The 57,671-nt window shown below is 43.3% G+C and carries 43 protein-coding genes and 1 tRNA gene (1 of these 44 only partly in view); 27 read left to right on the top strand and 17 right to left on the bottom strand.

All coding sequences use genetic code 11. From position 1 onward, the window contains the following. The first annotated feature begins 20 nt into the window (after positions 1 to 20). The gene (locus tag NXR94_RS08190; protein ID WP_258104132.1) at positions 21 to 3,059 is read left to right on the top strand and encodes a tail fiber domain-containing protein; all 3,039 of its coding nucleotides are present in this window, start codon (positions 21 to 23) and stop codon (positions 3,057 to 3,059) included. A gap of 12 nt (positions 3,060 to 3,071) precedes the next feature. Continuing rightward, positions 3,072 to 4,958 carry a T9SS type A sorting domain-containing protein gene (locus NXR94_RS08185; RefSeq protein ID WP_258104131.1) on the top strand — a complete coding sequence of 629 codons (1,887 nt, stop codon included), beginning with the start codon at positions 3,072 to 3,074 and terminating at the stop codon, positions 4,956 to 4,958. 70 nt (positions 4,959 to 5,028) lie between these two features. Here NXR94_RS08185 and NXR94_RS08180 read toward each other — a convergent pair whose 3' ends face one another. Both NXR94_RS08180 and NXR94_RS08175 read right to left on the bottom strand, forming a co-directional pair. Beyond that, complete coding sequence (locus NXR94_RS08180) at positions 5,029 to 6,216, bottom strand: phosphoglycerate kinase (RefSeq protein WP_258104130.1); 1,188 nt, start codon at positions 6,214 to 6,216, stop codon at positions 5,029 to 5,031. A 57-nt stretch (positions 6,217 to 6,273) separates the two neighbouring features. Beyond that, complete coding sequence (locus tag NXR94_RS08175) at positions 6,274 to 7,236, bottom strand: L-threonylcarbamoyladenylate synthase (protein ID WP_258104129.1); 963 nt, start codon at positions 7,234 to 7,236, stop codon at positions 6,274 to 6,276. A gap of 82 nt (positions 7,237 to 7,318) precedes the next feature. Between NXR94_RS08175 and NXR94_RS08170 the strand changes: the two genes are divergently transcribed. After that, positions 7,319 to 7,477, top strand: coding sequence for a hypothetical protein (locus tag NXR94_RS08170; RefSeq protein WP_258104128.1), 159 nt, complete (start codon positions 7,319 to 7,321; stop codon positions 7,475 to 7,477). Between the two features lies 1 nt (position 7,478). Here the strand turns inward: NXR94_RS08170 and NXR94_RS08165 are convergent, their stop codons facing one another. From NXR94_RS08165 to NXR94_RS08150, 4 genes are read right to left on the bottom strand one after another with little or no spacing between them, the layout of a single operon-like run. Next, positions 7,479 to 10,295 (bottom strand): FlgD immunoglobulin-like domain containing protein, encoded by a 2,817-nt coding sequence (locus NXR94_RS08165; RefSeq protein ID WP_258104127.1) that lies wholly within the window; start codon positions 10,293 to 10,295, stop codon positions 7,479 to 7,481. A gap of 2 nt (positions 10,296 to 10,297) precedes the next feature. Further along, positions 10,298 to 10,672, bottom strand: coding sequence for a carboxypeptidase-like regulatory domain-containing protein (locus NXR94_RS08160; protein ID WP_258104126.1), 375 nt, complete (start codon positions 10,670 to 10,672; stop codon positions 10,298 to 10,300). 5 nt (positions 10,673 to 10,677) lie between these two features. Further along, positions 10,678 to 11,265, bottom strand: a complete 588-nt coding sequence (locus NXR94_RS08155) for a hypothetical protein (protein WP_258104125.1) — start codon at positions 11,263 to 11,265, stop codon at positions 10,678 to 10,680. Positions 11,266 to 11,280: 15 nt separating this feature from the next. Then, positions 11,281 to 15,483, bottom strand: a complete 4,203-nt coding sequence (locus NXR94_RS08150; protein WP_258104124.1) for a PKD domain-containing protein — start codon at positions 15,481 to 15,483, stop codon at positions 11,281 to 11,283. Between the two features lie 135 nt (positions 15,484 to 15,618). On the opposite strand from NXR94_RS08150, the gene NXR94_RS08145 reads away from it, so the two are divergent. Both NXR94_RS08145 and NXR94_RS08140 read left to right on the top strand, forming a co-directional pair. Then, positions 15,619 to 16,689: a type IX secretion system membrane protein PorP/SprF gene (locus NXR94_RS08145; protein WP_258104123.1), complete on the top strand. Its 1,071-nt coding sequence runs from the start codon at positions 15,619 to 15,621 to the stop codon at positions 16,687 to 16,689. Between the two features lie 19 nt (positions 16,690 to 16,708). Continuing rightward, entirely contained in the window at positions 16,709 to 17,941 is a 1,233-nt protein-coding gene (locus NXR94_RS08140; RefSeq protein ID WP_258104122.1) for a M48 family metallopeptidase, read from the top strand. Here NXR94_RS08140 and NXR94_RS08135 read toward each other — a convergent pair. From NXR94_RS08135 to NXR94_RS08125, 3 genes are read right to left on the bottom strand one after another with little or no spacing between them, the layout of a single operon-like run. After that, positions 17,938 to 18,996, bottom strand: coding sequence for an NAD(P)H-dependent glycerol-3-phosphate dehydrogenase (locus tag NXR94_RS08135; protein ID WP_258104121.1), 1,059 nt, complete (start codon positions 18,994 to 18,996; stop codon positions 17,938 to 17,940). The genes NXR94_RS08140 and NXR94_RS08135 overlap by 4 nt on opposite strands. Continuing rightward, the gene (locus tag NXR94_RS08130; RefSeq protein WP_258104120.1) at positions 18,974 to 20,653 is read right to left on the bottom strand and encodes a 1-acyl-sn-glycerol-3-phosphate acyltransferase; all 1,680 of its coding nucleotides are present in this window, start codon (positions 20,651 to 20,653) and stop codon (positions 18,974 to 18,976) included. The genes NXR94_RS08135 and NXR94_RS08130 overlap by 23 nt, the downstream gene beginning before the upstream one ends. A 54-nt stretch (positions 20,654 to 20,707) precedes the next feature. Then, positions 20,708 to 21,592, bottom strand: coding sequence for a PhzF family phenazine biosynthesis protein (locus tag NXR94_RS08125; RefSeq protein WP_258104119.1), 885 nt, complete (start codon positions 21,590 to 21,592; stop codon positions 20,708 to 20,710). A 133-nt stretch (positions 21,593 to 21,725) separates the two neighbouring features. On the opposite strand from NXR94_RS08125, the gene NXR94_RS08120 reads away from it, so the two are divergent. From NXR94_RS08120 to NXR94_RS08110, 3 genes are all read left to right on the top strand, one after another. Next, complete coding sequence (locus NXR94_RS08120; protein WP_258104118.1) at positions 21,726 to 22,700, top strand: polyprenyl synthetase family protein; 975 nt, start codon at positions 21,726 to 21,728, stop codon at positions 22,698 to 22,700. A gap of 141 nt (positions 22,701 to 22,841) precedes the next feature. Then, entirely contained in the window at positions 22,842 to 23,270 is a 429-nt protein-coding gene (locus NXR94_RS08115) for a peptidylprolyl isomerase (RefSeq protein ID WP_258104117.1), read from the top strand. Between the two features lie 117 nt (positions 23,271 to 23,387). Then, positions 23,388 to 23,696, top strand: a complete 309-nt coding sequence (locus NXR94_RS08110; protein ID WP_258104116.1) for a rhodanese-like domain-containing protein — start codon at positions 23,388 to 23,390, stop codon at positions 23,694 to 23,696. Positions 23,697 to 23,760: 64 nt separating this feature from the next. Here the strand turns inward: NXR94_RS08110 and NXR94_RS08105 are convergent, their stop codons facing one another. After that, positions 23,761 to 24,846, bottom strand: a complete 1,086-nt coding sequence (locus tag NXR94_RS08105) for an AI-2E family transporter (protein ID WP_258104115.1) — start codon at positions 24,844 to 24,846, stop codon at positions 23,761 to 23,763. A 156-nt stretch (positions 24,847 to 25,002) separates the two neighbouring features. Between NXR94_RS08105 and NXR94_RS08100 the strand changes: the two genes are divergently transcribed. From NXR94_RS08100 to NXR94_RS08085, 4 genes are all read left to right on the top strand, one after another. Then, on the top strand, positions 25,003 to 26,727 hold the full coding sequence (locus tag NXR94_RS08100) for a sensor histidine kinase (protein ID WP_258104114.1): 1,725 nt from the start codon (positions 25,003 to 25,005) through the stop codon (positions 26,725 to 26,727). Further along, complete coding sequence (locus NXR94_RS08095; RefSeq protein WP_258104113.1) at positions 26,724 to 27,353, top strand: response regulator transcription factor; 630 nt, start codon at positions 26,724 to 26,726, stop codon at positions 27,351 to 27,353. The genes NXR94_RS08100 and NXR94_RS08095 overlap by 4 nt, the downstream gene beginning before the upstream one ends. A 104-nt stretch (positions 27,354 to 27,457) precedes the next feature. Next, complete coding sequence (locus NXR94_RS08090) at positions 27,458 to 28,720, top strand: sodium:proton antiporter (protein ID WP_258104112.1); 1,263 nt, start codon at positions 27,458 to 27,460, stop codon at positions 28,718 to 28,720. Between the two features lie 115 nt (positions 28,721 to 28,835). Next, the gene (locus NXR94_RS08085) at positions 28,836 to 29,180 is read left to right on the top strand and encodes a hypothetical protein (RefSeq protein WP_258104111.1); all 345 of its coding nucleotides are present in this window, start codon (positions 28,836 to 28,838) and stop codon (positions 29,178 to 29,180) included. A 161-nt stretch (positions 29,181 to 29,341) separates the two neighbouring features. Here NXR94_RS08085 and NXR94_RS08080 read toward each other — a convergent pair whose 3' ends face one another. Continuing rightward, positions 29,342 to 30,397, bottom strand: a complete 1,056-nt coding sequence (locus tag NXR94_RS08080; protein ID WP_258104110.1) for a hypothetical protein — start codon at positions 30,395 to 30,397, stop codon at positions 29,342 to 29,344. Between the two features lie 175 nt (positions 30,398 to 30,572). On the opposite strand from NXR94_RS08080, the gene NXR94_RS08075 reads away from it, so the two are divergent. Beyond that, the gene (locus NXR94_RS08075) at positions 30,573 to 30,986 is read left to right on the top strand and encodes an OsmC family protein (protein ID WP_258104109.1); all 414 of its coding nucleotides are present in this window, start codon (positions 30,573 to 30,575) and stop codon (positions 30,984 to 30,986) included. A gap of 80 nt (positions 30,987 to 31,066) precedes the next feature. Here the strand turns inward: NXR94_RS08075 and NXR94_RS08070 are convergent, their stop codons facing one another. Continuing rightward, complete coding sequence (locus NXR94_RS08070) at positions 31,067 to 31,258, bottom strand: cold-shock protein (RefSeq protein ID WP_258104108.1); 192 nt, start codon at positions 31,256 to 31,258, stop codon at positions 31,067 to 31,069. Between the two features lie 136 nt (positions 31,259 to 31,394). On the opposite strand from NXR94_RS08070, the gene NXR94_RS08065 reads away from it, so the two are divergent. Continuing rightward, positions 31,395 to 31,961 carry a collagen-like protein gene (locus tag NXR94_RS08065; RefSeq protein WP_258104107.1) on the top strand — a complete coding sequence of 189 codons (567 nt, stop codon included), beginning with the start codon at positions 31,395 to 31,397 and terminating at the stop codon, positions 31,959 to 31,961. Here the strand turns inward: NXR94_RS08065 and NXR94_RS08060 are convergent, their stop codons facing one another. Further along, positions 31,962 to 32,801 (bottom strand): ATPase, encoded by an 840-nt coding sequence (locus tag NXR94_RS08060; RefSeq protein ID WP_258104106.1) that lies wholly within the window; start codon positions 32,799 to 32,801, stop codon positions 31,962 to 31,964. Between the two features lie 135 nt (positions 32,802 to 32,936). Next, a complete protein-coding gene (locus tag NXR94_RS08055) occupies positions 32,937 to 33,350 on the bottom strand; it encodes a carboxypeptidase-like regulatory domain-containing protein (protein WP_258104105.1) in 414 nt (137 codons plus the stop codon). Between the two features lie 145 nt (positions 33,351 to 33,495). Between NXR94_RS08055 and NXR94_RS08050 the strand changes: the two genes are divergently transcribed. The 10 genes from NXR94_RS08050 (at position 33,496) to NXR94_RS08005 (ending at position 50,330) form a co-directional block, all read left to right on the top strand. Beyond that, a tRNA-Arg gene (locus NXR94_RS08050) sits at positions 33,496 to 33,569 on the top strand. A 336-nt stretch (positions 33,570 to 33,905) separates the two neighbouring features. Further along, positions 33,906 to 34,487 carry a hypothetical protein gene (locus tag NXR94_RS08045; protein ID WP_258104104.1) on the top strand — a complete coding sequence of 194 codons (582 nt, stop codon included), beginning with the start codon at positions 33,906 to 33,908 and terminating at the stop codon, positions 34,485 to 34,487. Between the two features lie 123 nt (positions 34,488 to 34,610). Further along, positions 34,611 to 37,385: a substrate-binding domain-containing protein gene (locus NXR94_RS08040; protein ID WP_258104103.1), complete on the top strand. Its 2,775-nt coding sequence runs from the start codon at positions 34,611 to 34,613 to the stop codon at positions 37,383 to 37,385. 182 nt (positions 37,386 to 37,567) lie between these two features. Next, positions 37,568 to 38,917 (top strand): sugar porter family MFS transporter, encoded by a 1,350-nt coding sequence (locus NXR94_RS08035; protein WP_258104102.1) that lies wholly within the window; start codon positions 37,568 to 37,570, stop codon positions 38,915 to 38,917. A 48-nt stretch (positions 38,918 to 38,965) separates the two neighbouring features. Further along, positions 38,966 to 42,145 carry a TonB-dependent receptor gene (locus NXR94_RS08030; protein WP_258104101.1) on the top strand — a complete coding sequence of 1,060 codons (3,180 nt, stop codon included), beginning with the start codon at positions 38,966 to 38,968 and terminating at the stop codon, positions 42,143 to 42,145. A 25-nt stretch (positions 42,146 to 42,170) separates the two neighbouring features. Then, complete coding sequence (locus NXR94_RS08025; RefSeq protein WP_258104100.1) at positions 42,171 to 43,904, top strand: RagB/SusD family nutrient uptake outer membrane protein; 1,734 nt, start codon at positions 42,171 to 42,173, stop codon at positions 43,902 to 43,904. A gap of 97 nt (positions 43,905 to 44,001) precedes the next feature. Further along, on the top strand, positions 44,002 to 45,522 hold the full coding sequence (locus NXR94_RS08020) for a glycoside hydrolase family 32 protein (RefSeq protein ID WP_258104099.1): 1,521 nt from the start codon (positions 44,002 to 44,004) through the stop codon (positions 45,520 to 45,522). 23 nt (positions 45,523 to 45,545) lie between these two features. Beyond that, on the top strand, positions 45,546 to 47,759 hold the full coding sequence (locus tag NXR94_RS08015) for an alpha-galactosidase (protein ID WP_258104098.1): 2,214 nt from the start codon (positions 45,546 to 45,548) through the stop codon (positions 47,757 to 47,759). 32 nt (positions 47,760 to 47,791) lie between these two features. After that, positions 47,792 to 48,667 carry a carbohydrate kinase gene (locus NXR94_RS08010; RefSeq protein WP_258104097.1) on the top strand — a complete coding sequence of 292 codons (876 nt, stop codon included), beginning with the start codon at positions 47,792 to 47,794 and terminating at the stop codon, positions 48,665 to 48,667. Positions 48,668 to 48,869: 202 nt separating this feature from the next. After that, positions 48,870 to 50,330: a sulfatase gene (locus NXR94_RS08005; protein WP_258104096.1), complete on the top strand. Its 1,461-nt coding sequence runs from the start codon at positions 48,870 to 48,872 to the stop codon at positions 50,328 to 50,330. Between the two features lie 75 nt (positions 50,331 to 50,405). On the opposite strand, the gene NXR94_RS08000 is transcribed toward NXR94_RS08005, so the two are convergent. Genes NXR94_RS08000 through NXR94_RS07990 form a run of 3 tightly spaced genes read right to left on the bottom strand, consistent with a single transcriptional unit; the run spans position 50,406 to position 54,435 of the window. After that, the gene (locus NXR94_RS08000) at positions 50,406 to 51,701 is read right to left on the bottom strand and encodes a YHYH protein (RefSeq protein ID WP_258104095.1); all 1,296 of its coding nucleotides are present in this window, start codon (positions 51,699 to 51,701) and stop codon (positions 50,406 to 50,408) included. A gap of 19 nt (positions 51,702 to 51,720) precedes the next feature. Continuing rightward, positions 51,721 to 52,206: a DUF6702 family protein gene (locus tag NXR94_RS07995; protein WP_258104094.1), complete on the bottom strand. Its 486-nt coding sequence runs from the start codon at positions 52,204 to 52,206 to the stop codon at positions 51,721 to 51,723. Positions 52,207 to 52,215: 9 nt separating this feature from the next. Further along, complete coding sequence (locus NXR94_RS07990; protein WP_258104093.1) at positions 52,216 to 54,435, bottom strand: TonB-dependent receptor; 2,220 nt, start codon at positions 54,433 to 54,435, stop codon at positions 52,216 to 52,218. 255 nt (positions 54,436 to 54,690) lie between these two features. On the opposite strand from NXR94_RS07990, the gene NXR94_RS07985 reads away from it, so the two are divergent. The 3 genes in view from NXR94_RS07985 to NXR94_RS07975 are tightly spaced (at most 46 nt apart) and all read left to right on the top strand, a layout consistent with a single transcriptional unit that may run on beyond the window. Next, positions 54,691 to 55,236 carry an RNA polymerase sigma factor gene (locus tag NXR94_RS07985; protein WP_258104092.1) on the top strand — a complete coding sequence of 182 codons (546 nt, stop codon included), beginning with the start codon at positions 54,691 to 54,693 and terminating at the stop codon, positions 55,234 to 55,236. A 46-nt stretch (positions 55,237 to 55,282) separates the two neighbouring features. After that, positions 55,283 to 56,200, top strand: coding sequence for a FecR family protein (locus NXR94_RS07980; protein WP_258104091.1), 918 nt, complete (start codon positions 55,283 to 55,285; stop codon positions 56,198 to 56,200). Then, a protein-coding gene (locus NXR94_RS07975) for a TonB-dependent siderophore receptor (RefSeq protein ID WP_258104090.1) crosses the window boundary here: on the top strand, positions 56,197 to 57,671 show its 5' portion. 1,177 nt of this gene lie beyond the right edge of the window; only the first 1,475 of its 2,652 coding nucleotides appear in the window; its start codon is at positions 56,197 to 56,199; its stop codon lies off the right edge, out of view. The genes NXR94_RS07980 and NXR94_RS07975 overlap by 4 nt, the downstream gene beginning before the upstream one ends.

The raw sequence follows: 57,671 nt of genomic DNA, 5'->3' as shown, positions 1-57,671 counted from the left end.
TCAAGTACTAAATTCTAAATATGAAGAGACTCCTATTACTACTGCCTATTCTGATGGTCATATCCCTGACCGTCCATGCTCAAATTAATGATGGTCTATTGCCGTTTCAAGGCAAGTTGACGTCTGACGGGATTCCCGTTACCGGCTCAAGAGAGTTTGTTTTTTCCATTTCCTCTATAGGTTGGACAGAAACACACCCTGCCGTAGCTATACTAGATGGTTATTATTCTGTTGTCTTGGGAAGTACACCTGATAACGGTCTTCCAAGAGGACTATTTGATGACGTAAATGTGTTAGAGCTGTCGATAACTGTGGGTGGCGTTGCGTTGTCACCGGTAAATATCTATGCGCCACTGAGAAGCAATAACTTGCCTAGAAAAACTTCAATAGATGCTGCCAATGTAGGAACTGCCGATACTGTTTTTCATATTGAGGTGAATGCAGATGTCAATCGTGCTTTGCAGGTAGATCTAAATGGTACCGGAACGAAATATGCGATCCGTGGTAATGTGACTTCTACCGGTGTTGATGCTGAGTATAAAGCCGGTGTGTTTGGAAGTGCGACGGGAGATGGTGCCGCCTCACTCAGTGGGGTTTATGGTCAGGCTTTTGGAACGGGTATTTATAACTCTGGTGTAGAAGGTACTGCCGGAGGCGCTGGGAATGGAGCCACTGGTTTCGGAACAGGATCTTACAATACTGGGGTTCTTGGAACCGCCCTCAACAATGCATGGGGAAATACAGGTGTGTTTGGTCGTACTCAGGGAACTGTCGGAGTGGATAATATTGGGGTAGTAGGTGAATCAGGAATTAATGATGCCACTACTACCGTAAGTAATACAGGTTTGCTTGGACGAGCAAATGGCCCTGGAATTAACTATGGTATCATGGCTTTTGCCGAAGGTGGGGTCACCAACTGGGCGGGTCAGTTCAATGGAGATGTGAATATAGATGGTTCTCTTTTTATCAATGGACAGCCATTTGCTGAAGGAGGGGGAACATCCACACTGGATACCATTGTGACCAAAAGTTTAACCGTGAAAGATAATGGAGATAAGGTGAGCCTACGACTATTTCAGCATCCTACTAATTTAAATTACAATGCTTTATTCGCCTATGATAGCCTGGGGAATGGTGTGGGTTGGTTTGGGACCAATGGAGCTGGAAATGGATTCATGCAAATTTATGGTATTGATAAGACCGATACCTCTTATTTGGGAGGAACCCTGGTGATGAACGCAAGCTGGCAAAATAATCTTCCTGTATTGTTCATGGAAGGATCGAATGAAGCTCCTTATACGAGTTTACTTATGATGGGAGGCGAGTATAGTCCTGATACCCAAAGGGAATCAGGGTATTTCGAACTCAATACAAAACAGCGTGTAATTGATGGCAAAGGCCCGGCGGCCAGAATAAACATTGTTGATAATGGACTTGATGTGGCTTCTGAAGGTGGTGAATTCATCCTCAATGGCGCGAATACGCCTAATTTCCAGGTGAGTAGCAAGTCTTTAGAAAATGCTGATCACGTCTCTTTAAATATGTTTGGGTCAAAAGATGATGGTGGAGGATGGTTTCAGTCCAATATCAATCTGGATGTCACCACAGATGGAGTTTGGGACTACGGAAATATGGTTTTCACGAATTCTCAGAACGGAGGGGTTGGTACGACCCCGCTTGAATTTACTGGTAACTTCGAAGGAAGTACTCATGGAGGTATTACGGTAAGAAATACAGATAACTTACCAAGAGTTCAAATAGATGGTTTTGGTAGGATTAGACTCCCAGGAGCAGATGGCGCCTACTGGAACTGGTTTAACAATACCATTAATGGAGATAATTCGAGTAATGGATCAGCCCAGGTAGCGAAAATCGCACCAGATGGCACTTACGAGATGGGTACAGGTATGTCAGGTGGATATTTCTACATGGACTCCAAACCTTCTTTCAATATGTTGGTGGAGATGGGCGCCTTCCCTGATCCAAATGGCAATAATCAATCCTTTTTGAGATTAAACTCTGATGATCGTGCTTCTGCTGGAAAGCCAAGTGCCATCAGCTTGTCAGTAGTGAATGATGTGGCTGGTCCTGACCCAACAGGCGCAGGTGGTGAATTCATTCTAAGTGGTAACAATTCACCAAACTTCCAGGTTGGAGTAAAGACATGGGAAAATACAGACTATCCTTATTTGAATCTTTTTGGCTCAAAGTCAGATGGTGTAGGCTGGACATTGTCTAACATTTCAATGGATGTATTTAATGCCGGAAATTACGACGCTGGTACACTTTTTATGTACAATACACTGGATGCCGTGTCATATGAAACTGTCAATCTGCAAAGTTCCGGGCAGAACGGATCGGGACAGTTAGTTCTTCGCGATAGTGCTGCCAGTCAGGACCTTATTTTGCTCCATGATGATGGAGGGACAGGAGGAGCGCTCGATGTATGGGCATATGGCAATACAAATATTACATCAGTTAAATCAAGTGGTGTGCAAATCGGAGTTGATGTTTTCAATAATGGTATTCAACTGGTTTATGATCCGATTGGGGATCCCCTTTTGGAAATGTTTTCTGCGGGTGCTCCAACCATCACAATGAATGGTACGACAGGTATTATCAATGCAGTCACTGTCAATCAAACTTCTGATAAACGATATAAAAAGAATATTGTGACACTAGAAAATGCGCTGGATAAAACCATGCAATTGCGCGGAGTATCTTATAACTGGAAAGATGAGAACAAAACTCAGGCCAACCAGATAGGGGTCATTGCTCAGGAGGTTGAGGAGGTGTATCCGGAGTTTGTTCATACCAACGCGGAGGGTATGAAATCAGTCAACTACTCACAAATGGTAGCCGTGCTAATTGAGGCCATTAAAGAACTGGATGCAAAGGTGGTCAGTCTGGAGGCAGAGAATGAAAAGCTGAAAGCTGAGTTGAATAAGGCACAACAAAATGAAATTGATGAGCTCAGAAATGAGATTGAGTCGATCAAATCCTTGCTGATAATACCGACTGGTTCGGGTAACTCTCTGGGAGCAGTAAGTAATCAATAAATGAGGTCAGCGATGATTAGATTATTTCTGATATCAATATTGAGTTCAGTGCTGATATCCGGCTTTGCACAAACTGCGGGAGATACAGCACGGTATGTGATTAATAGCGGAGGAGGTACTTCTTCAGGAGGTACATACACCACTTATTATAGCATAGGTGATCCCGCAGCAAGCGACGAGTTGGCTGTGGGAGCAACGATTGGTGCTGATACGGTGGTGCAGACAGTTTATCCGGGATTTATTCCGGGTAATTTGATCCTGTTGTCCTTTGGATTGAAAAAGGATTCGGCGGTGTTAGTGGTGCTTTATGAGTCCGCTAAAGGGAGTGGTTGGGTCAATAATGATGGATGGCTCTCAGATCCGAATTTAGCCAATTGGCATGGTGTGGAAATCACTAATTTAAGAGTGAGTGCATTGAATCTGCCAGGCAATAACCTTCAGAATAACTTTCCGGAGGTGGTAAAAAACCTGGAGAAACTGCACACACTGGATGTAAGTGATAACAACTTAAAGAAGTTTCCGAACCTGTCAACCCTGCCCGGTCTTACCACATTGGCAGTGGAGAAGAATGACTTGTCTTTCAATGATATCGCTCCAAATGTGGGGACGGTGGAGACATTCACCTATTCACCGCAGGATCCCTATGGGACGGTAAGGGCAGACACGATACAGGCAGGTAATTCCAAAACCTACTTGAGTACCATTCCGGGAGCGACGACTTACCAATGGCAGTTTGATGAGTTTTCGACGGATACAGTGCTTTATTCGGATCTTGCCGGACAGACCAGCTCTTCCATAACTGTTTCAAACCTGGATTATGCGAAGATGGGAACTTATAAGGTGGTTGCCACCAGTCCTGAAAAGGTCCCGGGGTTGACGATTGAGTCTTCAAGGAAATACCTCTTTGCTTCTACGGAAGTATCGGGAGCTGTAAACGTGGGAGGAATGCCATTAACTACGGGTTCTGAAATTGGGTTATTTAGAATTACAGAAGATGGCGCCTACGATTCTGCTGCTTTTGGAAACACAGAGGTGAACGGAACTTATCAGTTAGGGAAAGTGGTACTGGGCAATTTCGTGTTAAAGGTTGACCCAACGGAAGATTACGAAGGAGAAAATCAATTGATACAGACCTATTATATCAGTCAGGATGATTGGCAATTGGCAGATGTCCTGGAGGTGTTGAACCAAAAGGGTGACATCAATATTGACTTGCTGTTCGTAGGACCTCCGGCTCAGCAGGGTTCCGCCCAAATCTATGGTTACATAGAATCAGAGTTGGATGATCCTTTCGTAATAGAGGATGAGGGTAGGACGACAGCGCGTCGTAAGGTTCGGAAGGCGGCTTGTTCCATGCGTCGATTCAAGTCACAGGGACGTCCTGACCAGCAGGCTGAAACCGAGATTGCCTACTACATTGAAACGGATGATGAAGGGTACTTCAGTTTTGATGGGGTAGAGGACGGTACCTACCTGATAAATATACAGTTCCCAGGAGTGCCGATGAATAATCAGTCAGGTGTCGAATTTACGATAGGAGGTGATAAGGAGAATCAGGTTTTTGAAGTAAATGCCTTGATCACCGAGTTGGGAATTGAAGTAGAGCAAACCGAGATCCTGTTCAACTGGAAGCCGTATATCAAGGATGTGGTACTATACCCTAATCCATCGAGTGAATATTTGGATATCAACTACACGGTATATCGGGATATTGACGATTTGAAAATCCAGCTATTGGCTCTGGATGGCAGGAAGCTTTTGGAAATCGACGAGGATCACCTCAAAGGAAGGAAACATACACGAATTGATATGTCCACCTTCAGCACGGGCTCTTACCTTCTAAGCTTTACGGACGAAGATGGGACCTTCAAGGAGACGAGAAAAGTAGCAAGACAGTAGTAATGGATCATTTATGAAGTGAAAAAGCCCTCTTTTGGAGGGCTTTTCTATTATTTTGAAAGTGTCCTGCTTATTCCTCAAGAGCAGCTACACCCGGAAGAACTTTACCTTCCATGTATTCAAGTAGGGCACCTCCACCAGTAGATACATAAGATACATCCTCTCCATATCCAAGGTTGTTGATAGCTGAGGCAGAATCACCACCGCCGATCAATGAGAAACCACCAGCCTTAGTTGCTTTCACTACAGCCTCAGCGATAGCGTCAGTTCCTTTGGCGAATTTCGGGAATTCGAAAACGCCCATTGGACCGTTCCAAAGGATGGTTTTAGATTGCTCAACGACAGAAGCAAACAATTCTCTTGTCTTAGGTCCGATATCAAGACCTTCCCATCCATCAGGAATTTCTCCTCGTCCTACTTCCTTGGTATTTGCATCCTTGCTGAAGTCGTCCGCAATAATGTTATCAACCGGCAAATAGATTTTTACCCCTTTTTCTTCAGCTTTCTTTCTTAGCTCTTTGGTCAATTCCATCTTATCAGCTTCGAGTAGGGAGTTACCAATGTTTCCTCCATCTGCCTTAGAGAAGGTATATGACATGCCACCACCGATGATCAGGTTATCAACGTTATCCAATAGTCGCTCGATGATCAGGATTTTGTCAGAGATTTTAGCACCTCCCATGATCGCAGTGAATGGCTTTTCCGCTCCACCTAGAACCTTCTTCGCATTCTCCAGCTCCTGCTGCATCACGTAACCACAGCATTTATCTTCAAAGAATTTCGCTGCGATGGTAGTAGAGGCGTGAGCTCTGTGGGCAGTTCCAAATGCGTCGTTCACATAAATGTCTCCCAATCCAGCGAGTTTTTTGGCAAATTCCTCGTCTCCCTTTGTTTCTTCAGGGTAGAAACGCACGTTTTCAAGTAGGAGTACCTGTCCATTACCAAGTCCTTTGGCTTTCGTAGCGGCACTTTCTCCTACACAGTCATCTGCAAAATCTACAGATACCCCAAGTTTTTCACTTAGGTTAGGAATGATGTGCTTTAGCGAAAACTTATCTTCAGGGCCTGTTTTAGGTCTTCCCAGGTGACTCATCAAAATTACCGCACCGCCTTCATCGATGATCTTTTTAATGGTTGGCACAGCAGCTTTTATCCTTGTTTCGTCGGTTACTTCTTGCTTCTCATTTAGTGGTACATTGAAATCCACTCTAATGAGCGCTTTCCTGTTTCTAAAGTTAAAATCATCAATTGTTCTCATTTGCGTAAAATTTGATGCTAAAGTGATTTTTTTAGGTTAAAATCCAAAGAATATTGTTCAGTATCTTACCGCAGCACGCTCTAATCGATCATTGATTGCTCGACCAAGTCCGGTTTCCGGTAATTTCTCTGTTATTATTAAGTCAATTTCAGGCGAATCGAGACTTCTTAACGCCGAAAATATTTTCCTCGCTGCCTCATCGAGATCAGCATTCTGCGAAAGTACTATTTGTTTGGCAATGTTAGGTGCAGAAAAGGATTGGGAGAATGAAATAATCCCTATGCGCTTGTCATGATGCTTTTTCAGTAGGTCGGAAATCTCCCCCAGGTGTACCTGAACTCCCGGTGCATAATGGGACAGGAGCATGCCCGGTGCTACGGGATTCGAGCTTTTATTCAGCTTTACGTCTACCTCACCGATTAACGACTCAATATCCTCGACTTTTTTTCCTCCTAGCCTATAAATGGTAGGTTTTGCATCATGTTCAAAGCCTACAATGGTAGACTCCACACCTACTGAACACGGACCTCCATCAAGGACATAGGGTATCTTTTCCCCAAGCTGATCATTCACATGGGACGCTGTTGTAGGAGATACATACCCAAATGGGTTGGCGCTTGGTGCAGCCAAGGGGTAATCCAGTGATTTCAACAAAGCGAGCGTCAATGGGTGTTTGGGAATTCTGATCGCTACGGTGGATAGTCCTGAGGTGATGAGATCGGGTATAATCGATTTCTTTTCCAGTAAGATGGTTAAAGGACCCGGCCAAACCGCATGAGCAAGTGTAATTGCCTTTTCAGGAATCTCAGTAACATACTTATCCAATTCCTCTATCGCATGAGTATGAACGATCAACGGATCAAATTCCGGCCGGTTTTTTGTTTTAAAAATATTCAGGGCAGCTTCTTCATTCAAAGCATTTCCGGCCAGCCCATAGACTGTTTCTGTGGGTATGCCCACGAGCTCACCCCGGTCAAGGTGTGCTTTTGCCTGTGCTATGTCTGATCCAATGAGCGCCATCTCTGAAATTTTCCACAATATTTATAAAAAAACTTGAGAACCTTTTCGACACGGCTATATTTACGACTAAACAATCTGACCTATGAGTAGAAGTACGAAAAATACATTAAGAATTGTCTCTATACTGCTGACTATCGCGCTTGTCCTTATGCAACTTGGAATCATTCCTCCTGATTTAGTGGGCTACAAGTTCTGGTTTATGGTGCTTTCTTATGGTTTACTGTTAGTCACAGTACGATAGTTTATCGGGTGTAAACCAGCCTTTTTACTTTCGTTTTCCCACGATAGGTGAGGGTGTAGAGGTAGTTACCTGCCCTCAGCGGGTCTCCATTGGCATTCTTTCCATCCCATTGAATGGTATTGTTCCCCGCGTATTGAATGCCCCAAAGCAAATTCCTAACGATTCTGCCCTGTGCGTCAAAGAGATCAATTCTTACGATGTCATCTTCAGGGATAGAAAAGTTGATATAGGTTTTATCAATAACCGGATTCGGAAAGTTTTGACCTAAGGAGAATGGCAGATTTTCAGGGTTATTTCCAATGTTGATGGGATCTAAAAATGCCCTGTAGGTGCCGTTCCCATGCGTGCTGATGATCATTCTGCCATCCGTCGGACGGTAATTCAACATCGTCACAACGGATTTTCCGATTTCCTGAGCCCCTTCTTTCACCCAGACGGTATTATTGGTATTTGAATTAATATCCAAACTGGCACTGAACAACCCTACACTTGTACCCACATAATAGCGATATCCACTGTTTGTAGGCACTATTTCTGCCCATCGTACGCTAGGTCCATCACCCGTCCCGTCAGGGAATTCCTCGAGGTTACCACTCACATCGATAAAAGTATCTCCTCCGTCCAAAGAGAGATAAATGGATGGGATCTCATAGTTTGAGAAGGTGACGAGAAGGACATTGGCATTATCCGGGGCAGCAGAAATGCTGGAAATATACCCGCCAGATGGAAATGGGGTGTATCCCAGTTGTTTGATGATTTTTTCGCCTTTTGTAACCGAGGCGGAAGTAATTTTGGTAATGGTAGGTTGCTCCCGGTAAATCCCTGTATATAGTACGTCTTCTGATTTTTCCAGAGAGGTGTAAACTCCTGATCCGATATCAGTACCTATAATTCTTTCCCACCCAATGCTGGTCTTATTATTATCGCCGTTGGGTATCTGAAGGATATTCTGATTTCGCCAAATGAAATTTCCTCCCGCCACAAACATCTTATTGGCATTCGAGGGATCAAGGATGTAAGGGTTAATGAAGAGGTAAGGCTGATTTGCAGATTCACCAGCGTCAGCCGGATCCACCCGGGCAAAGCCAATGATCTCATTGACTGAATTCAAAGCAAGCCTGAATATGAGCCCATTTTGGAAGCCTGTATATACAAAATCCTTATTAGGAGATACGGCCATATAGCCTCCGTCGCCATTAACAAGGCGGTTCCAACTTGTGTTGATTCCCGGCGCATCTCTAATATATGCTCCATTGTCCTGCATTCCACCCAGCATCGTCTCAATTGTTGATGTCTGATCCTGCGTAATGGTATAAAACTGGCTGGTGAGATAGCCATTATTTAAACTTACATAAGTGACGGAGTCCTTCAATATTGAGTTGGAGCGACTTAGTCCTCCATCATGACAGCTCAGTACTTTGTTGTCATCGGATGGATAAAATAAAAGCAGGTGCTGATCCGCATGTTGTGAAGGATAATGGGCGTTGGACTGGTCCGGGTCATATCCGCCGATCCATTTGGTAGTGGTTTTGGAGATAAATCCATTTAATGAGCGGTAGAGATTCGTGCCTCCAATATAGACCACATCTGGAAACTTCGGATGCACAGCCACAAGCATGTTGTAGCCGTCCTGAGCATTGAAATCTCCCAGACTGCCACCGAGCATCGGGATGTTGGCAGAAAGGTTTTCCCATGTTCCATTTGGTACCCCAGCATTGACTGAAGAATACGTGTATCGCCAGATTTGGGTGTTATTGTTTCCGGTATAGGTGAGGTAATAAACTCTTCCCGGACTGGATGTTCCTGAGGCTATGACCGTCCGGGCATGATAACTGGAAAGCCCGGCAGGGGATATATCTACCCAGTTTTGGCCATCGGAGGAAAAGAAGAACCCCGCATTGCCATATAAGGCATTGCTGACGGAAGTGGCGGAACTCAGACTGGCAAAGAAGTGCCCTGAACTGTTCTGTATAATATTGGTGAAGCTCGGATCCTCTGATTCATTAAGATCTGTGTCCTCCGGAAGGCTAAAGAGTTCTTTTCCCAGCACAAGTTCCCAGGTGTCACCCCCGTCCTGAGAGCGCAATATGCCTCCATAGGTTGCCACCAACAGTTCGTCAATAGCCGGCTTTTGATTGTTGGGGATGATCTTCCAGATATATTGAAATTGGGTGTGAAACGTTTGTGGAGAGGAATTTTGAGTGGATGCTATTGGAATCCAGGTATCCCCATTGTCCATGCTTTTCAATATTCCATTTCCGCGATAGACCGCTCCGGTCGCCCGGGCAGAGTTTCCTAATTGTTCCCCTGTGCCGGCGTACCAGATGCTTTCTTTTCCTGTTCTGGTATCTTGAGCCATACAGGAGATTCCCTGATGGCTATCCGGGTCGGTGACGCGTGTCCAATCAGAACCACCATTGGTGCTTTTCCAGATTCCTCCCGATACTCCGCCTGAGATCAGCGTGTTTTCATTAAGCACATCAATACCTGCAGCTCGCGTACGTCCTCCTACATTGTAGGGACCCGCAAGTTGCCATTCGGTTTGGGCCTTTCTGGCAAATACCAGTTCCTGGTAGTCGGGTTGTTTTGTAAGACTTTTATGGAAGGCCAATTCCCTTCTTCTCATATCTGAAGGGATTTTTCCTGAAAGTGGAGAGGCCAGCATTACCTGCTCGTAATTGATTCTGGCTATAGGATCTTCTTTGGTTCCTAGTACAGATTTGACATCCGGAGTTTGAAAACCATAGTTGATTTCATTTTTGGAATAAGGCCAAATGATACTTCCTATAAGCGCCAGGGCAGGCAGGTATTTCCTCAAGTTTATTCGATAATGGTGTTGACTTTATTCACTCTACCTTCTTGTAATGAGGCAGTTTGAACTCCCTCTCCGTCATTATTTTCATCACCTTTTCTGGCGTCAATAAAATAGGAAACAGGTTCAAGGTTTTTAAATAGCGCCACTCCCTTCTCGTCTGTCATCATGGACTGAACCGTGTCTGCATTAGCTCTGTAGGACGATTCATCTTTATAGAGCGTAACAGTTGCCTCTGGGACTACATTGCCCAGTCTGTCCAGAACAGTGATTTTTAATTTGGTAGGGAGAAAAGGGTTTTGAGCTTCAATGTTCTTAAATGAGAATATGCCGATCAATATGATAGTCGTGATGGCGAAAACAAGGTATTTTACAATTTTCATGTCCTTCATTGGTTTTTCTCAGTATTGAACAAATATGCGGCCAATTCTTGAAAATTTTCAGGATCCTTGTACAAACGATCGTTGTAGGCCAGCGCCATAAGCCGAATAAAGCTGGGTTGATCATTTATTTTGATGTATTCAATGATGATATTCCCATACTTCTGATCGATGGGCCGCTCATTTGAAAGTCGTGATTTTAAATAATGTTTTTCTTTTGACTCGATGATGCCTTCTTTTTCGGTCACCAGATTATCACTCACCGATATTTTGTAGCCTAATTCCTTGACTCTTTCGGCAAGCAAATCAAACAGGAACTGGAAATGGTCCTTTTCAATGTCTTCATGATATGAAATGGCGATACCGTTGGAATAGTCACCTCGAAATTGATGCACATCCGGACTAATGACGATTCCCTGTTCCTTTAATCTCAATGACTCCGAAATCTCGTTGAGCAAAGTGTTGGAAAGCTCGCTATCCCTCCATAACTGGTAATGATCAGAATAATTATGACTTCTTTTCAGCACTTCATGCAGAATAACGCCACGAGATTTTCGAGGGAATAGTTTCTGATATACCTGATCAAAGAAAGACATACTTATTAAACCCGCTTATCGAATCAATGTTACAGAGCCGTATTGTACCAGTTGCCCCGCCTCAGGCTCTAAAGAACTATGGAATACCATTTTGTATGCATAGGTCCCCGGAGGGGATAATTGGTTTCCAAAGGAGCCATCCCATCGGAAATTTTTATCCTTTGCGTTGAATACAATCTGTCCCCATCGATTATAGATGAAGATTTCAAACCGTTCAATATAGTCGTTTGGATAGGCAAAAAACTCATCATTGAGGCCGTTGCCATTTGGGCTAAATGCATTTGGAGCTACAATCGTTCGGAAGCATTCAACACCATTCTGAAGTACCACAGTATCGGCCTGCAAGCAGTAGGGATCCACTACATGGCGAGTGGTAACATAATAGATTCCGGTGTCTAAGTCATTGACCCTGATGTTGGTAGCTCTACGGTTTAGTTCCGAGTAGATTACATCGCCAAACTCATCCAGTACCTCAACGTCAACTCTGCTTCCGGCATAGTTTCTCAGAATGATACGAATGTCACCGCCTTCGAAGCAATCATTTTCGGCTACCGCTTCCATGTCAAAGTCAGCATTATCCTCCAGCAGCATCACTTCAATATTTTGACAGCCTGTTACCGTGTTGGTAGCTGTTATGATATAGCTTCCGGAAGAGAGGTTGTCTAATGTAGGTGTAACTCCCGGACCATCGAACGTAAATGGCCCCGCATTTACCGGGCCAGTCATTTCGTAGCTGTAGTTTCCACCATTAGGAAATTCCAGTTGGAAGGAGCCGTTGGACTGACTACACTCCGGATTGACGATGTTAGCCTGTAACACTGCAGGTTCCGGTAACACCGTGACTTCCACACTATCCATGGCGGTACAGCCTGTGAACTGATTCGTTACTGCTACCCGGTACATGAAGATGCCTGCGGTAGAGGTAAAGACATCCTGAGTGGCATTTTCACCAATAAGGATACCGTCCAGATACCATTGATAGGTGGAATTGATGGTAGAGCCATCGAGTGTTGGTGAGCCATCGTTTTGACAGACAATCATCTCGGAAGGGCCTAAATCCACCAGATTTGCCCCATCGCCAATGAAAACATCCATAGTGTCGGAAGGACAGCCGTCATCATTGTAAATAGCCACGCTGACAATCATTGGTTGTGTGAAGGTTACGATTCTTGTTGTATCACCGGTGGACCAGTAATAATGCAGATCTGTACGGTCTACATCCCAGGCCTCTAAAGTCACCGTTCCTCCACAAAGTGCTGTATCAGTGGGTACCAATGGTAGTTCAGGAATGGAAAAAACCTCTATGGTATCAGTGAGTAGCGTGTCTGGTTCACATTCCGGAGCGAGACTTAGGAGGAGGTTTACAATATAAATACCGGCGCTGTCATAAACGTGGGAAGTATCTATGGATTGAGATAACGGAGTAGTTACGCCATCCCCAAAATCCCATTGATAATATTCAATGGAATTGTCTCTTCCGATTCCCGAGAAAAAAGTCTCCTGCCCGGCACAAGCCGTAGCTACCGTGATTTCAGGTAGTAGTACTGGAGGTTGAGGAACACCGCTACCCGGTAAGCCCCTTCGGCTCATTCTACCTCCGCCATCATTAAGTGCTAATCCTGCTGTTTCGGTAAACACAGGCCCAGGAAGCGCGTTGTCACCCCCGGTAATAGATCCCAGGTCAGTTTGATTATCTATGGCAAGATAGATGATACCATCAGACCCTATTTGAAGGGCGCCATATCCTGATAACCCACCCGATGGGTATTCATACCGGGTGAATGACGCGGAGTCAGGGTTACTGACATCATAGGCTAAAAGTTTTCCTGTACCGCCCCCGTCAGCTGAGACGAAAATATTTTCTCCATTAGGGGAGAATTCGATTCCATAAGGGGATTCAGAGCCTCCAAGCATCAGGTCTAATAAGGTCGGGTTTTCGATAGCGCCAGTAAACGGGTCAAAATCAAAAACCTCAAGGTAATCGGTACTACCGGGGATCACCGTGGCTACTTTATTCATTCCCGATACTTTCATGTAACCTGTTTGGCTTGGCTCGATGTCTTTACGATGTGGTTCTCCTATAGAGGAGTGTAAGGCTGCAGAAACCCCGTTTTCGTCAACCAGATATACTCTGAAGTTGTTGTTACCAAATTCATGACCAAATACATAAGGATAATTTCTATCAGTGGATGACGATGCAACTCGCTCCGTACTTTGAGAGATTAACGTCACGCCTTTTTTGATAACCTGCCCTAAGGCGTTGTCAGCTTTCATATCAACCACTGAATATTTCAGTTGATAGGTGCCATCACCATATACCTCTTCAGTTGTGAAGATGAAAAATAGGGTAGGATCTATTGGGTGAGCCTTAATTAAAGCTGATTGGGCCGCAGTATTGTCTCCACCCAGGTTCGTTCCATTGACCATGATCGCATGGGAACTGTTCCAGACGGTATTTCCATCAGTGTAAAAGGCCAGTCGTCCATTGATATCTATGATAGAAGCACAGCCTTCCGGGGAGCTCATAAGGTTAGCATCATATATCGGTATGGGAGCACCAAAGCTAAAGTCGAGCCCTGCATTCTCACCAAAATACCAGATGTCCCCAAACATCTCCGTCTCTCCATAGACCGTGACTGCTATTTCATCATAAGTGGTACACCCTGAAGCGAGTGTGACATACACCCAATAGATGTCTGTGGTGTCGACTGTAATGGTAGGAGTCGTCTCACCTGTACTCCACAAATAAGAAACGCCGCTGATACCCGGGTCAAGATCTAATGTGGAGCCAGGACATATAGTAGTGTCCATACCAAGGTCTGCAGAATCCGTGGCAATAATATTTACCAGTTGGCTGAAAGATCCAAAACGTCCATTTAACTCTGCCGTAAGGGTGACGTTGTAATTTCCAGGAGCGTCATAGGTATGGATTGGTGCAGTGGCATTGGAGGTGTTTCCATCACCAAAATCCCACAGATAAGAGTTAGGTTCGGGGTCTACCTCCGGAAAAAATAAGGTGGCTTGTTTTTCGCAACTGTCCAGGTAGTCAAATCTAACACTTAGAAAAGCTGACATTTGTGCCGGAGCACAGGCCGGAAATTGAGTTCCGTTGAAATCATCATTTAGATACAGGCTGTCATATTGGATCAAAAATAAAGCACTGTCTGTGTCACCAATCCTTCCAAGCGTATAAGGGCTTCCATCTGCCAACTGATATAAGTGATATATTCTATCATCTATACCCCTTTTTAAGCCATAGCTGCGGAAATAACTTCCTGTTACAACGGTATTTACTGGCAGGGGAGAACTCGTGGAATCTGTAAAATCTACATGATGAATATTGCCCTGTCTGGAGGAGTCGCCAAGCACGGAAAAGAATAATTTGCTTCCATCCGGTGACCATTCCACATCATATATTTCATCAGTTACCCCGGTATTGAGAATAGATTGGTTGAAGCTGAGGGTGCCGCCAGCAGGATCGAAATTCAGGATCAGGACATTTCGATTAATATTTTTTGGAGCCAGAGCGAGTTGGTTGGTGTTTTCATTGAAAGCGAATTGATTGGTCTCAAAGCCCGGAAGCGTACCGCTGAAAATGGCTTGATTTGAGGTAGATAACCCGCCGGCGGTGATGTTGGTGATTTGAAATTCAAAACTAGTTTTGTTTTGAGTGATGAGCCAGTAGCTGGTCCCATTGTCATTTTCGATGATGATCATACCTTCAGCCGGATCGCTGATACCTGTTGAAATATTTTCAGCTCCAGAAACATCACCAAATGGGAACATTACTGTTCCATTCCCTTGTGAACTGGCATCCACGATGGTGTAATCAACAGATGAACCTGAATTGGTGAAAATATAGTACTGAGTGCTGCTACCCGGTACCGGACAGGCGACAGCGGCCTGATTAAGGTCTGGATCACCAGAAAGTGTATTGGTGATCAGGTTGTGATAAACATCGAATAATTGCCGGCCGTCAGTATAAAACAAGAGGTCGCCGGTATACTGGTCACTGATTACCGCGGAACCACCTGTACCGAAAGGTGTAGCCTGATCATCTTCCAAAACGGCACTACGCCCGCTTTTGTCAAAAACAAGGTATTCGGCCGAATTTCCAAACAACCAGTTCTTTTCAGTGAGATCCTGGCCGGACGCCCCAAAAACTAATAAAAGCAGCACCACTGCTGTACTTGCACCCAATAGATTCTTATAGCTCATTATCCAAAGACTGATTTAACGTTCAGGAATATCATTATGAGACGGCCTAATGTAAAATTAACATAAAATACTAACGCGTAACTTATCGTTACATTACTTACATTAGCAACTTTGGTTTGTGTTAATTTCAGGGGTTTGGTAGATCAAAAATATGGATTGCGAAACGTGTTATGTACCATCGTCGTTGTCACGATGGTAGGAGTATCTGTGCTGAGTGTTCAGAATGCTTCTGCCCAGGATCCTCAATTTTCCCAATACTATGCGGCACCGGTATATCTTAACCCGGGTTTAGTTGGTATTAACCAAAGAGGCCGAGCCGGGATCAATTACCGAAACCAATGGCCGTCTATTGATGCCAACTTCGTCACTTACAGCTTTTCGCTCGATTATAACTTCGAAGACTACGATAGCAGTGTGGGCATTATTGCCAATTCGGATAGTGAAGGGTTGGCGGGACTTAACTCAACGAGTTTGGGCCTTCTTTATGCCTACCAGGTAAGACTTAATCATAAGTGGACCTTTAGGCCCGGAGTGGAGTTGGGCTACTACTGGCGCGACATTAATTTTGATAAACTCACCTTTGGCGATCAATTCGATCAGACCGGACAGGTGAGGGCGGTGACGCAGGAAACTTTCAATACGGGTCTCTCAGCTAATTTTTTTGATTTATCACTGGGTGGGGTGGTTTTCAATGAACAGGCCTGGCTAGGTTATTCAGTTCATCATATTTTGGAGCCTAATCAATCGATCAACGGAGGAAGTGCTCCGCTACCAAGAAAATATTCCCTTCAGGGAGGGTATAAAATCCCATTTACGGCCATCAGTGCCAAGGCGCAGCGCTCGGTGAAGGGGAGAGAGCGCAGTTTTACTCCTTCATTTAACTACCGCCAACAAGGAAATTTCAAACAGCTTGATCTGGGACTTTATTTTACACTTGAGCCGATCCTTCTTGGGCTTTGGTACAGAGGCGTGCCGATTGAAAGCTTGCGAGGAATTGCCAATAATGAGGCAATGATCGCTATGGTTGGTTTTTCTAAAAACGACCTGACCATCGGGTACAGTTTTGACTATACAATTTCTGATTTGGGAATAGGCACCGGTGGGGCTCACGAGATTTCTATAGTGTATGCCTTCAGCCTGGCAGACCCACGCAAACCAGCTCGTGAGGTCCGAGAGTTACGATGCCCGATTCCTTTTATTTTCTGAGTCAATTCACTGATTCTTTATGACAGAGCAAACCATACTGACCATACTTATTGGCATTACCGTATTCGATTTTGTATTTGAACGTGCGCTTTCATTTTTGAATAATAAAAGTGCACTAAAGCCTATCCCGGAGGAGCTTTCAGGTATCTATGATGAGGAAAAGTACAGGAAATCGCAGGAATATGGGAAGGTGACCGGACGGTTTGGTATGGTCAGTTCTACCATCAATTTTTTTGTAATGATCGGTGCATTGAGCCTTGGGTGGTTTGGCATGCTGGATAGTTGGTTAAGGACATTTTCTCCGGTTGAACCGGTAACGACTTTGCTATTCTTTGGTGTCATATTTTTGATTTCTCAGATAATTGGGCTCCCATTTTCATACTATAAGACTTTTGTGATTGAAGAGCGGTTCGGGTTCAATAGATCTACAGTCAAAACATTTATCCTGGATAAGGTCAAAGGTTGGTTGATCGGCCTGATTGTGGGTGGTTTATTGCTTGCGATTCTGGTCTATTTGGTGATGTTGATGGGGAAAGACTTCTGGATTTATTTCTGGGTGGTCGTTACTGTCTTCGTTCTGTTCGTAAACGTCTTCTATACTACTTTGATTTTGCCGCTCTTCAACAAGCTTAAACCCATGGAAGACGGGGCGTTAAAGGCCAGTATTGAGAATTACAGCCATAAGGTAGACTTTCCGCTAAAGAACATTTTCGTAATTGATGGGTCTAAAAGATCTAGCAAGGGTAATGCCTTTTTCTCTGGCCTGGGAAAGCAAAAGAAAGTGGTTTTGTATGATACCTTGATTGAAAATCATACCTATGAGGAGCTCACTGCAGTGTTTGCTCACGAGGTAGGTCATTTCAAGAAGAAACACATTGTTCAGGGCGCTATCGTGAGTGTGCTAACCATCGGGCTGATGCTTTTCCTGCTTTCAAAAATGGTATTTAGCAGTGAATTAAGCTTCGCAATGGGAGGGGAGATAACTGCCTTACATCTCAATCTTCTGGCCTTCACCATTCTATATAGTCCGGTTTCAACGGTTCTGGGTATTTTCGGCAACATACTTAGCCGGAAAAATGAATTTGAGGCGGATGCTTATGCGGTGGAGACTTATGGAAGCGAACCGTTAATATCAGCACTTAAGAAATTAAGTTCAGATCATTTGTCTAATCTGACGCCTCATTCGGCCTATACATTTGTACATTATTCACACCCTCCATTACTGCAGCGGGTAAAAGCGATGCAAGGCTAATCCGGAATCTCGATTTCTGCTCTGAAAGGGAATTTCATGAGGTATTTGTGTGCATCATCAACAGTCATTTCTTCTTTGATGATACGGAAGAGGGTTTCGGTGATCGGGCATCTTACCTGATAGGTTTGTGCCAGTTCGTGGATGATCTCAATGGTTTTTACTCCTTCTGCGACTTCCTCCATGGACTCGATGATATGGCCAATCGATTCGCCTTTTGCCAGTCGATATCCTACTGTGTAGTTTCTACTGAGTCCACTGGTACTGGTCGCAATGAGGTCACCTACACCCGCCAGCCCGAGAAAAGCCTGAGCATTTCCCCCCAGGGCTTTACCTATATGGACCATTTCTACCAGGCCACGACTGATAAAGAGCGATCGGGAGTTTTCTCCTAGCTCAAGGCCCGCGACGGTTCCTGCACCTACGGCAATAATGTTTTTAAGAATTCCGCAAAGTTCAATTCCTATTAGGTCCTGGCTTCCATAGATAAGGAAACGATCACTTTTAAGTAGGCTCTGACCTGTCTTGATTACTTCTTCGAATCTGCTCGCAACAACTGTGGCAGCAGGTTTGTGTTGACTGATCTCTTTGGCTAGATTTGGCCCCGCGAGACACCCAACACGCACGACCGAGGTCTCTTCAAGAATGACCTCACTCATTGTTCTGATGTGCTCCCGGGAGAGTTTATTTCGACTGTTTATTTTACTCCTGCTGACATTGATGTCAAATCCCTTGGTGCCATGGATAAGAATGTGATACGGCTTAAGGAAAGGGCTTAGGTCCTTGATCATAGACCGGAAATTCGCTGACGGGATGATAGGGAAAATTACTTCACATCTGTTCCCGATCGTTTCTAGGTCATTTGAGATCTCTATGTTCGGATTCAGTTCCTGGTCTGCACTCTTACCCGTGGCTTTTATTTCCTCTGCACGTTCTTTGGTACGGACGTATAGGATTACGTGATTTTTTTCAGCAAGGATATTAGCAATGGCTGTACCAAAGCTACCCGCCCCAATAACACCTACTGTCTTATGATTAGATGTGGTTTTCGAGACCATAGCCATCCATTCTGTTGTGGTAATAGTAAAGCGTGCTCATGCTCTGAATGATGATTTTATCTCCCTTTTTAATCAAAGGTCTTCTCGCATGGTACATACCCACGTTGGATATTCCCAATTCTATACTAATGTCGGATTTTTCGAGCATATGTCCTGCAACATCTACCTCTCCCTTTTTATGGAGTTTAAGAATTTTCTTTTTCAGCTTTTTGTAAGCTTTTTTAAAGTCTTCGTAGTCAATTACCAGATCCTCTTCTGGTAGTCTTAGAAGGCTATAAAGGTCAAGCTTTGGATTTTTTCGCTCGATGTACTTAAAGGCTGTAAACGCAACGAGATGACTTGCGAATACTCGATTGTACTTATGGAATTCCGTTACTATTCGCTTACCCAGTATCCTTACATATTCTTCCTCTCTCTGTTCGTCAACCGTGATGCTACCATTCCTTCTGAAATAGTCCCTTGGGTCAATGATCTTTCCGCTTGAGTCCAGGCTATTTCCTTCCTGATCCACATAGTTTCCAAGGATATCTAGCCCACGGCCAATGCTTACAGATATGTCTGATCCCTTTGTGAAAAATTTGAACAGAAAGGATGAGATCTTATAGGAAGTAGTGAACTCGTCACGCTCTCGGTAGTATCGTTCTTGTCCCGTTCTTCTAAGATGATCATTGATCAAAGCAGGTGCTTCCAACGTAAAGTGGTAGTTGATGACAACGGGAACAATAAAGATCTTGCCAGCAGGCTCCTCCGGGGTCTCATTTTCGTACAAGATTCTTTGTGCCTCTATGGTGGTTCCAAGCAAACCAAGCTTCAGCGCCTTTTCTATTTGTCCCGAACGTGAACGCGTTCCTCCCGGGAAGAAAAGACTATGACAGCCACGTCGGATAGCAAGGCTTGAATAGGTTTTTAGCGCCTCAAGATATATTGGATTTCTCTTCCTTCGGTCAACCTTGTAGGCACCAAGGCTATTCATGAAGTAGGCAAAGATTTTAAGGTTGAACAGGTTTAGGCCCGCACCATAGATAAAGGCCGGAAGGCCCAAATGCTGGATTACCCAACCAATCAAAATGGAGTCCAGGTTGCTGAAGTGGGTAGGGACCATAACAACGGTCCCTTTCTTTGCCAGTGATCGAATGTGTTCAGGCTCACCTTTCACATGGATTTTATCATCCAGGTCCAATTGTCGACTGAATAGCGAACGGATTCCTTTAACCCCTCTGGCGGCATTTAACAGACGCGCAAATCCAAAAGTGACGATGGTTTTTGTGAAACGATAGGACGTCTTCTTGAAATTACCGGCAATTTCCTCACAATACCTATCAAGAATCGTTTTGAGAATAGCCTCTTCTTCCGCTTTGACTTTGTCTGGTGCAAGGTTTTGGCTTTCTGCCAACCTTGACTGCATTTCCTGCCAAAATTTTTTATCATCCTTGGGGTCTACTCGCCATGGGTTGTTCTTGACCCTGAGCTTTTCCCTGTGGATAGTCGTTTCCAGTTCCTCTCGGAGTGATTTCTTTGAATTGAGTGACTTTAGAGTGTCAAAAGACTCATTGGCGACTTCCTGAATAAATGACTTCCTGTCCCTGGCAAGTTGAACAATCGGCCATTGTTTTTTTCTAGGAATGATCTCAGAATATCTGGTCTTTTGCTTTCGCATTCAATTGGGTCAGTTGGTGCTCGTCAAATTCAGCGCAAGTTATGATAATTCTCTCTATTCACGATTTAGAAAGAGCTCACCTTTGCCCACAAATTTACTTTTACCACCCACTTTCACCTCATTTATTTCACCATTTTCATCTTTTTTGACATCCAGAAACAGGTGACTGGGACGCCCCATTTCAAAGCCCTGCAAACTGGTGATTGGAAAAGTCAATTCTGTGTACCTGTTTAGATAGCAGGCGAGTGGGCCATTTGCAGATCCTGTTGCTGGGTCCTCTGTAATTCCTATGCCGGGCGCGAACATTCGCCCACGAACCTGTCCGCCTTCTACCTTATTGATAGAAAATACATAGAGCTCCGTTTTTCCAAAAGAATCTCTCATCTGCTCCCATTTTGCGGTGTCCACTTTGGCTCTGGAAAGTGTTTGCACAGATTTGACAGGAATAAATAAAAACTCATTCCCGCAACTTATAGCCTGGATCGGTAGGTTGTCCAGGTCAGACTCCTCTAAAGAAACCATATTGGCAATTTCGGATCGATTTTCGAATAACTGACCAAAAGTCGGCAGGGGTTGAAACATATTGATTGTCCCGACCTTATCATTTTCATAGTCAATGGTAACCTTGATTTTTCCCACTTTCTGAATCAATTCTATTTCGAGAACGCCTTCATTCTGGGACGCCAGGTAGTAGGCCGTTCCAATAGTTGGATGCCCTGCAGTAGGTAGTTCTACCTTCGGAGTGAAAATCCTCATGGAATAGCCATCCCCTAATTTGTCAGGGGGAAATAAGAATACGGTTTCAGATAAGTTGAATTCACCGGCTATTTTTTGAAAAAGATCGGGATTTATATGGGATGCGTCAGGAATGACTGCCAATTGGTTTCCACCAAAGAGTTCATCAGTAAAAACATCGAGTAAGTAGTAGGTAGGATTCATTAGAGGATGTTGGTTTAGGATAGAAATTAAAAAAGAAAAATGAAACGGACTTTTATGGGGTAAAGGTTTCATCAATCTGAAATTGTGGGTTTGTATTGAGTGCGAGAGGTGTTATAATTGCACCTTCTTGAATATGTCACTTAACCTTAAAGGGATTCAAGCTCCTGTTGCTGCGGAAATGGAGGAGTTTGAGAAGAAATTCCGCCAGTCCATGTCCAGCAAGGTAGTGCTGCTTGACAAGATCACGAGATATATCGTGAAGAGGAAAGGTAAGCAAATGCGGCCGTTGTTCGTTTTTCTATGCTCAGGTAGTGCCGGAACTATTAATGAATCTACCTTTCGTGGGGCTGCCTTAATCGAATTACTTCATACAGCTACTTTGGTTCATGATGATGTCGTCGATGATTCCCATTATCGTCGTGGATTTTTCTCTATTAATGCCCTTTGGAAGAACAAAATAGCTGTACTGGTAGGAGATTATTTGCTGTCCAGAGGTTTGCTGATGTCCCTGGAGAACAACGATTTCGATTTACTCAAGATCGTTTCCAATGCCGTAAAGGAAATGAGTGAGGGTGAATTGCTCCAAATGGAGAAGGCCCGAAAAATGGATATTACGGAGGAGGTTTACTACCAGATCATCCGACAGAAAACCGCAAGCTTGATAACAGCCTGTTGTAGGGTAGGAGCAGCTTCCAGCGGGGCGGAAGCCGAAACCGTAGAGAAGCTCACAAAATTTGGGGACTGTGTGGGTATGGCTTTTCAGATTAAGGATGACTTGTTTGATTATGGAGCTTTTGAGATAGGTAAACCTACGGGTATTGATATCAAGGAGAAAAAGATGACCCTTCCTTTGATATATGCCCTTAGCCAGGTTGAGGACAAAGAGAAAAAGAGGATAATCTCTCTTATTAAGAAAAGTGCAGATAAACCCAGAAATGTTTCGGAGGTCATTAGTTTCGTTAAAGGAAAAGGTGGTCTGGAATATGCCACCGGGGTGATGCAAAAATTCCATTCTCAAGCACGCGGGATCCTTCAGACCCTGCCGGATTCAGCGTACCGAACTTCATTGGATCAGCTCGTACAGTACACTATCGACCGAACTAAGTAACAATCAATTGGTTAATGGCTTTTAGCCCTGATAGTATTTGTTAACTTTGCGAAAAATCTTTTAGGGGCATACGTCCCAGGGTTGGTTATATCTTATTCCACTTAAGTTTTCCCAACTTTTATTTAAATAAAAAAATCAATTATGAGTACAGCCAAAGCGAACGATGTGGTGAAGGTCCACTATACTGGCACATTGGTATCAGGAGAGGTATTTGATTCATCACTACAGAGAGAGCCGTTGCAGTTTACGGTTGGGTCTGGTCAAATGATCAAGGGATTTGATGAAGCAGTGACTGGTATGGAGCTAAATGAGAAGAAGAAGGTAACTATTCCATGTGCGGAAGCATACGGAGAGAAGAACGATCAACTGATTCAAGCGGTTCCTCGTACTGACCTTCCTGCTGATATGCAGCCTGAAGTTGGGCAAACGCTTGTCGCAACTAATCCTAATGGGCAACAGACACATGTGTTGGTTGTTGATGTAGATCCGGAAAGCATTACCATTGATGCTAATCATCCTCTTGCAGGACAGGATCTTGTTTTTGAGATCGAACTAGTAGAAATAGGATAATTCCTAAACGATATTTTATCAAAGCCATCTGAGGAATCAGATGGCTTTTTTCGTTTGTAACCTATGTTACAAAATGTGTTCTTAAGTCACTCCACTTTTGTTCTCAAAAAAAACAATATGGGAATCTTAAGTAATCTTTTTGGTGGAGGTTCTGCCAACTTGCAGGAATATTTGGAAAATGGTGCGGTAATTATTGACGTGAGGACCCCGGGAGAATACCAGGGTGGCCATGTCGATGGATCTAAAAATTTCCCGCTTCAGACGCTAGGGGCAAGTCTCTCCAAAATCAAGAATATGAATAAGCCGATTGTACTCTGTTGTGCTTCAGGTATGCGGAGTGGTCAGGCTACAAGCATGCTGAAAAGTGAAGGCATTGATTGTATCAATGGAGGCAGTTGGCTGAAAGTGAATGGATTGGTCAGTTAGGTAATTAAGATCAGTGTTGATCTTTAATTGTGGGCGCAGGGAATTTTCCCTGCGCCTAATTTTTTTATTCTTCTTCATCAGGAGGTCGGATGTCACCTCTTTCAGAAAGCGCTACAGCGACAAATCTCAGGCTGGGAATTTCCTCGCATACGATAATCATCATCACTGTGATAGGCACACTAAGAATCATGCCCATCACTCCCCAGATGGCACCCCAAATGGTTAATGACAGTATTACCACCAGCGAACTCAAGTTGAGGCTGTTACCCATAATTTTTGGTTCTACAATATTTCCAACGATCACCTGGATAGTGCCTACACTGATCAGGACATAAATGAATGGAGCCAACTCTCCGAATTGAAGTATCGCAAAAAAGGCAGGGAATAAGGTCGCTATCAGCGATCCGACGGTTGGTATGTAATTCAAAACAAAGATCAGCAACGCCCAAAAAATGGGAGCATCTATTCCGAAAGCTAATAATGCGAAATAGCTGAGTATTCCTGTTAATAGGCTCACGAGAGATTTAAGTGATAGGTATCTACTGATGTTTTTATCCATTTTTTGGAACAGCTTTTTGTTCTTTTTCTGTTTGGAAACGGCTGTATAGATCTTATGCATCTTCGTTTCGAAAACACTTTCCTCCACAAGCAGAAAGATGATGTAAATGAGAATAAGAAAGGAATTTCCCAGTAGCAGGGAGGCATAATCAATCGTGCTGCTCAGAACAGCAGAGACATCCATGTTATCTACGTATTCAATGATTTGAGAGAGGATATCCATGCCCAGTATCTCGTTGAGCTCGAGCATGGATCTGTTAAAGTTGGTTTCGTAAAGTTCGATAGACTCTGTTAGGACTGCCACACTCGAAATCAGCAGTTGACCAATAACCACCAGAACAATATTGATGACAACAAAGGCGATGGTGCTTTGGACCCATAAGGGCCAGTTGTCACGGATATATGGAATCATTTGCAGGTTCTCTCTCAGCTCGTGAATGATAAACCAGATAATCAACGCAAGTATAAATGGGATCACATAATCCTGAGTGTAGTGCAGAATGATGCCGGTGGCGACCAGTGATACAAGGATGTAAGAAGTCTTTCGCAGACCCCCTAATGGAGGAGCGTCTTGAGATGGTTGGGCGGACATAAATTAAAATAAGGTTAGGTAAATAGGTTTTTGTAATGGATTTAAAGTTAATTAATGAATTGACTTATCGCATTCGATCAAACCATATCTGAGTTAAAAAAGTATGCTTTTGTGCTGATAATAATTTTCATTAGGCATTTTTGTTCCCATTAACCCATGATTTTGAATCGTCTAAATATCACCAATAAGCTGGCTGTTATTATGGTTGCCATGTCACTGGCATTGGTAGCGGTTTTATTGTCTTTGTTTTATTTCCAGTTTGATCAGGCGTTAAAGGAGCGCGTCTTATTACAACTGTCATCGGTAAAACAGCTCAAGGTGGTGAAGATTAAAGCAGCGCTCAGCAATAGAATTGAGGCGTTGGAGTCCATCGCAGAACATCCTGAACAGAAAGGGTACGCCAAAGATCTGTTTATCGAAGTGGAGCAACTATCAGAACTGCCCGGCGAGATAGGAGGTTACCCCATTGACATTAATGAAAGTGATTGGGACGGGGCCTTGAGAATTCTTGATGTAACTACTGAAGCTAAGTCGTCTGTTGTTACACTTATTTTTCTATTAAAGTCTCAGGATTTTGTGTTTGTTGGTATCTCTGAACTCCCTGAAATACATAATATTTTGATGGAAAGAACAGGGTTGGGTCAGACCGGTGAGTCCTATTTAGTGGGGGAGGATTACAAAATGAGAACCCCCTCGAGGTTTTATTCCAAAAGTCCTTATTTAATTGATGTGAAGACAGAAGGAGTCAAACGCTCCATGAGGGGAGAGCCTGGGGAAGATATTTTTCTGGACTACAGGGGTGTTGAAGTTTTCAGTGCATATGAACAAATTGAAATAAATGGCTTAAAGTGGGTTATTCTGAGCGAGATGGATCATAGCGAGGGTTTATTTCCCTTAAAGGAATTGGAGAAGGATCTCATTTATACCTTACTGGCTGTCCTTTTGGTGATTTTCATAGTATCATATGTCCTCTCTCGCATGATTGTTCAACCGATTATGTTTATGGAGCGGAAGCTAACTACAATGTCTAAGGGTATTCTAGATGGAGTTAAAACGAATGTGGATCGTGGGGATGAAATCGGACAAATGTTTGATGCCCTTAACAAGTTGGTGGAGGCCATGACTGAGACCATCAAGTTTGCAGGAGAAATAGGTATGGGAAATTTTGATGCAAAGTACGTGCCATTGAGTAAAGAGGATAAGTTAGGAGAGGCATTGATCCAGATGAAGGAAAAATTGAAGGAATATCAACTGAAAGAAGCAGAGTTGATTAAGCGAAATCAGCAGTCTATCCTCAATGGAGAAGAAAAGGAACGAGCCAGGTTATCACGGGAAATGCACGATGGGCTAGGGCCACTTTTGACTACTTTGAGGCTTGATTTACAGTCCGCCAATCTGAATGAAAAAACAAAATCTGTGCTTCTCACCCGGACTGATGATACCATAGCTGAAGTGCGAAGAATGTCTAATAACCTCATGCCAAGTGTACTGACCGATTTCGGTGCCGGAGAGGCTATCAGAAACCTCATTAAAAGTGTTCAAAAGAGCTCCGGAGTTGAAATTTTGTACAAAAACGACATGAAAAGTGAGGTGACCCTGCCTGATGAAATTAACGTAGGTTTGTATAGAATTGCTCAAGAATCTATTAATAATGCTATTAAGCATGCTGGAGCGAAACAAATAAAGGTATCTATTACGGAATTTGAAGATCATATTGGCTACTTCATTTCCGATGATGGCAAAGGCTTTGATGTGGCACAGCCCTGGGAAGGAAATGGAATTCGAAACATGCAGGAGCGAGTGAAACTTTTAAACGGGGTAATAGAAATATTAAGTGATAAGTCCGGAACGACGATAGAGGTTGAAATTCCAATAGCATGAGTAAGATCAAGATTTTAGTGGTGGATGACCATCAGCTTTTTCGAGAGGGGATCATTTCATTATTGTCCAAAAATGAAGATCTGGAGATTGTGGGAGAATGTGATTCAGTCAATGGTTTTTACGATTTGTTAAAAGAAACCGAGCCTCATGTAGTACTCATGGATATTAGTATGCCTGAGGTTAACGGTTTGGAGATCATCAAGGAGGCCAGGTCTAAATTTGAGAATACTAAATTCATCATCCTTACGATGCATGCAGAGGGACAGTATGTGGTGAAGGCTGTAAAAAATGGAGCTTTTGGATACCTGATTAAGAATTCAGATGAGGACGAGCTTATTACGGCTATTAAGCAAGTGAGTGCCGGTAAGAAATATTTCAATAGTGAGATTTCTCAGTTGATGATAGGAAATATGGCTCTGGATGAAGAAAGCCATAAAAAGTTGTCTGATAGGGAAATGGAGGTACTGGACCTGGTTTCTCAAGGAAGGACGACCAAGGAAATTGCGGATCAGCTTTTTGTGAGTGCACGTACTGTGGAGACTCACCGAGTGAATATGATGAAAAAACTTAATGTTCAGAATACTGCTGAACTCATCAAGAAGGCCGCTCATCTAGGCCTGATATAGGTCTATATCGGTATTAACACGGATAAGGAAATAAGGGTTTTTTGCGAAACTACGGGATGATTACCCATTCTAAATTGTGGCTTTATTGATCAGTCACATTTGGTATGAACGTATTTGATGTTATCGCTATTCTCATTTTCTTTTCAGGGGTTTTCATTTTTATCAATGCGTTCTTTTTGAAGCTGCCGTCAGCTGTGGGTTTGATGGTGATGGCCTTGGTGCTGTCACTGGCCGTTCTGATGATAGGTAGCCTTTTTCCTAATCTTAATCTGGCCAGATACATTCGACAATTTGACTATGTTGAAATTCTGGATCAGTTTGTACTCAATGTGATACTTTTTTCAAGAGCCCTCAATCTCAATTTTCAATCGCTAGGTAAGCAAAAGGTTCCGGTATTGGTGTTGGGGTTCTTTGGAGTGGTGGTATCAAGCCTGGTGATTGCTACCAGTATGTGGTTTGTTTTTCAGGCTATGTCCTTAAAGGTGAGTTATATGGTGTGTTTGATATTTGGCACACTCATTTCCGCTATGGACCCCACAGCCATTACCAGCATGATCAAAAGATTTGATTTATCTCAAAAGTTAGAAAACAAGGTGCTTGGAGAAGCCATCGTTGGGAGTAGTCTAGCTGTAGTACTGGCTCTTATTTTCGTGGATATTTACACACAGAGGCTACAATATGATTTAACTATGGATATGGCGTTATCGGTTTTGGCTAGAGAACTGATTGGTGGATTGATCCTGGGAGCTGTTTTTGGCTGGGTAGGATACAAAGTGTTGCAATTCATAGATAATGAGCATGTTCAGATCGAAGTCTTGATAACGCTGGCACTAGTGATGTCAAGTGCGTGGATTGCGGATTACATAATGGTTTCTTCAAAAATGATGGCCATTACAACAGGCCTCATGATCGGAAACCTTGGCCATCATCCGGATACTGAGCACGCAGCTGGGACCTATGTATTTAAGTTTTGGAAACTAATGGAAGACACGCTCGGAGCTATGTTGTTTGTTCTTATCGGTTTCGAAATGCTGGTCATTCCACTGAGGCTGGACTATTTCGCTGCAGGTTTTTTCGCCGTTAACATTGTACTTTTTGCCAGATGGGTTAGCGTATTCATACCCGTGAGGTTGATGTCTTTTTCACATGATTTTGATAATAGTACTATTTCGGTGCTATCATGGGGAGCCTTGCGGGGAGGACTTCCTGTAGCAGTTTCACTGTCTATGCACGGGTTTGAAGGGCACGAACTTATCGTAACCATGACTTATGTAGTGGTCGTTTGCTCTGTGCTTTATCAGGGATTGACGCTACCCATGGCTATGAAAAACTATCGAATCAAGCATACTCCTGAGATACATCCGTAAAAATACGGAGGGCTGAAATCCGTATTTATCCCCAGAAAAAATTACAATTTTTCACCTAGGAACGCGAGGGTTTACATGCCGTAAAATTGTAGTACAGAAACAAATAGATAACATCATGAAACGCATAGCACTTACATCATTCGCATTATTGTTAGTTGTATCATTTTCTTTCGCTCAAGGCCGTACCTCGTTGAAGGGCCCTGCAGCAAAGAATTATAAACCATGGTTAGATAAAGAAAAATCTACCACTGTGGTTGTCGTAAAAGAGAGACAAGAGATTAAAGGACCAGAAGCCAAAAATCTCAAAGTTTGGTCTGAAGAAAGTCAAAATACGCCTACGTTGGTTGTCAACATGGACTCTAACCCGGTGAAACTGAAAGGCCCTGAGGCCAAAAACAGGAAAATATGGGAAGATGATGATCAGGTGAGCCCAATGAGATTGGCGAATACTGATAATTAAGATACTCCAAAATGCATAAGCACTGAAGTTGGTTTATGTTCATGGTCCCGGCGACGGTCGGGACCATTTTTTTGCTATGTAGATTTGATAGTATCTACGTGAATGAAAAAGCCCGACCAGTTGGCCGGGCTTTGATATGAATATATAATTCGATCTTAATCTTAAGCAATAACTGCTGCCTGCTTGTAGTGACTTCTTATTTCCCAGATACTATTGATGTCGCTGATCAACTTTGTTAGTACTTCAGGAGTGATAGACTGTTTCGGGTCATCACCAATTCCTTTTGATGGTTGACAGTGGGTTTCAATGATTACGCCATCTGCGCCGTAAGCCATAGCTGCCATAGCTGCAGAAGGAACGTATTTAGCTCTACCAACAGAGTGAGATGGGTCAACAATAACCGGTGCCCATGTTTTTTCCTTTAGAAGTGGCGTGATGCATTCGTCTGGATGATTTCTGTATCCGTCCATGGTCGGTGAAGTTCCTCTTGGACATAACAACACGTCAGGGTTACCTGCAGCCGCAATATATTCTGATGCCGCGATGAATTCATTTACCGGTCCCATGCCAATGGAACGCTTCAGAAGAACTGCGATTTTTTTATCGGCAGTCATTTCTCCGATTTGCTTTAGCAGGGAGTAGTTCAGTGCATTTCTTGCACCAACCTGAAGAACGTCAACTCCGGCTTCTACCGCAAGTTTTAGTTGATGCTCGTCCATCACTTCTGTATCCACAGGAAGACCAGTAGCAGCTTTGGCATCTAATAATATCTGCATAGAGCTATCGTCACCCTGGAAGGAGTAAGGCATTGTTCTTGGCTTCCAGACACCACCACGAATGGCTTTTGCTCCTGCTTCTTTTACAGCGTGAGCAGTCTCTAAAAACAAATTAGGGTTTTTAGGGTCTATCGTGCATTGACCGGCAATAATAAATGGGCTTTCGCCTACGATGTTGCCACCGATAGAGATTTTATGATGCGCCAACTCAGACTTTACGTCCATCAGCTTAAATGGCGAATCAATAGCATCAAACCGATCTACATAATCCAGACCGAGAATCCTGTTGATCATGATGGTCTCACGTTCCTCACCAAGAACCGCATAAATGCTCCTGTGATGACCTTCTATCGGCTGGATTCTACAGTTGTACTCTTCTACAATTTTGGTAACTTCTTTGAGTTGTTCTGAAGTTAACTTTGCTTCCTTCGGAATGATCATAGCCCTCTAGTTTTTAAATAGTTGGCAAAGTTAGCCTATTGCGGAGGGTAACCAAAATAGAATTTCAAAAAAAAGGAGGCTCATTTTAGGTTTGGATAATAAATAATTGCTGAAGCTAAACTTTCCGTTAAATAATTCTGTTCGCCATATTTGCAACTTCAAAAAATCACAAGAAATGAAAATCAAGCTGGGCTTTAAAGACGACAAGGAGTATTACTGCGAAAATGAAAGTGGTAACAGATTGGAAATTGATATGCTAGCAGCAGAAGATAAGAAAGCGATGTCTCCAATGCAACTGCTTTTGTCTGGTGTGATTGCCTGTGCTGCGGTGGATATTGTGCAAATGGTAAAGAAGAGAAGGAAGACCCTTGTTGACTTTTATGGAGAGGTAGAGGGAACCAGGAGAGAGGATATTCCAAAGAAATTCATCGATATCAATATCAAATACACTTTTGTTTCTCCCGATTTAACAGAGCAGGAAGCGGAGCGCCTGGTAAATCTTGGAGTTACAAAATACTGTTCTGTTTCTGCGTCTTTGAATCCTGATATCAACCTTACCCATACTTTCGAAATCGTTCGAGAGAAGTAATCGGAATTATTTTGAAGAAATAAAAAAGCCTCCCACTTGGGAGGCTTCAGACTTGATTAAAATACTTTATTTCAATTGGCTTACGCCAGTTTCACGTTAATCGCATTTAATCCTTTTTTACCTTCTTTCAAGTCGAAGGTTACTTCATCGTTTTGACCAACCTGGTCGATTAGGCCAGAAATGTGGACGAAATATTCTTTTTCCGATCCATCCTCCTTGATAAATCCGTAACCCTTTGAATCGTTAAAGAATTTCACTTTTCCTGTGTTCATTGTAATAGTAATAAAATTGATAAAAAGTAAATGTATGTAAATATTACGTGTATTCCATTTACTGGTTGATTAGCGGTGAAAAAATTTTTTGGAACGGTGTTTGGTAAGTGTAGGTCAAAGCAAACAAATAAAAGTCATGAAAACGATCCAAATTATACCGATACTACTGATAGTCAGTTTATTAACCTCTTGTACAGAAACAGTTATAGGCCCTCAGGGCCCACAAGGCATACCTGGTCCGGAAGGACCGATAGGTGCACCGGGTGAGAGTGGTTTTGTCTTTGAATATGAAAATATCAACTTCACCTCAGGTAATGGATATGAAGTAATCCTGCCTTATTATGATGGATTTGAAGGGTACGATTCAGATGTGGCGCTGGTTTATTTGTTATGGGGAGTTGATAATGAAGGAGTGGAAATCTGGAGAAAACTAGATCAACAAATTTTATTCGAAGGTGGGGATGTACTGCTTTATAAATATGATTTCACGAAGTTCGACGTAAGGTTATTCCTGGATGCGACCTTCCCTTTAAGTGAACTTAGCGCTATAGATACCGACGAATGGGTGGCTAGAATTGTGGTGGTTCCAGGAGACTTTTGGCAAGCAGCCAGAGTGGATGCCAGCGACTACTATGCCATCGAGGAAGCTCTTGGTTTGCCTGAGTTGAGAACAACTCACGATAATCAAATGGATAGGAAATAATTATAACTCACAAACCAGGTTGGCCTCGGTAATAACCTTTTGGAGCTTACTATTGGGCAATCTTAATTGATCGAGCAGGTCGAAGTGGTCGCAAAGCATTTTTGTAGCCACTATGCCCTGCTCGATCAGTGTTTGTTTATCCTTTTTAGTCAATGTTTGTAAGCTTGTGATCGGATAAAGCATATGCTTATTGACCAGCTGCTTTAAACTTCCTTTTTCCGGAAAATCCCAACTCATAAGCATAAGTCCTGTGCAGGTGCCGTAGGCGATAGCATCTTCTGTAAATCTCGTATTGGTAGCAATGGCCCCTTTAGGCCTTTTCCCGGAGAATTGATTGGTTTGTTGCCATTGATCCCTCAAATCCACAAATCGACTTTGTATATAAAGCGGGATTTTGACATCAGATTTGTATCCTGCCTTATTATGGAATTTGCATTCGATCATCATGACTTCAAACTCATTTTCAGCAAGAACGTCCACCTCATGTGAAACACATTTTCCCTCCATGATCTGACTGGTTTTAGTTTCATAGCCCTCTGCTTTCATTAGTTCTGAAACGAAAAGCTCGAATGGGTATCCGGTCGGTCCCAGTTCAATCAAAGATTGTTTGAGGCGATACTGCGAGGCTTTAGCAAATTCCTTTTTCCTAAGGAGCTTATGAGCGATTTGGTAAATTTCTTTCGTGCTGATCCCGTCATAGAGTTCTTTTGTAACTCCATCCCTAACATAATCAATAGCATTACGTTTAACTCCTGAGTTTTCAAGGCTCTGAACGAGTTTGTCCTCCGAGAAGACGTCCAAATCTCCGGAGTACTTACGGATCTTATATTTAGGGTTCAAATTGGGTTATTCTAATAGGCTATTCCAATCCAATATTAGGTTCAGAAACAGGAATAAACTTCGAATCTTACATTCAATGCAATGAAAGATAATCAGAAAAGTGGCCAGGAAGTCTTTTTAGAATGCAGAATTACTTCAGGCAGAGGCAACGCCGCGGAAGGTCCGGAGTACCAACCATACGATTATCACCACCCAAACTGCAAGAAGCCAAAATCGATAATCAGAAAAATAACTAAAGGGACTAGACTCTGCTTCCACCACAACTTCAGGCTGTTTTTTAAGAACCACCTGATTCAATTTTTCATTTGTGAGCAAAAGAGAATCAGTTTCATATCCTACGAAACTAAAGATGAGCTGAGATGAGCTGTCATTGAGCATTACCAGAAAGCTTCCATCGATATTCGTTGTTGTTCCGTTTCTCGAACCTGCTTCCATTACTTTAGCTCCAATTACAGGCTCATTGTCTTCATTAACAACATATCCTTTTATGGTTTGACCGAATGATAACAGGCTCAGGGAAAATGCGATGACAAATAAGAAAGACTTCATAAATCGGATATCAAAGGTTAAGTAGGCTTATGAAATGGAAAGTTAAAGAAATCCGTTGTTAATGTAGAAAATTGCTAATCAAAAGCATCGTGTGTTTTTCATTTTGAGTTGATGATCCTCGTGCTATATTTGCAATCCTTTTTTAGCACTCGTAGTTCAACTGGATAGAATACCAGATTTCGGCTCTGGGGGTTGAGGGTTCGAATCCTTCCGAGTGCACATTGTTTCGGCTCTGGGGGTTGATGGGCGGTTCGCCGCTGCGATCGAATCCATCCGAGTGCGCTATTAAAGCCTGTTCTTTGAGAAATGAACAGGCTTTTTGTTTTTGTAATGGTTGCCATTATTGATCTCAATCTTTTTTGATTCGAATCATTTGGTTGAAAAGGTGTTCCCTGGAATGATTACAAGCGGATGATCTCGCCTGATTAGGGGGATTTTCACTAGTGCGGGATGGCATGCTGAATTCAATAAATATCGGCTCACATTCTGGAACCATTAAAAGCGATAACTTGTGAAATAACCTTATATGTCGTTATTTAGAATAAAAAAACGATTATGAGGTATATAATCGCTGCAATGGTTTCCTTTTGGTTTCTTTCTTGTATTCAGGCTCAAACTGTAAAGATCCATATGATGGAAGAGGACTCGAGCTACTTCATAAATGATGTAATCAATGCTGCTGGAGACAATGTCCTTTATTGTAAAGGAGGAAATCTGTCTTTCAGTAGGATAAAGGCGGTCATGTTCTATGAAGAACCGATAGATCAGGTGGTTGAGAAGTTGAATACTGCTGACATAAAAGTTGTTGACAGGTACTCAGATACGATGTACGCATCTGATCTAATGAAGTTACGGCCACCGTCAAATCTCGATGATCCTCAAGTGAGTAAGAATTTTAACCCTGAAGGTAGTATCAATCAAGTTTCTGGAGGTAAAGCGCTTCAGTTTTTAGGTATGGGTCTGGTAGTTGGTGCCTTGTTAATTGTGAATGCTGATCTTCCTGACAATTTTACGCAGGATGACCTTGACCGAAGGCAAGGTATAATAAATGGGTTTAGTATTGTTGGTGGACTGAGTTTTGGTGTGGGAAGTATTATAGAGTTCAATGGAATTAAGGAATTTTTCGACAGAAAGTAAAAAGCACGTCAAGTATGGCCTAAGCATAGCTGCGGCCCACCAGATTTAATCCAGACAGACCTTCACAGCCCTCATATATTAGAAAATTCAATACCTTTAGAATTCTCGAATTGTAACCGTCGAATGAGCTATAGGAAAAGGATTTCTGATTTTGTGAAAACACCCAACCGGGCACTTCTTACAACTTTCGTCCTCACTATTTTTTTCATCTCTTGTTCCAGCTCAAGAAAAGAGGAAACTTATACGGTAGGGCTGGCGCAGGCGTCTAACGATGAGTGGCGCATGAATATGCACGAAGCGATGCGGCGCGAGCTTGTTTTTTACCCGGAAATAGAACTTATCATTGAAAATGCCGAAGATGATGTAGCCAGGCAAATTGCCCAGATCGAGCAATTCATTGAGCAAAAGGTGGATCTGATCATTGTTTCTCCTATAAAAGCAGAACCCATTACTCCCTACGTGGAAAAGGCTTATCTGGAGAATATTCCGGTGATTATTATTGATCGAAAAACCAGCTCTGACCTTTATAGCACCTATATCGGCGCCAATAACCTGGAAATAGGGCAGCTGGCCGGACAATATGCATCAACGCTGATCAACCCCGGAGATAAGGTCATAGAACTCAGGGGGTTGAAGGGGTCTACTCCTGCACAGGAACGCAGTGCAGGTTTTGATCAATATATCGATCAGGAGCAGTTTGACAGGATTGACCTTGAAACGGACTGGACGAGGGCTGATGCGGAGCGTAACCTTGCGCGGATCCTTAATGACAACAGAGATGTAGATTTAATCTTTGCTCATAATGATCGTATGGCTCTGGGAGCCTATGAAATTTGTAAAAAGGAGGGTTTGTCTGATCAGGTGAAAATCATTGGGGTCGATGGGCTGCCGGGAGCGAATGGGGGATTAGAACTGGTTGAGAGAGGTATACTTGCTGCGACACTACTCTATCCAACAGGGGGACAGGAGGCCATCAAATTGGCAGCAGAGATTCTAAGAGGACAATCTGTGGAGAAAGAGCATATTCTTCATACTACACTGGTCAATGGTGACAATGTAAGGATGATCAGACTCCAGATGGATAAAATACTAAGTCAACAATTGAATATTGAGCGTCAACAGCGCAAAATCATTGAGCAAATTCGGGATTATGATAATCAGAGAATTTTCATCTACCTGCTTCTGGGCGGTTTTGTCATCATCACGATCCTGGCTGCGCTCATTATTTACAATGCGAGGGAAAAACAGAAAATCGTACAGGAGCTGGCTGAAAAGAATCAAAAGGTAATTGATCAGCAGAACGAAATTATAAGGTATTCTAAAGAGGCTGAGGAGGCGAATGCGGCCAGATTTAAGTTTTTTACTAATATTTCGCATGAGTTCAGGACGCCACTCACGTTGATCAGCGGACCTATTGAGGACATGCTCAGGGATAAGGATGCTGGCAGATTCATCAAAGACCTAAAACTCATAAAGGGGAACTCTCAGCGGTTGCTGCGTCTGGTAGATCAACTGATGGACTTTAGACGGATCGACAACGCCAAGATGAAGATCAGAGTAGCTGAATGTGACCTGAATGCCTTCCTGAGAAACATCATCAACAGCTTTAAGCGGTTGGCCAATGATAAGGGCATTGACCTGCAGCTCCACGTACAATCATCGGATCTTCGGGTTTGGATGGATCAAAGCATGATGGATAAGGTGTTTTTCAACCTGCTGTCCAATGCGTTCAAATTCACCCCATACGGGGGTAAAATCATTTTGACGGTTCAAGCTGATGTTGAAAATAATCAGGTTAGCATCAAGGTGGAGGATACGGGCAATGGGATGACACTGGAGCAAGTATCCCATGTCTTTGATCGGTTCTACCAGGGAAGCAAAAACTACAGTTTGGGAACTGGACTGGGGCTGGCCCTTACGAAGGAGTTTGTGGAAATGCATCACGGTAAGATTGCGGTATTGAGTAAGGTAAATGTTGGTACCCAGTTTGAGGTGACCTTGCCTTTGGGCAATACTCATTTTTCGGAAGATGAAATCATGCAGGAGGTGTCCGGGCTCACGGAACTATCTCATTCTATTATGGAGGAGGAAAAGGTTGATATTACTCCATTGGAAGGAGGGGCTATTCATTCCAGGGAACATTCCGTATTGATCATTGAGGATCATGAAGAGCTCAAGGGGTACCTGACCACCAGATTGCAGAGTGAATTTGAAGTGATCTCCGCCTCTAATGTTCAGGAGGGTATCACGAAAGCCTTTGAGCATGTTCCTGATTTGATTATTTGTGATCTGAGTTTGGATGGGGAAGATGGTTTCGAAGTGATTAGCACTCTCAAGTCTGATGTGAAATCTTCTCATATTCCTATTATCATACTCACAGCCAAGACAAGCATGGAGGACCATCTAAAGGGTATTCGACTGGGTGCGGAGGACTACATGACTAAACCTTTCGATTTTACCATGCTTTTGGAGCGTATTCACACTATTTTGGTTAACAGGGAAAAACTTCGCCAGCATTACATTCATGAATTGCCACTTGCTCAAACCAATGGCAATAGTGGTAAGGGTGAGCGTAAGTTTATCAGTGAGTTGGCTGCTGTGGTAGAGGAACATATTTCTGATCCACAATTCGGAGTGAATCAACTGGGTGATTTATTGAACATGTCCCGGGTGCAGCTTTACCGCAAAGTGAAAGCCATTTTGGGAATTGGGGTAAATGATTACATCATTGGCGTGAGACTGAAGAAAGCCAAACACCTAATTCTCGAGCAGGATATGACCGTCTCTGAGGTGGCCTATGAGACCGGATTTTCAACACCGGCCTATTTTTCGACCGCTTTTAAGAATCATTTTGGTTCATCTCCTTCTGATTTTAAGTCGAAAAATCGAAAATCTTAAGCGGTTGAGGTATCAATATTGAAAGTGTGTAACATTTTCAAAACCCATTTTGAAAAATTATCTATTTCAAACCCGTTCACAGGTCATATATTAACATTATTTCATTTTAATGTTGATTATGTATCAAAACCATAATTGATTGAAACAATCTTGCAAACGTTTTCAGGGATACGCTTCTAGTTTTGCTAGAAACACATACACCCATGAACGGACGAATTCTATATTACTCTATTGTTGTTGCGCTCGCAGGTTTTCTTTTTGGTTTTGATACTGTAGTTATATCGGGAGCGGATAAGCAGCTTCAGGAGTTATGGAACTCATCCAATCTCTTTCATGGCTTTGTAGTCATGTCCATGGCCCTGTGGGGAACAGTTATCGGGGCCATCTTTGGAAACATCCCGACCGATAGGTTGGGGCGTAGGCCGACGCTTATATTAATAGGTGTATTGTACTTCATTTCAGCTCTGGGCTCTGCTGCTGTCTCAGACCCTTACTGGTTTTCTTTTTTTCGATTTATCGGAGGACTGGGAGTAGGAGCGTCGACCATTGCAGCCCCGGCCTATGTGTCAGAGATTGCTCCGGCAGCACAAAGAGGTAAGTTGGTTGCCCTCTATCAGTTCAATATTGTATTGGGAATCCTTATTGCCTTCGTTTCCAATTATTTACTTCAGGGAATTGGGGAAAATGCATGGAGATGGATGATTGGGGTGGAGGCTATTCCAGCTTTTTTCTATGGTATCATGGTGTTCAGGCTTCCTGAGTCGCCAAGATGGTTGCTTCTTCATAAAGGTGATCGTGAAAATGCTAAACAGATTTTTGAAAGCATTGCTTCTGATCCAAATGTTAATCATGATGAAGCACTGGATGCCCTGGAGGAGGAAGCCAGGGAATCTGCTCATGGAGATTCAATATTTAGGGCGAAATACAGGTTTCCTGTGATGCTCGCTTTTTTAGTAGCCTTCTTTAATCAGGCTTCAGGAATCAATGCAGTTCTTTATTATGCTCCAAGGATCATGGCTGAGGCCGGACTGGAAGCTAGCTCGGCATTGTTGAGTAGCATTGGAATAGGGGTTACCAATATGGTATTTACTCTTGTCGGCCTTAACCTGATTGACAAGTTGGGAAGAAAAACCCTAATGTATATTGGTTCATTTGGGTACATTGTTTCGCTCAGCCTGGTGGCGATGGCCTTCTTCCAGAACTGGTCTGGGCTGGCGGTTCCATTGTTTCTTTTCATTTTCATTGCTGCCCATGCCATTGGACAGGGTACGGTGATATGGGTTTTTATATCTGAAATTTTTCCAAATCATCTCCGGGCAGATGGTCAGTCCTTTGGGAGTTCTACCCACTGGGTAATGGCCGCCCTGATTACGGTCTTTCTGCCACCAGTACTGAGCGGTGCTGATAACCCCGGCTATGTATTTGTCTTTTTCACCGCAATGATGGTGCTGCAACTCTTGTTTGTCCACTTCAAGATGCCCGAAACACGAGGGGTGCCACTTGAAGAGCTGGGTAAGCAGATGGCGCGATAAAGCACTGAATCAAAGTTTTAATTCATTCACACAACAAAACCATATGATATGTTAAACTATTACTCAAAATTTATTTTGGTAGGGTTTCTTGTGATGCTGGGAAGCATACACAACCTGCTGGCTCAGGAGAGCAGTATCTCCGGGCAGATCACAGATCAAGATTCGGGGGAGCCTCTCATCGGGGTCACCGTACTTATTAAAGGTACATCCTCTGGAACGGTTACTGATTTCAATGGTAACTATACACTGTCAGCCTCTCCTGAAGACATACTCGTGTTCACTTATGTTGGCTATGCCTCACAAGAGATAAAGGTAAGTGAATCATCCAGCTTTGATATTTCCCTTGGGGTTAGTTCCAAGGAGCTTGAGGAGATCGTTGTTGTGGGTTATACCACAGAGAAAAAAGAAGACTTAACAGGAGCGATCCAGGTGGTAGAGCTAGAGAAAGTTGGCCCGGTTGCCCAGACTTCGGGTAACCCCATGCAGGCGTTACAGGGTAGGGTAGCAGGTCTCTATATAGAAAAGAATGGCTCTCCTTCCGGTGCGAACAGTCGGATACTGGTAAGGGGACAAAATACCCTTGGAAACAATGATCCTCTTTATATCATTGACGGACTTCCAACTAAAAGACCGGACATTCTACAAACGCTTACTCCTGATGCAATTGAGTCAATCCAGGTGCTGAAAGATGCGGCATCGGCCTCCATTTATGGGTCAAGAGCGTCCAATGGTGTGGTGATCGTTAAAACCAAGGATGGTAGTAGCCAGACGGATGGGTTGAAGGTTTTGTACAATACCCACTTCTCTATGCAGTCAGAGAAAAATCTGAGGGTGAAAATGCTCAATGCGGAAGAAAGAGGAAGAGCCCTGTGGCAGGCCTCAGTTAACGATGGAGTGGATCCTGCTTCCGGATATGGAGAGATTTACAATTTTGACTGGAATGGGGATTTTAATAATCCTGTGCTAAATGGTGTAACCGTTCAGCCCTATGTGGGAGGAGACACCAACGTGCCGGTAGGCGATACTGACTGGCAGGATGAATCTTACGAAACTGGTTTTGTATACAACAATAACCTGACGGTCTATGGAGGAAGTGATGTTTCTTCTGTTCTGGTAAGTGTTGGCCATATGAAGAATACAGGTATTCTTAAATACACTGATTATGAGCGTACATCTGCTCGGGTGAATGCCATTACTTCTCATTTTGATAAAAAGCTTCGAATTGGGGTGAACACCCAGTTTGTCAATTCCAATGAGACCTTAGAGACCCCTGACCTTGGAAGTGCGCCGACGCCTCAGTTGGCAGTTACCCTGGCACCAACTATTCCAGTTTATACGCTGAATGGGGAGTATGCTGGTCCATTGGGTGCAGGTTATTCCGATAGAAATAACCCGGTTCATATGCAGTACATCAATCGTTGGGACAATACCAACAGGCAGTTTCTTTATGGAAATATTTTCGCTGAGCTGGATATCATAGAAAACCTAAAATTCAGAACTTCCCTGGGCTATGACATTTCCCGGGTAAGTGACAAAGACATTGAGCAGTCCTTTTCTGAAGGCTTTATCGCAAGAGACGTCAATCGCCTGATACAGACCAATAATCAATTTACCAGTTTGGTTTGGACCAACTTTTTGAACTACAATGTGGATTTAGGTTCCAGTACACTGGGGATATTACTTGGGGTGGAGTCGATTGATGATCAGGCTATCTTCCAGCAGGGTGTGAAGGATAACTTCTCCATTCAGACGGAAGAATTTTTCACGCTATCTGCAGGTACCAGCAATGGAAATGCTTTTGGTAATCAGGAGGATAGTAGGTTGCTCTCTCAATTTGCCAAGGTGAATTATGCTTTTAGGGACAAATACCTGGCTGCAGTGACCGTTCGAAGAGATGGTTCTTCCCGATTCGGTGAGGAAAATCGCTATGGTTTCTTCCCGTCTGCATCGGTAGCATGGAAATTAGGTAAAGAAGCTTTCATGCAGGACATCCCTTTCTTATCCAGCTTGAAAGTAAGAGCTGGTTATGGTGAAGTTGGTAACCAGGATATTGGAGCATACCCAAGTTTGGGGCTATTGGCTCCGAGATATGGGCAATCTGCTGCACAGGTGGATGGTATTGGTCACGTTGGATTTTTTGATCAATACTGGAATATTGGAACTGCTTATGACCTTTCTGGTAATAACACAGGAAATCTGCCTTCCGGTTTTGCTTTCATCCAATCAGCAAATCCTGATTTGAGATGGGAGGCTACTTCTGAAATTAACCTTGGGGTAGACTTCTCACTTTTCCAGGCTGCTGTGATTGGTTCATTTGACTACTTCAGTAAAACGACTGATGGTATTTTGATACAGCCTCCTGTAGCTTCAGTGCTTGGAGAAGGACAATTGAGATTTGTGAATGGAGCGACCATTGAAAACAAAGGTTGGGAATTCAATCTGAACTATCTGAAGGAAGTGTCGCAAGACTTCAACTGGAGCATCAACTTAAATGCCAGCCATTTCAAGGATAAAATCACCAAACTTCCTGAAGAGGTGAGAGCGGCATTCCCTGGTAACTCAGAGCAGGATATACTAGGCCATTCTAATCTTTCCATTTTTGGATACCGTGCAGATGGAATCTTCCAAAGCCAGGAAGAAGTAGATGCACATGCTACGCAGGTAGGTGCAGGTCCTGGAAGAATCCGCTATATGGACTTGAATGGAGATAATACCATCAACTCACTAGATCAGACTTTCATTGGCACCCAATTGCCTGATTTGGAATATGGTATTCGGCTGGACATCAACTATAAGAATTTTGACTTCTCATTGTTCGGTTCAGGTATTGCCGGAAGAGAAGGCTTTGACAACTATAAGTTCCTCAATGAATTCATCAGAGGACGGGAGAACGTTGGACCGGGTGTATTTGATGCCTGGACACCGGACAACCCAACTGCTACGATTCCTGCTTTGACGCTATCGGATGGTAACAATGAGACCAGAACTTCTGACTATTTGATGGTGAATACCTCATATTTCAAGATGAGAAACATTCAGGTAGGTTATACGCTGCCAAGTGCTTTGGTGAACAGGTTGTTCATTGATCGACTAAGAGTCTATGCCGTAGTTGACAATCCTTTCGTGATCAAATCAAAGGATTTCTCCGGGCCGGATCCTGAGCGTACAACATTTGATATCATCCCGGTTCCGAGAAGTCTTTCTTTCGGTGTGAACCTGGCGCTATAATTCTCAACCATAAAGATTTATAAAGATGAAAACATTAAAATATATCATACCAGTTATTGCATTGATGGCATTCTCATCATGCAAGGATTTTTTGGAAACGGAGCCTCATGGGCAGGTTTCAGGAGCGGGATCGTCTATAGAGGCGGCAGAAGCCCTGGTGGTGGCAGCCTATGCGGGTATTGCCAATGACGATATGATCGGGCCAATAACCAGCATGTGGGTCTATGGTAGTGTAAGATCGGATGATGCCTACAAGGGTGGCGGTGGTGTTGCCGATGTACCTGATGTGAACTACTACGAACAGTATAACCTGACTAACCCTAGCCAGGAATGGATGGGTACTTACACATGGGAGTTACTGTACAGCGCGATTTCACGTACAACCTATGCGATCCGGGCACTCAATGAGATCCCTGATGCCGATTACGCTGATAAAACAGCTCGAATCGCAGAGATGAGGTTCTTGAGAGGTCATAGCCATTTTGTGCTAAAGAAACTCTACAAGAGAATTCCTTACATTCATGATGGTTTGTCAAATGAGGATGCTTTGACAGTATCCAATACTGACCTGACCAATGATGAATTGTGGAACAAAATTGCTGATGACTTCACTTTTGCGATGCAAAATCTTCCTGAAATTCAGCCGGAGGTGGGTAGAGCCAATAAATATTCAGCGGCTGCTTACCTGGCTAAAACAAGATTGTTTCAGGCGTATGAGCAGGCAGACGATAATCATGCCGTAACAAATATCAATGCGGCAAGACTGCAGGAAGTAGTGGATCTGTGTGATACTGTGATTAATTCCGGTCACTATGATTTACAGCCGGATTTCGCGGAGAACTTCCTGGACGGTTACGACAATGATGTGGAGTCAGTTTGGGCTGCCCAGTTCTCTATAAGCGATGGAACAGCCTATGGTCGACTAAGTTTTGCGACCGGATTGAATTACCCGCACGGAGCTCCTCAATATGGTTGTTGCGGTTTCCATGCGCCAAGTCACAACCTGGTCAATGCTTTTTCTACAGAAAGTGGCCTTCCGAAGTTTACCACTTTCAATGATGTGGCTCTAACTCCTGAGGATTTTACACCGGCAGGACAAACGGTGGATCCAAGAATTGACCATACGGTGGGTATGGATGGACACCCTTACAAGTACAGAAATGAGGACGAATATATTTTCAGCGATAGCTGGGTGCGTGATGCTGGCGTTTACGGAAGATTTCACAGTATGAAGGAGCAACAGGCTGCTGATTGTTCTTGCTACAGCAAGCAGGGGCCATTCATTGGCTCGTCTAAAAACATCGATTTTATCCGGTACGCTGATGTGCTGCTTTGGAAAGCGGAAGCTTTGATTGAGCTAAATACAGATCTTGTAGGAGCGAGGGATTTGATTAATCAGGTAAGGCAAAGAGCTGCCAATAGCACTGGTCGTACCGTGTTTTCGGATGGAAGCCCTGCCTCCAATTATGATATTGCTGAATATACAGACCTGAACTATACATGGGATCAGGCAGGAGCGAGAGAGGCTTTGAGATGGGAACGTAGATTGGAGTTTGCAACAGAAGGCCAGCGCTTCTTTGACCTGGTAAGATGGGGAATAGCAGAGCAGACGCTTAATGCTTACCTGGATGTGGAAAAAACCAGAAGAGATTTTCTAAGTAGTGCCAAGTTCACTGCAAACAGGGATGAGTATTATCCCATTCCACAAAGAGAAATTGATTTTACAAAAGGGTTATATACACAGAATCCGAATTATTGAGGTTGGTAGTTATTCAGGTCACCCATACCAATAAGTGGTGACCTGGATTTTTTTTCGTATTATGTCATTACAAATATTCAACATAACCCCTTCAGTCATGATCATCAAGATTTATTCTACCCTCCGATTCATTGTTATCGTCACTCTGGTAATGGTGTTTGGTTGTCAACCGGCACAAAAGACTACTGAGGAGAACAAAGCACTGGATGAAGAAAAGTACCGTCCGCAATTTCACTTTTCTCCCGAAGAAAACTGGATGAACGATCCTAACGGGATGGTTTATTACGAGGGTGAGTATCACCTTTTTTATCAATACTATCCCGACAGCAATGTTTGGGGGCCTATGCACTGGGGACATGCGGTATCTACGGATATGATGAATTGGGAACATCTACCCATTGCGCTTTATCCTGATGAACTGGGGTATATTTTTAGTGGTAGCGCGGTGATCGACTGGAACAATACCAGTGGATTAGGCACAGAAGATAATCCGCCGATGGTGGCCATTTTCACCTATCATGATCCGGTGGGAGCAGATAAGAAATCTTTGGACCATCAAAATCAGGGAATTGCCTACAGTCTTGATAAAGGGAGAACCTGGACTAAATATGATAATAATCCGGTGCTCGTAAATCCGGGTATTACAGACTTTAGGGACCCGAAGGTGTCCTGGATGGAGGAGTTCGATGGTTGGGTGATGGCTTTGGCTGTGAAGGATCATATTGAATTTTATACTTCTGATGATTTGATTGAATGGACTAAGGAAAGTGAATTTGGTCAGGGAATTGGCGGACATGGAGGCGTATGGGAGTGCCCTGACCTTTTCAAATTGAAAACAGAGGATGGCGAAGAGCGATGGGTGCTGTTTGTAAGCATCAATCCCGGAGGTCCTCAAGGAGGCTCTGCTACGCAGTACTTTTTGGGTGAATTCGATGGAAGCAATTTTGTGCCTCAGGACTCCGTGACCAGGTGGATTGATCTTGGTGCCGATAACTACGCAGGGGTGACATGGTCAGATATTCCGGCAGAGGATGGCAGACAATTATTCCTGGGGTGGATGAGTAACTGGGATTATGGGCAGGAGGTGCCAACCTACAAGTGGAGAAGTGCAATGACGCTTCCACGGGAATTGATACTGACCAAAATCGGAGAGGAATTAATTCTCCAATCGAAGCCGGTTGAGGAGATAAAATCATATCTGACTGCTGTCGAGACGACATCCGAAGAAGATGGCTATGTGCTTCCCGATGAATTGGTGATGATTGAGTTGAACGGATTTGATGCGATGAATTTGAAGGCCTCATTGTCAAATGAGAAGGGAGAAAAGGTAGGTTTCACTATTTCACCCGAATCCATCGCTTTCGATCGTTCAAGCAGTGGTCAAACCGATTTCGGAAAAGGCTTTGCTGCCATGCACAGCTATGAAAACTTTCTGGAGGACCTTCGAAAGGTACAGATCTATATAGATCGTGCATCCATAGAGATTTTTATCAACGATGGAGAGTTTGTGATGACCGAACTGGTATTTCCAACCCAGCCATACTCAAAGTTTGTAATCTCGTCCGGAAATGCAGAGGTGAAGATGGCCAAGGTATCTTCCATTTGGGATGAGAAATAGATAACCAATTCAATTGATTTGGAATGAATTTAATAACTAGATTTAATAAGAAGTGTAAAGACTTTTTGGTCCTTATTTTAAGCTTGTTCATGGTTCAACAGCATTTATCTGCACAGGAGGTCATACCGATTGAAAGTGTCACTAATGCCTTGGTGTTGGAGGTAGATGAGGATAAAAATGTGAAGATTATCTATTTCGGAGAGCGGCTTTCAAATCCGAATGAATATGGGGAGGTGCCTTCTGTTTACAATCAAACAGGGCATTACTCAGAAAACCTGAATGCTGCATATATGCCTTCGGGTTCTCACAACCTGATGGAGCCGGCGATAACCGTTACGCATGCCGATGGTAATACCTCGCTTGATTTGAGATATGTTGCTCATAAGCAGGAATCTATTGATGCGAATGTTGATCTCTTTACGGTTGAATTGAAGGATCCCGTGTATCCATTTTCGGTTAAGCTTTTTTACAAGGTTTATAAAAATGAAGATGTATTTGAGCAGTGGTGCACTATAAGCCACAAGGAAAAGAAGGATGTGCAGCTCCACAAGTTTGCCTCCGCCAATTTGTACCTAAAGTCCGGGACTTTTTGGCTGACCCAGTATCATGGTGACTGGGCGGAAGAAATGCAGCCCGAAGTATCAAGGCTTACCCATGGCATAAAAACCCTGGACTCTAAGCTGGGCACCCGGGCAAACCTACTACAACCACCTGTATTTATGCTTGGTATCGGGAGAGCACCTGAAGAAGATACCGGGGACGTGATTTTTGGTGCCATGGAATGGAGTGGTAATTTCCGCATTGATATGGAGCTCGATGTAGAGGACAATCTTAGGGTAATAGCAGGAATGAATAATTTTTCCTCGGTTTATCATCTGAAGTCGGGTGAAACATTTGAGACTCCGAAATTCCTTTACCTGCTATCGCATAATGGCAAAGGAGAGGCCAGTAGAAAAATGCATGATTGGGCACGAAAGTATAAGCTTCTGGATGGATCAGGAGACAGGCTGACCTTACTCAACAACTGGGAGGCGACCTATTTTGATTTCAATGAACAGAAGCTTTTTAGTCTGATCAAAGACACTAAGGAACTGGGAGTTGATTTGTTTTTATTGGATGATGGTTGGTTTGCCAATAAATACCCTCGCGATGGCGACTATGCCGGGCTGGGCGATTGGGAAGTAAATAAATCCAAGTTGCCGAACGGCATAGCTTCACTGGTTAAGGAGTCAAAGAACAACGGTGTTAAGTTTGGAATATGGATAGAGCCGGAGATGGTAAATCCTAAAAGCAGGCTTTATGAAACACATCCGGATTGGGTAATCAAACAGCCGAAACGAGAAGAGCATTATTTTAGAAATCAGCTGGTGCTGGATTTGAGTAATCCGGAGGTTCAGGATTTTGTATTCCATGTGGTTGATCAGCTTTTTGTAGAAAACCCTGAACTAGCCTATATCAAATGGGACTGCAACGCAGTGATTTACAATGCCTATTCCAGCTACCTGAAGCAACAGTCCCATCTTTATATTGAATACGTTAAAGGTCTTTACAGCGTACTTAAGAGAATTAGGGAAAAATACCCGCTGGTACCCATGATGTTATGTTCCGGAGGAGGAGGAAGGGTAGATTATGCGGCACTTCAATATTTCACGGAATTTTGGCCCAGTGATAATACGGATCCTTTGGAGCGTATCTTTTTACAGTGGGAGTATTCTCATTTTTATCCAAGCATCGCTACTTCCAATCATGTTACGGAATGGGGCAATCAGCCTATCAAGTTCAGGGTAGATGTGGCTATGATGGGCAAATTGGGCTTTGATATCGTGGTTCATGAACTTCCGGAAAAGGAACTAGTCTTTTGCCAACAGGCCATCAAATGTTACAATGACATTAAAGGAGTGATTTGGTATGGAGATCAGTATCGTTTGGCGGATCCTAAAGTCAATAATGTGGCTGCGCTAATGTATGTTGATGACGAACAGGATCGGGCAATCGTGTTCAGCTATCTGGTCAATAACCGGTTTAATAAAAAGAGTGAGGTTCCCATTGCTTTGAAAGGCTTGGATCCAGCCAAGAAATATAGGGTACGAGAAATCAATTTATACCCTGGAGCTGTTACTAAGGTTGACGAGAGTGTTGTCTATTCCGGGGAGTTTTTAATGAAGGTCGGGTACAATCCGCTAGTCGATGCAAGCAGAACGAGCGTCATTCTAGAAGTTATGGCTATTGAGAACTGATATATTAAGATCATCCTCTTTAAATTTAGTATATGAAAGTACTGGTCTTTGGTGAGATTCTCTGGGATATGATTGAAGGGGTACCCCATTTAGGAGGAGCTCCTTTGAACTTTGCGGCTCACGTAAAGCAATGCGGATATGAGTCAGGTATTGTGTCTTGTCTTGGCAGGGATGAGCTGGGAGATAAAGCCTTTCAAATGGTTAGTGAGCTTGGGGTCGAAACCAAGCTGATTCAGCGGTCGGATATGCGCACGGGGTTTGTTCCGGTAAAGCTCCTGAACGGTCAGCCGGATTATGAAATTGTCAAAGATGTGGCCTACGACTACATCTCCGAGGATCAGCTTGATCATTTTATTATTGGGGCTTATGATGTGTTTTACTTTGGAAGCCTGATTCAGAGAAGCCCTGTTTCATCTGAATCGCTAAATGCCATCTTGGAAAAGCATCAGTTCAAGCATGTTTTTTATGACGTCAACCTTCGTAAGGACTCTTATACCAAAGAGATCATTATTGGCTCACTGGAGCGTTGTACTTTGCTAAAGGTCAATGATGAGGAGGTAGAGGTACTGAGTCAGATGCTTTTTAATCAAATATTAGATTTCAGGGCATTTTGCGAGCATGTCACTGACCAATGGCCACAAATATCCACGATCGTAATCACGGCCGGAGGGGACGGTTGCATGGTCTATTGGGACGGAAACTTTAAGGTGATTCCGACAAACCCTATTGAGGTGGTGGATACGGTAGGAGCCGGAGACTCTTTTAGTGCTGCCTTTTTATGCACACTGTACAAAACCGGTGATCCCGTTCAGGCAGCACAGGTGGCCAATAAGGTCGGCGCTTTTGTGGCGTCTTCTCATGGCCCTATTCCCAGGTATTCGGAGGAGGTGATGGGACTTTTTGCTTGAGCCTTGATTTGTGTGGATAGGCTCCATCCATCATCATTTCCGGCATTACCTCATTTTATGGGAACAAATTCTGCTACTGCTACCACTTATTCATTACAATGATCATTAATACAATGATTATTGTAATGATAATCCTAATTTGTATGGCGGTAATAAGTGAATGCGACTGTTTTTAGCATGTCATTCTAATTCGTCCGTGCAGATGATGATCAAAATGCCTTCTTCTTTTTTCTTGGTTTTTGCCCTGTCCAGTTTATTGGTCTCTTGTCAGAAGCAGGCTACTGAGCGATTACCTAATGTTGTATTAATCGTCATTGATGATTTAGGGTGGAAGGATATCGGTATTTATGGAAGTGATTTTTATCAAACCCCAAATGTGGATGCCCTTGCCCGAGAAGGAGTAATGTTTACCAATGGGTATTCGGCTTGTACGGTATGTTCTCCAACAAGAGCGGCAATTATGACCGGGAAATACCCGGCAACGATCAGGTGCACGGATTGGATAGAAGGGTGGAAGATGAAGAATAAACCTTTGAAAGTGCCGGATTGGACCATGTATATGGATACTTCGGAATTCACTTTAGCAAGAGCATTTAAAGGAGCTGGATATCAAACAGCCCATATCGGCAAATGGCACCTGGGAGAAGATTCAATCTATTGGCCTGAAAATCAGGGCTTCGATATCAATATAGGAGGATGGAGTAAGGGATCTCCAAATACGAAAAAGGGAAAATTCAATGGCTATTTTGCTCCGTTCGGTAATCCTCGTTTGGAGGACAAGCCAGGGGATGAGTACCTGACCGAAAGACTTACGGATGAGGCAGTGGGCTTTATAAAAAATGCCTCATCATCAACCGATGGAAAACCCTTTTTCTTAAACTTCTGGACGTACAATGTTCATGCACCACTACAGGCGAAAGAAGAGAAGGTTGCAAAGTATGATTCATTGCAGGACACTTCTTTTCAACAGCAAAATCCCATCTATGCTGCCATGGTGGAACACATGGATGAGGCCGTAGGACGAATTATTCAAACTTTGAAGGAGGAGGGACTATATGACAATACCATCATTGTATTTACCTCTGATAATGGTGGTTTGATTGGACGAGGGAAGAACAAAGTAACCAACAACAGCCCGTTAAGAAGTGGAAAGGGGGACTTGTATGAGGGAGGGGTACGCATTCCTCTAATCATCAGAGATCCTTTTTCAGGTGCTTACGGTCAGGTTTCTGAAACTCCCACGATTTCTATGGATCTTTATTTAACCCTTGCAAAATTGTCGGGGATTTCTATACCTGAGAAGATTGAGTCCCAACTTGAAGGAATAGACCTGTCTCCGGTTCTTACTGGTCATCCAACTAAAGAGCGTGACCTTTTCTGGCATTATCCTCACTATCATAAAGAAGGGGCTACACCTTACAGTGCCATCAGGTCGGGAGACTGGAAGCTTGTTTATTATTATGAAACTGAAAGTAGTGCACTTTTTAATCTGAAAAATGATATTGGCGAAACAGAGGATGTTTCTGATGCTAATGAAGATGTAAAGTCCCTTTTGATCTCCAAATTGGAAAAATGGAAGGATGATATCAATGCGCAATCTCCTGTACCAAACCCGGATTATAAGGAGGAGTTAGAATCAGTGTCAAATTCTGATGAACCATAGGAACTGGATATAACACTCTCTGTAATGAAAAAGCCCTCCAAAAGGAGGGCCTTAGAAATAGACGGATCGAATTCTTTATGGCATTGGCCCGCCTCCGCCACCTCCGCCAAGGAGGAAACTAGTATGAGGTGTTCCGGAGAAACATCTCGGAATTACCGGGAAGCCTTCAGTAATAACATAGAAGTAGTCATATGAATAGTTGCCGACTAGAACGGTGCTGCTATAGCCATTGCACTCATCAAGGTCACCCGAACCGGATACATATTCGTAATCATTGGTGTATTTACCATTGTATTCACCACATGGCTCGGTCACACCATCTCCTGTACGGTTGCCACTTTTAAGTTGATAACTAGAAGTCATTTTGACCAGCTCACCGTTTTGATTCGGCGCATATTTATAGAAGATAGGAAACCCGTCTGCTGCCCAGCCTATTTGCACTGCCTCAACAGGTGTTGTGCTGCCGGTTCCCAATCCACTCATGATTTCTTCAGCGTAAACAATCATATCTCCGTGATAGTGATAGGTTCCATCCGGTTGTACGTGCGCAGTTGCACAGTCCAGTCCGACATCCTGAGTGTTATTGGTAGGTTCCATAACCCAGTCCCAGTTGTATTCACCTGTTGAAGTATTTTCAAAAATGAATGGTTCTGCAGGAGCAGGGTCTATGGCCACACCATTCAGAGCTATCCCAAACTTGTATTTTGGTTGGTGGTTGTCGAAGGTGATGGAAGTAGGGCTATTGGCCAGCGACGGTGACAAGGTCATTGTAAATGTTTTGTTGTCGCTATTAAGGTTAGCTACGATATTAGGGATCTGGTTACGATACTCATGCCCGGGGATACCATTAGTATTCACAATTCGTGTGTTCACATCCGAGTAGGTTTCTTCGTAGGTATTTGAAACCTGAGAAGATTGATCGCATTGCCATAAGGCAGTCTCAGTGCTATTGTCATTGTCGCAGGTTTCAGATGATCCCTGCTGTTGTGAGCTTACGGTAACCACAAGACTTCCGGAAGCAGTGGCTTCACCATCAGTGGCCACAATGGTGATTGTTGATGAGCCTAATCCTACTTCAGTAATGGTTAGTGTTGATTGAGTGATGGAAACGGTCACTACACTTTCATTGCTGCTAGCAGCTTCGAAAAAGAGCTCGTCCTGATCTTCGTCAGAGAATGCAGAACTGAAGTCATATGTGGATGTCCCGAACCCTTCTGTAAGACTCTGGTTTTGTAATTGGCCTGATAACTCCGGAGATGCATTCACGTCATCAGTTTCTTCCGGTTCCAGACAGGAATAAAGTAAACTCATTGTAAGGGTGAAGAGGAACATGATTGATCGACGACACCTTCTTTGGTAATTGATTTTCATATTTATCAGATTTAATTACTTACAAGTTGATTTTGGTTTGCGGTCTTTGTTTTGAAAGCCGGAATGACCTGACGTCTTCGCCATCGCTTAGACTCACTACATTGGAGTAATCATGGAGAAGAGAAATCAAACAGTCATTGGTGATTGAAATGCTTTCAACTGCTCCTTCAAAGGCATTGGTTTTTCCCGTGAAGTGTATAAAATGGCTGTCGATAGAGTTTAATGTGACCTGGTAATTCAGGGGTTTTTCATTGATAGCCATATCAATGTGGTCGTAGATATAGGCGCTTAAGAACTCATTCCACGATTCGGTTTTTTCAGACCGAAATTCGGGGCATTCCGCATGCACTGCCTGTAACAGATCCACAACGTCAAATTGTAGCGACAGTTCATAAGTGTTCGGAGTTGGGCTAAGGTTGAGCCTCGACATTTTTAATCCATGAGAATTGGATTGGAGGTTAAGTGCAAATGCGATTAGAAGTAGTAATATTTTGATGAATTTCATGGCTTTTAATTAAAAGTGAACTTGCATGTTTAGTTTAATGAAAAGGGGTGTGCCAGGGGTGAAATGAATTTCCTCGGTAGAGTTGGTCTCATCAGCTAATCTTGAATCTGTGGCGAATTGAGTTTCATTCCACTTTTGGTTGAACAGATTATCAGCACTCAGGCCAATTCCCCAGTGTTTTTGATCATATCTTACTGATGCGCTGGTCAAAAAATATCCCTTTGCAATGATGCTGTTGTCCTCATTTGCCGGTCGATCGGCAATTTGTCTGTATCTCACACTTCCTGAAAATCCGCTTGTGTGTTTGGCAGATACGCCCCCGATACTGGTAAAGGTTGGTGCCAATGGAAGATGATTTGCATGTTCTGGTTGATCGAGAGCTCTGGGAGAAGCATAATTCATGTTTAAGTCAGCAAAAAGCCAGGAAAGCATCTGATAGTTAACTCCAAGGTCGACCCCTTGTCTTAACGTTCTGCCACTCGTCTCAACAATTCCCTCATCGCCCACATAGACGAATTCCTGTTCCATATAAAGTGACCAAAAGGCCGCATTGAAGTAAAGTCTATCCCATGCCTGAATCACTCCACCGAGATCATATCCAAAGGCGGCCGGAAGAATTTTAGAATTCTCCTGGTTTAGAATTACACGAGAGTCATTACTATGAAATCCCTTTCCTGCCTTTGCGTAGAGCTGCCACGAGGTAGAAGGACAATAAACAACATTTATTTTCGGACTAATGATACTTTTATTGGTGGCCTTGGAGCTTTTGTTTTCAGTCAGATAGTTGATCATTTCAAATTGAAAATGGTCTGCTCGTACCCCAAGATCCAGCAACCATGGTCCGTGCTCCATTTTGGCGTCAGCGTAGAGACCTACGTTGGATTCATTGATATCGGTCAGCGACAATTGTTCTAATGTCGTTGTCCTGTTCAGTGTATTAGAAAGTTCATTTCCTCTTACCTGATCGTTTCTCAGAGACAAGCCTCCTTCTAATTGCAGTTTGCTATTCCCGAGGCTAATGTACCTGTTGTATGAAGTATTGAAGCCCATGATGCTGCGGCTTTCCTTTTGTCGTATTTGGTCACCATTTTCCGGGTCATTTAGGAAAAAGGTAAAGTTTGAAAATAGTTCAAAGTCGTATTTACTGATGTAAAAACTTGATTGCGTGAAAGCGTTTTCGTTTAGAAGCGACCTTACATCCAATTTTAGGTTTGTTCTTGAGGTGGTTCCACCTTCAGTGTCGTCTATTGCTCCAAACCTGGATAGGAATCCACTTTGCACAGCACGCATTGGGATCTGGCCGGAAGCATTCCATTGACTACTAAAAGTGGAAGCCTGAAGCGTAAGGGTATTGTTTTGAATTTCGGTGATATATTTTCCAAATACATTGAGGCGATCAAGGTTTTGTGGGGACTCAAAAGGGCCATCAGAAAGCAGGTATTCCGTAGCGAGGTATGCATCTGTTTTTGGAGTGCCTTCAATCAGGTCGATCATTCCCACGGCACGACGTGTATTAAAGCTGCCGACATCTAATTTGATGGTACTTTCGTATAGCTGATCATATGATTGGAAGTCTACATATCCAGCTGTGGTGAAATTACCTGAAGAACTATAATAAGGGCCTTTGCCAAAGTCAATGTTTTTGATGGTCTCAGGAATAAGAAAATGAAGATCACTGTATCCCTGCCCATGGGCGTGTGAAACCATATTCACAGGCATTCCATCCGCCGATATTTGAATGTCGGTACCATGGTCGATGTCAAAGCCCCTGAGGAAAATTTGCTCCGCCTTTCCACCTCCGGCATGCTGTCCGATGAATAATCCCGGAACAGTTTGTAGTATATCTTGTGAAGACCCAACAGGGTTGAGTTCCACATTGATGGCTGATAAAGTATTGAGGGTTTTTAGGTTGGGGGTAATGATTATTTGGTCGAGTTCGAGCATCACTTCCGACATAGAAATTGTCAAAAAATCAGCATCTACAACGATTTGTTGATTTTTAAAACCAAGTGAGTAGAAGCTCAGGGTATCGCCAAAAGAAGTTCCTGGCAGCTTGAAGTGCCCTTTTGCCTCTGTATGGGTATGCTGCTGGCTCCGGTGATTTAATATGGTTACACCTTCCAGATACTCCTGGGTTTCCTCGTTGCTTACAGTCCCTTTAATAATGCCCTGGGACCACAGGGGAATGGTAGTAAGGAAAATACATGAGATGGAAAGAATCCTTTTCATTTTGACTTTTGCTCTTATTAAAAGAATGTCGGGAACACGTCCCGACATCATTAATCCAAAAGGAAAACTCACACATCCCGCCAAAGAGGCATGATTCAGCTAAACCGCATAGCCGTTCCTTTGCTACAAGTCCGTTGATAGAGATCATCTTCATCGTAGATGCAGGTAAAACGGGCATGTTGGAATAAACCCTACCCTGAGAAAAAAACTTTTTCAAATGGTGACCTATATTTGAAGTAGCAACCGCATTTACATTTGAATACCACCAGCGATCACCAGCAACCATCAGTATGTGAGGAGCGTGTTTTTGATGCCATACATCAGGAGCAGGCTGTCCCCTTGCGCAATTTTCTTTACTATAAGACGGGAGATTTGGAAAGGGCCTGTGATCTAGCACAGGAGGCCTTTGCCAGACTATGGGTTAATTGCGCCCAAGTCATTTTTGATAAGGCCAAATCCTTCCTTTTCACCACAGCGAATCGACTGTTTTTGGATGAGGTGGATCATGCTAAGGTTGTTTTGAAGTTTCAAAGGAGGAACGATTATCAAGAGGAGCAGATCCAGACGAACCCAGAATTTTTGTACAGGCAGGAGGAGTTTAAAGGCATATTGGAAGAGGCCATTTCCTCGCTTCCTGAAAAACAGCGAGTGGTTTTTTTGCTGAGCAGGATTGACAGGATGTCTTACACCGAGATTGCAGAACACCTCGATCTGAATATAAAAACAGTAGAAAAGCACGTGAGTAGCGCACTTAAAAGGCTACGGGATATGTTGGATGAGTTACAACATACGAAAATATAGGTAGGGTTTTTAAAGAACTGCCCGTTACAATAATAACAAGGCAGATATGGCAGCGTCAGAACAAGATATCGCAATCAATCAATGGCTGGAAGGCAAACTTCCAGATGAGGAGTTTTTGGCTATAGTTGGAAGTGAGACTTACCAAAAGTATCGTCAGATTGTCGCGGAAGTTGACAGTTGGACACCTTCAAATGAGGATTATATACCGGACTTGAAAGCCATTAAGGAAGCTTCCGGTAAAAAGGAAGCTAAAGAGGTAGCCATGTGGCAAAGAACGCGAATGCTGGTGGCTGCCACTGTTACACTTTTGTTGGTAGCCGTGATGGTGCTTTGGAATTTTGATGACAGGGTTGAAGTGTCTGCAGGGATGGGCAAGGTGGAAAAGATAACGTTGCCAGATGGAGCCTCGACGCTTTATTTGTCAGCAGGTTCCAGTGCATCCTGGAATGAGGTTGACTGGACACCTGATAAAAGGGAGCTAGAGCTGGACGGAAAGGGATATTTTGAGGTTGCAAAAGGGGGAACTTTTCTGGTAAATGGTGCCAATGCGAGTATTATGGTGCTGGGAACTAAATTTGAGTTTCAGGAGTATTTTGGAATTGCCGAGATCGTTTGTTTTGAAGGTAAGGTTCAGGCAATTTCAAAACTGGATACGACCATCCTGGTTGGGGGTGAGGCAAGACTGTTGGAGGAAGAAGGATGGGCATCCATCGAGATGCCTGAGCAAGGACAACCTACCTGGATTCAAGGCTTAAGTACTTTCAAAAACGCACCGCTAATAAAAGTGATCAGGACATTGGAACAGGAATACGATATTCAGATCAACTATGACGGTGTGAACATTAAGCGTCAGTTTACGGGATCATTTCCCAATGACGACCTGAAATTGGCTTTAAAAATTGTCTTTACCCCACTTCAAATAAGCTACAGTCAAGAAGGTAAAAAGCTCGTCTTATCCGAATGATCAAAATAACCGTTACGCCATTGAAAACATGCGGCTTGATGCTACTGCTGGTGCTGTGCCTTGTAAGTCTCAAGTCACATGCTCAATCAAATCAGGTCAGGCTTAATGTTTTGTTGAACTCTTTTGAAGAGCAGACAGGTATCAATCTTGCTTACGACCCGGATTTGATTAGTCATTTTTTCTTAGATGCAGATCAGGTGGGAGACACCTCAAATCTTAATCTGGAAACATTGCTTAAGGATTTCCCATTGCAATTAGACAGGGTAAGTGATGAGCATGTAATCATCAGCTCAAAAGAATCCTTGTTTTCCATACAATTGACAGATTCTCTCGACGGCAAGTCTATTGAGCGACAGTATGTAACTATTTTGAAAAATGACGAGGTTATTTCTGTTGGGGAAAGTGGTGAAAATGGAAACTACAGGTTCACTTACCAACCTCGAACAGGGGATAGTCTTTATGCTTTCGTAACAGGCTATGAATATTCACCTTTTAGCCTGGATGAACTGCTGTCCGCACGGACTCCTCGTATCAATCTCTCAAGAACTACCTACTTCCTTGATCATGTGGTGGTGGAAGACTACCTGACCCGGGGAATTGACCTGAATCCCGTCAACCAGTCTATCGGGATATCTGTCAAGGACCTACCATCTCTACCTGGTGAAACAGACGGAGATATTTTTGCCTCTCTGGGAGTCCTGCCAGGACTATCAACTCCGGATAATCGAGCGGGCAGTGTTTTTATCCGCGGAAGTTCACCTGATCAATCTTTGATACTCTATGATAATATACCTATCTATCATTCGGGCTACTACTTTGGAACCATTTCTCCATACAATCCCAAGGTAATAGATGAAGTAAGTATCTATCGAAATGGGATCCACCCGAGTATGGGAGATAGGGTTGGCGGTGCTATTGTTCTGAACACAAGCGAGAATCTGACTACAGAAACCAAAGGGGGGGTAGGGTTAAACTCCCTTTATGCACTTGGATATGTCAAAACACCAATACTCAATAAGAAGATCGGACTGGCTGTTGGAGCCAGAAGGTCTTATCCCTCATCTTTTACTTCTCCAAAGCTGAATGCCATCACCGATATGGTTTATGCGGCCTCCGCCGTTTCTACAGGTATTCAGGGGGTGCTTCCATACAAACAATCTGTATTTTACGAGGACTATAATGCGAAACTGGAAATTCCTGTTTCTAAAAAATCGAGGTTATCGATCTCCGGCATCCATGCAAGAAATGAAATGAGCTATTCCTTTGATCTGGATACCTTGAAGATCAATTCAGAAAGTGGATTTACAAACCAGGGTATTAATGCGCAGTATGATTGGGATTTATCCGGAAGGGTTCATTCCAGTTCCTCTATCACTTATTCAGATTATGAAGCCTATTTCGAAGAAGGAGATGAAATACAAGTGCAAAATCTGGCGGTCAATCACCTTTATGATCTTGATGTTAATCAGCG

Origin of the sequence: Marinoscillum sp. MHG1-6 (assembly GCF_024714475.1) — a bacterium.
In the GTDB taxonomy this organism is placed as follows: Bacteria; Bacteroidota; Bacteroidia; order Cytophagales; family Cyclobacteriaceae; genus JAMZMI01.
The sequence above is the reverse complement of the archived record's forward strand: the minus strand, read 5'-3'. Positions and strand labels throughout refer to the sequence as shown.

What these genes read in the sequence shown, in the direction of transcription:
- NXR94_RS08190 (WP_258104132.1), top strand. Translation starts at nt 21, where the DNA reads ATGAAGAGACTCCTATTACTACTGCCTATTCTGATGGTCATATCCCTG.
- NXR94_RS08185 (WP_258104131.1), top strand. Translation starts at nt 3,072, where the DNA reads ATGATTAGATTATTTCTGATATCAATATTGAGTTCAGTGCTGATATCC.
- NXR94_RS08180 (WP_258104130.1), bottom strand. Translation starts at nt 6,216, where the DNA reads ATGAGAACAATTGATGATTTTAACTTTAGAAACAGGAAAGCGCTCATT.
- NXR94_RS08175 (WP_258104129.1), bottom strand. Translation starts at nt 7,236, where the DNA reads ATGGCGCTCATTGGATCAGACATAGCACAGGCAAAAGCACACCTTGAC.
- NXR94_RS08170 (WP_258104128.1), top strand. Translation starts at nt 7,319, where the DNA reads ATGAGTAGAAGTACGAAAAATACATTAAGAATTGTCTCTATACTGCTG.
- NXR94_RS08160 (WP_258104126.1), bottom strand. Translation starts at nt 10,672, where the DNA reads ATGAAAATTGTAAAATACCTTGTTTTCGCCATCACGACTATCATATTG.
- NXR94_RS08155 (WP_258104125.1), bottom strand. Translation starts at nt 11,265, where the DNA reads ATGTCTTTCTTTGATCAGGTATATCAGAAACTATTCCCTCGAAAATCT.
- NXR94_RS08150 (WP_258104124.1), bottom strand. Translation starts at nt 15,483, where the DNA reads ATGAGCTATAAGAATCTATTGGGTGCAAGTACAGCAGTGGTGCTGCTT.
- NXR94_RS08140 (WP_258104122.1), top strand. Translation starts at nt 16,709, where the DNA reads ATGACAGAGCAAACCATACTGACCATACTTATTGGCATTACCGTATTC.
- NXR94_RS08135 (WP_258104121.1), bottom strand. Translation starts at nt 18,996, where the DNA reads ATGGTCTCGAAAACCACATCTAATCATAAGACAGTAGGTGTTATTGGG.
- NXR94_RS08130 (WP_258104120.1), bottom strand. Translation starts at nt 20,653, where the DNA reads ATGCGAAAGCAAAAGACCAGATATTCTGAGATCATTCCTAGAAAAAAA.
- NXR94_RS08125 (WP_258104119.1), bottom strand. Translation starts at nt 21,592, where the DNA reads ATGAATCCTACCTACTACTTACTCGATGTTTTTACTGATGAACTCTTT.
- NXR94_RS08120 (WP_258104118.1), top strand. Translation starts at nt 21,726, where the DNA reads ATGTCACTTAACCTTAAAGGGATTCAAGCTCCTGTTGCTGCGGAAATG.
- NXR94_RS08115 (WP_258104117.1), top strand. Translation starts at nt 22,842, where the DNA reads ATGAGTACAGCCAAAGCGAACGATGTGGTGAAGGTCCACTATACTGGC.
- NXR94_RS08110 (WP_258104116.1), top strand. Translation starts at nt 23,388, where the DNA reads ATGGGAATCTTAAGTAATCTTTTTGGTGGAGGTTCTGCCAACTTGCAG.
- NXR94_RS08105 (WP_258104115.1), bottom strand. Translation starts at nt 24,846, where the DNA reads ATGTCCGCCCAACCATCTCAAGACGCTCCTCCATTAGGGGGTCTGCGA.
- NXR94_RS08100 (WP_258104114.1), top strand. Translation starts at nt 25,003, where the DNA reads ATGATTTTGAATCGTCTAAATATCACCAATAAGCTGGCTGTTATTATG.
- NXR94_RS08095 (WP_258104113.1), top strand. Translation starts at nt 26,724, where the DNA reads ATGAGTAAGATCAAGATTTTAGTGGTGGATGACCATCAGCTTTTTCGA.
- NXR94_RS08090 (WP_258104112.1), top strand. Translation starts at nt 27,458, where the DNA reads ATGAACGTATTTGATGTTATCGCTATTCTCATTTTCTTTTCAGGGGTT.
- NXR94_RS08085 (WP_258104111.1), top strand. Translation starts at nt 28,836, where the DNA reads ATGAAACGCATAGCACTTACATCATTCGCATTATTGTTAGTTGTATCA.
- NXR94_RS08080 (WP_258104110.1), bottom strand. Translation starts at nt 30,397, where the DNA reads ATGATCATTCCGAAGGAAGCAAAGTTAACTTCAGAACAACTCAAAGAA.
- NXR94_RS08075 (WP_258104109.1), top strand. Translation starts at nt 30,573, where the DNA reads ATGAAAATCAAGCTGGGCTTTAAAGACGACAAGGAGTATTACTGCGAA.
- NXR94_RS08070 (WP_258104108.1), bottom strand. Translation starts at nt 31,258, where the DNA reads ATGAACACAGGAAAAGTGAAATTCTTTAACGATTCAAAGGGTTACGGA.
- NXR94_RS08065 (WP_258104107.1), top strand. Translation starts at nt 31,395, where the DNA reads ATGAAAACGATCCAAATTATACCGATACTACTGATAGTCAGTTTATTA.
- NXR94_RS08055 (WP_258104105.1), bottom strand. Translation starts at nt 33,350, where the DNA reads ATGAAGTCTTTCTTATTTGTCATCGCATTTTCCCTGAGCCTGTTATCA.
- NXR94_RS08045 (WP_258104104.1), top strand. Translation starts at nt 33,906, where the DNA reads ATGAGGTATATAATCGCTGCAATGGTTTCCTTTTGGTTTCTTTCTTGT.
- NXR94_RS08040 (WP_258104103.1), top strand. Translation starts at nt 34,611, where the DNA reads ATGAGCTATAGGAAAAGGATTTCTGATTTTGTGAAAACACCCAACCGG.
- NXR94_RS08030 (WP_258104101.1), top strand. Translation starts at nt 38,966, where the DNA reads ATGTTAAACTATTACTCAAAATTTATTTTGGTAGGGTTTCTTGTGATG.
- NXR94_RS08025 (WP_258104100.1), top strand. Translation starts at nt 42,171, where the DNA reads ATGAAAACATTAAAATATATCATACCAGTTATTGCATTGATGGCATTC.
- NXR94_RS08020 (WP_258104099.1), top strand. Translation starts at nt 44,002, where the DNA reads ATGATCATCAAGATTTATTCTACCCTCCGATTCATTGTTATCGTCACT.
- NXR94_RS08015 (WP_258104098.1), top strand. Translation starts at nt 45,546, where the DNA reads ATGAATTTAATAACTAGATTTAATAAGAAGTGTAAAGACTTTTTGGTC.
- NXR94_RS08010 (WP_258104097.1), top strand. Translation starts at nt 47,792, where the DNA reads ATGAAAGTACTGGTCTTTGGTGAGATTCTCTGGGATATGATTGAAGGG.
- NXR94_RS08005 (WP_258104096.1), top strand. Translation starts at nt 48,870, where the DNA reads ATGATGATCAAAATGCCTTCTTCTTTTTTCTTGGTTTTTGCCCTGTCC.
- NXR94_RS08000 (WP_258104095.1), bottom strand. Translation starts at nt 51,701, where the DNA reads ATGAAAATCAATTACCAAAGAAGGTGTCGTCGATCAATCATGTTCCTC.
- NXR94_RS07995 (WP_258104094.1), bottom strand. Translation starts at nt 52,206, where the DNA reads ATGAAATTCATCAAAATATTACTACTTCTAATCGCATTTGCACTTAAC.
- NXR94_RS07990 (WP_258104093.1), bottom strand. Translation starts at nt 54,435, where the DNA reads ATGAAAAGGATTCTTTCCATCTCATGTATTTTCCTTACTACCATTCCC.
- NXR94_RS07980 (WP_258104091.1), top strand. Translation starts at nt 55,283, where the DNA reads ATGGCAGCGTCAGAACAAGATATCGCAATCAATCAATGGCTGGAAGGC.